This window comes from Alcaligenes pakistanensis (genome assembly GCF_014652815.1).
Taxonomy (GTDB): Bacteria; Pseudomonadota; Gammaproteobacteria; order Burkholderiales; family Burkholderiaceae_B; genus Alcaligenes; species Alcaligenes pakistanensis.
This window is the reverse complement of sequence record NZ_BMZN01000006.1, coordinates 87,751-128,582: the sequence shown is the minus strand read 5'-3', so window position 1 is coordinate 128,582 and position 40,832 is coordinate 87,751. Positions and strand designations below refer to the sequence as shown.

Annotated in this window: 44 protein-coding genes and 1 pseudogene (1 of these 45 running past the window's edge); 32 read left to right on the top strand and 13 right to left on the bottom strand. The window is 52.5% G+C overall.

Annotated features, from left to right (window positions below; all coding sequences use genetic code 11):
* Positions 1-178 precede the first annotated feature (178 nt).
* The 3 genes from IE156_RS17925 to IE156_RS17915 form a co-directional block, all read right to left on the bottom strand.
* Positions 179-1,501, bottom strand: a complete 1,323-nt coding sequence (locus IE156_RS17925; RefSeq protein ID WP_189394020.1) for a Y-family DNA polymerase — start codon at positions 1,499-1,501, stop codon at positions 179-181.
* Positions 1,456-1,881 carry a LexA family protein gene (locus tag IE156_RS17920; RefSeq protein ID WP_189394019.1) on the bottom strand — a complete coding sequence of 142 codons (426 nt, stop codon included), beginning with the start codon at positions 1,879-1,881 and terminating at the stop codon, positions 1,456-1,458. The genes IE156_RS17925 and IE156_RS17920 overlap by 46 nt, the downstream gene beginning before the upstream one ends.
* 394 nt (positions 1,882-2,275) lie before the next feature.
* Entirely contained in the window at positions 2,276-2,527 is a 252-nt protein-coding gene (locus IE156_RS17915; RefSeq protein ID WP_189394018.1) for a tyrosine-type recombinase/integrase, read from the bottom strand.
* Between the two features lie 189 nt (positions 2,528-2,716).
* Between IE156_RS17915 and IE156_RS17910 the strand changes: the two genes are divergently transcribed.
* The gene (locus IE156_RS17910; RefSeq protein ID WP_189394017.1) at positions 2,717-2,884 is read left to right on the top strand and encodes a hypothetical protein; all 168 of its coding nucleotides are present in this window, start codon (positions 2,717-2,719) and stop codon (positions 2,882-2,884) included.
* 648 nt (positions 2,885-3,532) lie between these two features.
* On the opposite strand, the pseudogene IE156_RS18630 reads toward IE156_RS17910, so the two are convergent.
* Positions 3,533-3,748 (bottom strand): annotated as a pseudogene (locus IE156_RS18630) (DUF4145 domain-containing protein); the annotation flags it as partial.
* Positions 3,749-4,831: 1,083 nt separating this feature from the next.
* On the opposite strand from IE156_RS18630, the gene IE156_RS17900 reads away from it, so the two are divergent.
* The 4 genes from IE156_RS17900 to IE156_RS17885 all read left to right on the top strand — a co-directional run bounded on the left by IE156_RS17900 (position 4,832) and on the right by IE156_RS17885 (position 7,194).
* The gene (locus tag IE156_RS17900; protein ID WP_189394016.1) at positions 4,832-5,041 is read left to right on the top strand and encodes a cold-shock protein; all 210 of its coding nucleotides are present in this window, start codon (positions 4,832-4,834) and stop codon (positions 5,039-5,041) included.
* Positions 5,042-5,350: 309 nt separating this feature from the next.
* Positions 5,351-5,653, top strand: a complete 303-nt coding sequence (locus tag IE156_RS17895; RefSeq protein WP_189394015.1) for a hypothetical protein — start codon at positions 5,351-5,353, stop codon at positions 5,651-5,653.
* A gap of 541 nt (positions 5,654-6,194) precedes the next feature.
* Positions 6,195-6,677: a DUF4440 domain-containing protein gene (locus IE156_RS17890; protein ID WP_189394014.1), complete on the top strand. Its 483-nt coding sequence runs from the start codon at positions 6,195-6,197 to the stop codon at positions 6,675-6,677.
* 343 nt (positions 6,678-7,020) lie between these two features.
* A complete protein-coding gene (locus IE156_RS17885; protein ID WP_189394013.1) occupies positions 7,021-7,194 on the top strand; it encodes a YegP family protein in 174 nt (57 codons plus the stop codon).
* A 1,628-nt stretch (positions 7,195-8,822) separates the two neighbouring features.
* Here IE156_RS17885 and IE156_RS17880 read toward each other — a convergent pair.
* Positions 8,823-9,227, bottom strand: a complete 405-nt coding sequence (locus IE156_RS17880) for a RidA family protein (protein ID WP_189394012.1) — start codon at positions 9,225-9,227, stop codon at positions 8,823-8,825.
* 255 nt (positions 9,228-9,482) lie between these two features.
* Between IE156_RS17880 and IE156_RS17875 the strand changes: the two genes are divergently transcribed.
* From IE156_RS17875 to IE156_RS17850, 6 genes are all read left to right on the top strand, one after another.
* Positions 9,483-9,902, top strand: a complete 420-nt coding sequence (locus IE156_RS17875) for a GFA family protein (protein ID WP_189394011.1) — start codon at positions 9,483-9,485, stop codon at positions 9,900-9,902.
* Positions 9,903-10,043: 141 nt separating this feature from the next.
* Entirely contained in the window at positions 10,044-10,589 is a 546-nt protein-coding gene (locus IE156_RS17870) for a lipocalin family protein (protein ID WP_189394010.1), read from the top strand.
* Positions 10,590-10,719: 130 nt separating this feature from the next.
* Positions 10,720-11,529 (top strand): ABC transporter substrate-binding protein, encoded by an 810-nt coding sequence (locus IE156_RS17865; protein ID WP_189394009.1) that lies wholly within the window; start codon positions 10,720-10,722, stop codon positions 11,527-11,529.
* A gap of 103 nt (positions 11,530-11,632) precedes the next feature.
* Positions 11,633-12,367, top strand: coding sequence for an amino acid ABC transporter permease (locus tag IE156_RS17860; RefSeq protein ID WP_189394008.1), 735 nt, complete (start codon positions 11,633-11,635; stop codon positions 12,365-12,367).
* On the top strand, positions 12,367-13,065 hold the full coding sequence (locus IE156_RS17855) for an amino acid ABC transporter permease (protein ID WP_189394007.1): 699 nt from the start codon (positions 12,367-12,369) through the stop codon (positions 13,063-13,065). The genes IE156_RS17860 and IE156_RS17855 overlap by 1 nt, the downstream gene beginning before the upstream one ends.
* Positions 13,062-13,796, top strand: coding sequence for an amino acid ABC transporter ATP-binding protein (locus tag IE156_RS17850; RefSeq protein ID WP_189394006.1), 735 nt, complete (start codon positions 13,062-13,064; stop codon positions 13,794-13,796). Before IE156_RS17855 ends, IE156_RS17850 begins: the two co-directional genes overlap by 4 nt.
* Positions 13,797-13,984: 188 nt before the next feature.
* On the opposite strand, the gene IE156_RS17845 is transcribed toward IE156_RS17850, so the two are convergent.
* The 3 genes from IE156_RS17845 to IE156_RS17835 all read right to left on the bottom strand — a co-directional run bounded on the left by IE156_RS17845 (position 13,985) and on the right by IE156_RS17835 (position 17,398).
* Positions 13,985-14,257, bottom strand: a complete 273-nt coding sequence (locus IE156_RS17845) for a hypothetical protein (protein WP_189394005.1) — start codon at positions 14,255-14,257, stop codon at positions 13,985-13,987.
* 404 nt (positions 14,258-14,661) lie between these two features.
* Entirely contained in the window at positions 14,662-15,015 is a 354-nt protein-coding gene (locus IE156_RS17840) for a DUF6693 family protein (RefSeq protein ID WP_189394004.1), read from the bottom strand.
* A gap of 679 nt (positions 15,016-15,694) precedes the next feature.
* Positions 15,695-17,398, bottom strand: coding sequence for a sigma-54-dependent Fis family transcriptional regulator (locus IE156_RS17835; RefSeq protein ID WP_189394003.1), 1,704 nt, complete (start codon positions 17,396-17,398; stop codon positions 15,695-15,697).
* Positions 17,399-17,750: 352 nt separating this feature from the next.
* Between IE156_RS17835 and IE156_RS17830 the strand changes: the two genes are divergently transcribed.
* The 6 genes from IE156_RS17830 to IE156_RS17805 all read left to right on the top strand — a co-directional run bounded on the left by IE156_RS17830 (position 17,751) and on the right by IE156_RS17805 (position 22,354).
* Positions 17,751-18,023, top strand: coding sequence for a phenol hydroxylase subunit (locus IE156_RS17830; protein WP_189394002.1), 273 nt, complete (start codon positions 17,751-17,753; stop codon positions 18,021-18,023).
* Positions 18,024-18,047: 24 nt separating this feature from the next.
* Positions 18,048-19,055 carry an aromatic/alkene monooxygenase hydroxylase subunit beta gene (locus IE156_RS17825; protein ID WP_189394001.1) on the top strand — a complete coding sequence of 336 codons (1,008 nt, stop codon included), beginning with the start codon at positions 18,048-18,050 and terminating at the stop codon, positions 19,053-19,055.
* Positions 19,055-19,327 carry an MmoB/DmpM family protein gene (locus IE156_RS17820; RefSeq protein WP_189394000.1) on the top strand — a complete coding sequence of 91 codons (273 nt, stop codon included), beginning with the start codon at positions 19,055-19,057 and terminating at the stop codon, positions 19,325-19,327. Before IE156_RS17825 ends, IE156_RS17820 begins: the two co-directional genes overlap by 1 nt.
* An 18-nt stretch (positions 19,328-19,345) precedes the next feature.
* Positions 19,346-20,851 (top strand): aromatic/alkene/methane monooxygenase hydroxylase/oxygenase subunit alpha, encoded by a 1,506-nt coding sequence (locus tag IE156_RS17815; RefSeq protein ID WP_189393999.1) that lies wholly within the window; start codon positions 19,346-19,348, stop codon positions 20,849-20,851.
* Between the two features lie 66 nt (positions 20,852-20,917).
* Positions 20,918-21,280, top strand: a complete 363-nt coding sequence (locus tag IE156_RS17810) for a phenol hydroxylase subunit P4 (RefSeq protein WP_189393998.1) — start codon at positions 20,918-20,920, stop codon at positions 21,278-21,280.
* 12 nt (positions 21,281-21,292) lie between these two features.
* Positions 21,293-22,354: an NADH:ubiquinone reductase (Na(+)-transporting) subunit F gene (locus IE156_RS17805; protein ID WP_189393997.1), complete on the top strand. Its 1,062-nt coding sequence runs from the start codon at positions 21,293-21,295 to the stop codon at positions 22,352-22,354.
* Between the two features lie 100 nt (positions 22,355-22,454).
* Here the strand turns inward: IE156_RS17805 and IE156_RS17800 are convergent, their stop codons facing one another.
* On the bottom strand, positions 22,455-23,393 hold the full coding sequence (locus tag IE156_RS17800) for a LysR substrate-binding domain-containing protein (RefSeq protein ID WP_189393996.1): 939 nt from the start codon (positions 23,391-23,393) through the stop codon (positions 22,455-22,457).
* A 459-nt stretch (positions 23,394-23,852) separates the two neighbouring features.
* Between IE156_RS17800 and IE156_RS17795 the strand changes: the two genes are divergently transcribed.
* The 9 genes from IE156_RS17795 (at position 23,853) to IE156_RS17760 (ending at position 32,249) form a co-directional block, all read left to right on the top strand.
* The gene (locus IE156_RS17795; RefSeq protein ID WP_189393995.1) at positions 23,853-25,211 is read left to right on the top strand and encodes an SRPBCC family protein; all 1,359 of its coding nucleotides are present in this window, start codon (positions 23,853-23,855) and stop codon (positions 25,209-25,211) included.
* On the top strand, positions 25,208-25,696 hold the full coding sequence (gene benB, locus IE156_RS17790; RefSeq protein WP_189393994.1) for a benzoate 1,2-dioxygenase small subunit: 489 nt from the start codon (positions 25,208-25,210) through the stop codon (positions 25,694-25,696). The genes IE156_RS17795 and benB overlap by 4 nt, the downstream gene beginning before the upstream one ends.
* A 15-nt stretch (positions 25,697-25,711) precedes the next feature.
* Positions 25,712-26,719: a benzoate 1,2-dioxygenase electron transfer component BenC gene (gene benC / locus IE156_RS17785; RefSeq protein ID WP_189393993.1), complete on the top strand. Its 1,008-nt coding sequence runs from the start codon at positions 25,712-25,714 to the stop codon at positions 26,717-26,719.
* 70 nt (positions 26,720-26,789) lie between these two features.
* Positions 26,790-27,560: a 1,6-dihydroxycyclohexa-2,4-diene-1-carboxylate dehydrogenase gene (locus IE156_RS17780; protein ID WP_189393992.1), complete on the top strand. Its 771-nt coding sequence runs from the start codon at positions 26,790-26,792 to the stop codon at positions 27,558-27,560.
* Between the two features lie 72 nt (positions 27,561-27,632).
* The gene (locus tag IE156_RS17775; RefSeq protein WP_189394027.1) at positions 27,633-28,970 is read left to right on the top strand and encodes an MFS transporter; all 1,338 of its coding nucleotides are present in this window, start codon (positions 27,633-27,635) and stop codon (positions 28,968-28,970) included.
* 353 nt (positions 28,971-29,323) lie between these two features.
* Complete coding sequence (locus IE156_RS17770; protein WP_189393991.1) at positions 29,324-29,944, top strand: LysE family translocator; 621 nt, start codon at positions 29,324-29,326, stop codon at positions 29,942-29,944.
* 617 nt (positions 29,945-30,561) lie between these two features.
* A complete protein-coding gene (locus tag IE156_RS18505; protein WP_268248124.1) occupies positions 30,562-30,687 on the top strand; it encodes a hypothetical protein in 126 nt (41 codons plus the stop codon).
* A 137-nt stretch (positions 30,688-30,824) separates the two neighbouring features.
* On the top strand, positions 30,825-31,133 hold the full coding sequence (locus tag IE156_RS17765; protein WP_189393990.1) for a hypothetical protein: 309 nt from the start codon (positions 30,825-30,827) through the stop codon (positions 31,131-31,133).
* Between the two features lie 78 nt (positions 31,134-31,211).
* Positions 31,212-32,249 (top strand): LacI family DNA-binding transcriptional regulator, encoded by a 1,038-nt coding sequence (locus IE156_RS17760; RefSeq protein ID WP_229841492.1) that lies wholly within the window; start codon positions 31,212-31,214, stop codon positions 32,247-32,249.
* Here IE156_RS17760 and IE156_RS17755 read toward each other — a convergent pair.
* The 4 genes from IE156_RS17755 to IE156_RS17740 form a co-directional block, all read right to left on the bottom strand.
* Positions 32,246-32,953 (bottom strand): sulfite exporter TauE/SafE family protein, encoded by a 708-nt coding sequence (locus tag IE156_RS17755; protein ID WP_189393989.1) that lies wholly within the window; start codon positions 32,951-32,953, stop codon positions 32,246-32,248. The genes IE156_RS17760 and IE156_RS17755 overlap by 4 nt on opposite strands.
* Positions 32,950-34,368, bottom strand: a complete 1,419-nt coding sequence (locus IE156_RS17750) for an amidohydrolase family protein (protein ID WP_189393988.1) — start codon at positions 34,366-34,368, stop codon at positions 32,950-32,952. The genes IE156_RS17755 and IE156_RS17750 overlap by 4 nt, the downstream gene beginning before the upstream one ends.
* A gap of 11 nt (positions 34,369-34,379) precedes the next feature.
* On the bottom strand, positions 34,380-35,717 hold the full coding sequence (locus IE156_RS17745; protein WP_189393987.1) for a uracil-xanthine permease family protein: 1,338 nt from the start codon (positions 35,715-35,717) through the stop codon (positions 34,380-34,382).
* Between the two features lie 452 nt (positions 35,718-36,169).
* The gene (locus IE156_RS17740; RefSeq protein ID WP_189393986.1) at positions 36,170-36,499 is read right to left on the bottom strand and encodes a DHCW motif cupin fold protein; all 330 of its coding nucleotides are present in this window, start codon (positions 36,497-36,499) and stop codon (positions 36,170-36,172) included.
* Between the two features lie 197 nt (positions 36,500-36,696).
* On the opposite strand from IE156_RS17740, the gene IE156_RS17735 reads away from it, so the two are divergent.
* The 6 genes from IE156_RS17735 to IE156_RS17710 form a co-directional block, all read left to right on the top strand.
* Entirely contained in the window at positions 36,697-37,500 is an 804-nt protein-coding gene (locus IE156_RS17735) for a hypothetical protein (protein WP_189393985.1), read from the top strand.
* A gap of 143 nt (positions 37,501-37,643) precedes the next feature.
* Positions 37,644-38,249 (top strand): hypothetical protein, encoded by a 606-nt coding sequence (locus IE156_RS17730; protein ID WP_189393984.1) that lies wholly within the window; start codon positions 37,644-37,646, stop codon positions 38,247-38,249.
* A gap of 245 nt (positions 38,250-38,494) precedes the next feature.
* A complete protein-coding gene (locus IE156_RS17725) occupies positions 38,495-39,415 on the top strand; it encodes an SPFH domain-containing protein (protein WP_189393983.1) in 921 nt (306 codons plus the stop codon).
* 20 nt (positions 39,416-39,435) lie between these two features.
* On the top strand, positions 39,436-39,888 hold the full coding sequence (locus IE156_RS17720; RefSeq protein ID WP_189393982.1) for an NfeD family protein: 453 nt from the start codon (positions 39,436-39,438) through the stop codon (positions 39,886-39,888).
* 23 nt (positions 39,889-39,911) lie between these two features.
* Positions 39,912-40,670, top strand: a complete 759-nt coding sequence (locus IE156_RS17715) for a class I SAM-dependent methyltransferase (RefSeq protein WP_229841485.1) — start codon at positions 39,912-39,914, stop codon at positions 40,668-40,670.
* Positions 40,671-40,719: 49 nt separating this feature from the next.
* Positions 40,720-40,832: the beginning of a WG repeat-containing protein gene (locus IE156_RS17710; protein ID WP_229841483.1), read on the top strand. It continues 349 nt past the right edge of the window; only the first 113 of its 462 coding nucleotides appear in the window; the start codon lies at positions 40,720-40,722; the stop codon falls past the right edge of the window.

Sequence of the window (40,832 nt, the reverse complement as noted above, 5' to 3'; positions counted from 1 at the left end):
GTGGAGGACGATGGGGCGCGTACCAGGCGGAACGTTATATTTGAGGCCCTCACCCACGTCTGTCTTGCTGGATTTCCACCCAACTTTTGCGGCATAGATCTCGGCAGCTTCCCGCTGACTAAAACGACCACACATGACACGCTCCTAATATAAGGACCTAGTTTGGACAGTAGGCTGGCTATTTCCAAACGTCAACAACTTGGCTCCAGTCGGTTGTATAGGCAGGAGTCATACGCTCCTGCTTCATCTTCCAAACAGCATCGTCAGGGGCGAACGAGCTGGCCGCGGCGATGGTGCTGCGCCCGTATCGCTGATTCAGGTCGTCAAGAACCGACATCAGGGCAGGCTTGTCCATTGAGGTGGACGGGGGCGCTGCTGAAAAAAGGCTGCCTTGCGAGGCAACTTGCTGCTGACTCGCTAAGTCCAGCAGGCATACGCCTGCCTTGGAGTACTTGAATCCTTCCCGGTAGACCTTTCGTAACGCGGAAAGGGCGGCTTGCACCAGATCGACAGTGTTGTCAGTGGGAACAAGCATGCGTGCAACAGTGCCGCCAGAGTATTGTGGGTCGTTGCGAAAGTAGCTTGTTCTAATGAACACCAGGACCGATGCGGTCATGGATTCTTGCGAGCGTAGCTTTTCAGCTGCACGGCTGACGAAGGTGCTGATGGCTTGCTCCAGATCCTCAAGGGCCAATACAGGCCGACCAAATGAGCGAGAGCACATGATTTGCTGCTTATCCGCTGGCACCTCTTCCCACTCCAAGCAAGCCTCCCCGGCCAGCTCTCTTGACGTTTTGGAAACCACAATAGAAAACTTATCGCGCATTACGCGCCAATCAGCCTGAGCTAAGTCTGCTGCCGTATGGATTTCAAGTGCTTGAAGCTTTGGCGCAAGCTGCCTACCTACACCCCACACATCACTAATGGGGACATGCCGGATGGCACGCATGAGGTCCGCAGTGGAAAGCTCCGACAAATCACAGACACCTTGGAGGCGGGGCAGCTTCTTGGCCAGATGATTAGCGAGCTTGGCCAGGGTCTTTGTCGGTCCGATGCCCACGCAAGTAGGAATGCCCACCCATTGACGGACGCGCTGACGGATTGCCCCGCCGATTTCCCGGCCGCTGCCGGGTACGCCAGTCAGATCCAGAAAGGATTCATCGATTGAGTAAATCTCCTGCTTGGGGGAGAACTGGCCGATGACGTTCATCATTCTGCCGCTGAGGTCGCCGTATAGATTGAAATTGGCGGACAGTGCAATAAGCCCGTGACTGTCGGCCAGGTGCTTAATCTTGAACCAGGGCGCACCCATTTTGATGCCCAGGTCTTTGGCTTCCTGTGTCCGAGCAATTGCGCAGCCATCGTTATTGGAGAGCACCACCAAAGGCCGGCCTTCATAAGCAGGGCGCATCGACCGCTCGCAGGAGCAGTAAAAGGAGTTGCCGTCTACGAGGGCTATGCGGGGAGCAGGCCTTTGAGTGTCCACGTCACTACTCCCCATATCGTTAGCTCTTGCCCATCCCGAAATTCAATATCTGAAAATGTTGGGTTTGCTGCTTGTAGCTTTACCCGGCCGGCTCTGCGGAAAAGGCGCTTGATGGTGAACTCGCCATCCACTACAGCCAGTACTACCTGGCCATGCTTAGCTTCGATAGAGCGATCGATCACCACATAATCACCATCGTCAATCCCGGCATCACGCATGGAGGGGCCGCGCACACGCATAAAAAAGGTGGCGTCTGGCTGATTGATCAGCAGCTCGTTCAAGTCTAGCCGCTTTTGGGCGTGATCTTCAGCAGGGCTGGGGAATCCACACTGCACCGTTGAGGGCGTGGTCCAGACGTATACTGGTAGTTGAGAGAGGGGGGCGGGGGCGGTCATGACAAATGCTGTATAAAAAAACAGTAATTTAGCATTATCAGCGCCCTAATGTGTTACAGGCTGTGGACACAAAAAAGCCCGCCATATGGCGGGCTGTCAGAAATGTGTCCGAGCTTAATCCGTACTGGAGTCATCGCTCCCTGTAGAAGCATTTTAACTTTTGGGGGCATGGATGGGGGTATGCGGCTTGCTCGTGAAAGAGGAAGTCTAAGCATATCAACACCCTAGAAAAACACCCCCGTTCCAGTACTGCCTACCAGAATACATGCACACAGCTCCAAGCTGTGCCAAGAAAAGCCCCAAAGCATTGATCTCTGGGGCTTTTTTGTTGCCCGGCGTTCTAAGCAGCGCCAAGCCCCGCCAAAGTATTTTTGAGGCATGAACGGGGGCATGGCTATTTTGGTGCTTTCTCCAGCTGCACGTCCAAGTAATCCGACCACCATTGCATCAGATTATGGCGCTCTGCCATGTATTGAACATGGTTGTAAGCACGGCGTACCTTGTTGCGATCACGGTGTGTCAGCTGGCGTTCAATCCCCCCTGAGCGAAAACCGCCTTGCTCGTTCATGATGGTGGAGGCTAGGCCACGAAAGCCATGGCCCGTCTGCAGGCCCCCAAATCCCATAATCTTCAACGCCCGATTCATTGTCTCGCTGCGCGAGCCTGCTTGGTCAATGCCTGCTATGCTAGCTTAGGCGACAGGTTATCTGTGAAGATTCGACCGTTCAGCAGTGCCTACACACATTCAGGCATTGTCGAGCATGTCTCCTGCTGCCATGAATAAACCGAGCGAACGATAAACAAGAGCAAGTTCAACCAAACTGGAGAGATTTTCATGGGCACCAACATTGTTACTGAAGCTGATCGTAAGCGTACTCCTCCTCCCGCCCCTCCCAAGGGCGTGACTCTTAGCACGAAAGGCCGAGGCCAACGTGTTAGCCAGGAGCGTGGCGCGCATACACGCAGCAAGAAAAATCCCGGCAAACGCGCGCATTCGGGTTAATTTCTGGGGGTAGTTTGGTGCCAGCATCCTTCTGCCTGCCTAATGAGGACGCTGACTCTGGATCGTCGCGCTTGTAAGATCGGCGGCGTCCAGCATCTCCTACCCCCACATACCAGGACGGCCATGACTTAAAGTCGATTCTTGGAATTTCAGGAATCTTAATAGATGGGCTGGATGATCCGTCCGTAGGCCGCGAACGCCAACTAGTTGAAGTCCTCTCCGTCCTCAAGTTATGGATGCCACTTGCACGGTAAGGGCGGGGGGCTAAGGCATAACAGCTTAGTGGTGCACTTTCGTGGCCGTTCACCGGCTTTTCCTGTGGCGCTCCGATACTGAGCTAAACGCAACGCCAATCAGAGTGCTGCGCTATGTGGAAACGGTTGTGTCAGAAATAAAGCTAGTGCTGCTTAGCACCGATGCGTCACGACTGGAGTTTCCGCTACATATCCAAAACGGTCCCGGTGTAGGGTGACAACCGGGCGGGATGCTTGGAAGCGCGCGATGTTTCACTTATCGCGTCAATAAATGCACTTCGTAGAGTTTGGCGTCACTGGCCCGCCGTTTTTTGAATTGTCTAAAACGATTCCGGTACGAGAGCATGTAATCCAGAATTGCATTCGTGAATTCAATAGTGTCTCTCGCGTCTGGTTAGGCGATGGAAACACCCACTCCATGGGCAGCTTCATTGCCAATAATCCGCAGTGCATCAGACCACTCCAATAGACGCTCATCGATGAGGCCTGCCTCCTTCATCTTTTTCAATGACAGGCTCAGGTTTCGCTCCGCCACCCCATGCTCTGCGCCTACATCGTCAATGGCCTTGCAGCACATAATCGCGGATGCGGTATAGGCCTGCGATCGATAACATACGTAAGCTTATTGAAGGCGGTGCGGACTCAGCGACTTACAGAGGCTGTACAGACGGGCGTTAGCCTTCTGCTTGGTCATGTTCAAAATCTCGGGCTCATGGCCTTTGAGCCGGGCCACGCTGCAAATCGCCTTCTTGCCGTTTGTACCGACCACTTCTTTGAAGACCATTGAATCAATAGCGACGCTCAGATCCTAGCTTTCAGGGCTTAGTAAGCCCTGAGGTGGCCACGCAGACTCATGCTTTCTGCCAGTCACTTAGCAACTGGCTCATGTCCAGGCCTTCTGGCTATGAATGGGTTGCAAGAGAATGCTGCCGGCCCGTCGTCACTTCGCGTTGTCATGTTGGTTCTCCCAATAGTGCGGTGCTAGCCTTCTAAACCTATACCGGAGTGCGGTTTTTGTATCGCTGCTGGTGATGGGGCTAATACTCAAGAGCCAGGTAGAGTGCTTCTTCAAGGTGCTCGATCTCGAGTGCCTTAGAGTTGCGTTCATTTAAAGCTTGACTGGCCCCCCTCATAAAACTGGTGTCGGGGTTGCTCGTCGCTTATCGCCGTTTCGTAGAGCCTTTGAATCACGGCGTCGAGCATGACGTCGGTCATGGTTGTCTCCTGATGCTGATAACGCCCTCGATACCAAGAGCGATAAAGAAAGTGGTGCAGCAGAAGAGCACTGCGAGGATGAAAAACTCGATCAGCACGGCAACGCCTCCAGTTCCTGCGCGTCTATCCTCACGCATAGTAAAAGCGTTTATGTTTAGCTCCGGGGGGATTGCGCCCTGTCCGGGGCCATTGAAAGGGGGGAGGGTTAGCTTGTGGCCGCCATCGTCACGCCCGGTGCGTTCCGGAGTGGTATCGGTGGAGTTCCAGGGCTCTATGCCTTTTGGTTGCAGTACTCCCGCCACCCATAGCGTGGATGGTTTTGATATCGAATTGCTCAAGGAAGTGAGAAGGCTGCGGCTAGAGGGGCTAAGTTTGAGTATGGTTTGGCTACTTACTTTGTAACGATGCTATCTATATATGCGAATAACGGTCATAGTTCGCTCAGGGAGATTTTTCCCTAGAATAATTAGGACATACATTGAAAACAGAAATTGGTATCGTGAAGTGGTTCAATAACGAAAAAGGCTTCGGCTTCATCGCACCGGAAAGTGGCGGTAAAGACCTCTTCGCACACCACAGTGAAATTCAGGGTTCTGGGTTTAAATCTCTTGAAGAGAATCAACGAGTTTCTTTCGTTGCAGGCGAGGGCCAAAAAGGTCCTTGCGCTACCCAGATCCAAATAGTTTGATCGCCTGCTTGCCTAACTAGGTGAGCGTTGCGTTGATCATTGAAGGCCGGACCCTTTGAAACATCGGGTTCGGCCTTTTCACGTTACGCTGCCTGCTCTGACTATACGGGCCATGGGCCTATGCGCTCTCAGGCTCTAGTAGTAGGCCTCCTGCTCTGTAGTGGACCTTCACCATCACGTAGCGTTTAAGGCCAGTGGTTAGCCGCATGGATATGAGATGACTTCTCGCCGATTCATCATCACTTCGCTTTCGCGCTTTATTTTTTACATGTGAGCTATTATTTTCCGGTTCAGTAAGGAGGCGGGGCAATGGGGAAATGGATCCTTGTGTCGTTATTGCTGGTCTTGACTGCAAATGTCCAAGCTCAAGAGAGCGAGGCTAAGTGTCGGCAAGCGTCTTTGCTCGCCGAAGCGATTATGGCTGGGCGTCAGAACGGGGATGAAAAAGCTGGAATGCTTGAGCTGGCAAAGAACCATTGGGTGGCCAGGCAACTTATTGAGACTGTCTACGAATTCCCCCAACTAGATACTGCTCAGAAGCGCCATGAGTTGACGGAGCTCTTTAAGCAGCGTGTGTACGAGGATTGCCTAGTAGATACACAGAATGACTGATGCATTTCAACCCCGGTTGAAAGCGAGGACTGCTTGAGAGAGGGGGGATGCTTGCGTGATAATCAGCAGCTGCAGTATGTTTAAAGAGTTCGAAAAGATCTATTTTTACAGTGCGAAGCAAGGTTACCTTTTAAGTAAAGGCCTAGGCATGACGCAACTGGTGATTTTCAAATAACCGCCTTCGGGCGGTTTTCTATTATCTAAGTTGTGTCAATCATTCAAAAAAACCTGGCCCCGGTACTACCTACCAGAGTACGCGTACAAGGCTCCGATCTGTACCAATAAAACCCCAAAATATCAATGCTTTGAGGCTTTTGGTGCCCTGCGCTCCAAGCTCTGCCAAGACGTTTTGCGGGCATGCATGGGGGGACTGCCGTTGCAGGACTTCCGCTGCCCAAGGCGTAGGTGGTTTTGATGTTGACGTGGTTAAGGGGGGAATACTACGGCTGGAGGATAGTGGAGAGTTAGACCAAAGTTAAACGCCGTAGGCGAAGGCTGGTGCTACTATCGGGCAGGCGAAACTGAGACAAAAGGTAAGATAATGAATAAAAAAATGATGCTGCTTTTAAGCGCTATTGCTCTATCAGGCTGCGCTGTTAGCGCAGATAGTGATCGTTCAGCGGTTGCTCAACAAACTGAGGTCTGCACGCCGATCAATGAGGTTGCGGTCGCTGAGTTGTTCGAGCGTTGGAACTCCTCCTTGCAAACGGGAATCCCTCAAACGGTAGTTAATAACTATGCCGAACGTTCGATTTTACTTCCCACTTTGTCAGGCGTGAATCGCATCACACGGGCAGAGAAAGAAGATTATTTCAAACACTTTTTAGAGTCTAAGCCGCAAGGTACCGTGACATCCAGACAGATCGATATAGGCTGTAATATGGCGGTTGACTCCGGGATGTATACCTTCCGTATGGGGGCGACAGGAGCCACGGTCAGAGCACGCTACACCTTCACATATAAGTGGGCGGGCCAGGACTGGCTCATTTCTAGTCATCACTCTTCTTTGTTACCAACTGATTAATAGGCCGCGCTCGGCCTAGGGGGCAGGCACGCGCGCCCCCAGGGCCGTCGCAAAATTCGTACGGCCGTTCCAAAGAGTCTTGTTTGTCATGCTCATTAGGAAAGCAGCTGAGGCAGCACTTGGGTTCTGTTTTATTCATGGTTTGCCTCGTTGTAAACGCCGACCCATGTGATAGAAATGGCAGTTGCATCCGTCGGCTGCCCCGGTAATCCCGCTTTATTGAACAGATCCAGTTTGTAGCTGGTGGGCATAGCCCTGTCACGTAAACCCCAATTTCTGCTGAGGAAACCCAGCCCTAGGATAGTGGCAGCGCGACGTGCGCTAATACCAGAAGAGGGTCGTCATGAAATTTGTGCTTTACAAAGACAAAGGTGGTGAATGGCGGTGGCGATTTAAGGCCGCAAATGGGAACATCATTTGCGTCAGCTCAGAGGGATACACGAGCAAACAGAGCGCGCAACACAGTATCGAGTCTGTGAAGAAAGGAATGGCTGACGCTCCCGTTGTCGAGGAGTAAGTAGACGAGCCTTCATGTAGCTTGCGTCATCACATAGGTGGGCTAATTGACTTTTGATTGCGACAGTCATCTTGGTTTTGCTGGTGCAAGGTTCAGTCTGACAGCGGACCAATTGCGTGGATTTGCTTGATCGGCATATGTGGATCCACGCCTGCCTATGTGATGCTTCTCATTAAGTGATAAGGCTTTTGTTTCGCTCAGACACGTACCATATTGGCGACCACAGCTGATAAATAGGGATTTATTTTGCTATGTGTCCTATGCTGTGGTGTTGGGCGTCGCATGCTCGCGTTGCCCATAGTTGAAGATGAGGTTGATATGGACAAGAAAGATAAGGAACAGGGCACTGTTAACCCTGAGCCTGTAAAACCTGCTCTGAAGCAGGCGCAGTCGCGTTGGCCGGGGCAGAATGCGAATGCAGGTTTCAAGAACTCAAAATCCCTGCAAGGTCGTAGACCAGTTGGTCGAGGTTCGGCTCGAGGTCGATAGCAGGGATGTAGTGCGCCTGTTCTGTTTCGGGCAGCTTGACCCAAGCAACAAAAAAGCCGCTTTCGCGGCTTTTTTTATCAGGGTGGGCTTCGACGTATCAGAACGGAAGGCCTGGAAAACGATCTTTTAATTGCCGTATCAGATTTTGGCGTGTTTCCACTAATCGCTTGGCAATACCTTGAGAGTTTTCCGTGTCCGAATAGTGAGATTCAACTAACGGCGATGTATGTAATGGGCTATGGCGGGCCTGGTTGAGCTTTTCGTAAATAATTAAAACCTTCAGTGCTTTTTCACATTAATCAGTCCAAGAGCGAGTACGCATAAGCAGCCAAACACCTTGAATAGAAGAAATTAAAGCGTATTAAATTTATAGATTAGCGCGATTGCTAGTTTTATGGATATGTACCTAATTGATCAGTGTGAGATCTAAAATTGAATAAGTACAGACCTGCATTGTAACATTTAAATCTGTCAAGGTAAAATAAAGGTGTTTTGTGGGTGAATTTGATAGTACGCCTGAGTTCTGAAAATGACTTTAATTTGTTTGTAGGCCAACCTAGAAAACCGTTCAATGGATGTCAGACAAGCAGACAAGCAGACAAGCAGACAAGCAGACAAGCAGACAAGCAGACAAGCAGACAAGCAGGCAATCAAAAACTGCCTCTTACAGGCATTCCAGTGGGCGCCTAAGGTCCTTGGGCTCTGGACTTAGACCCACAGCACGTAGATGCCGGTTACAGATGAACCAGATCTCATCCTTGTCGTTAGCCAGGATAAAAAAGGCATCAGAAGTCTCTGAGGGATTGAACATACCGAGCGCTCGATACGCTGTTTGCATATTGAAGCCGCTTTGTAGCGGGAAGGGCTTGGGCCCATCTGCTAGCTCTTGAACACGAAGATAAAGTCCTGTCTCTAATGTGATCATTTAAGCCTCGCTCTTATTTATTTTCTTTATTCTATAAACAAGATGAAGTGGCCGCTAGCAGTTGGAGTAGGCAGATGTAATCAAGCGATTTAAGATTTAACAAAGATTATGAATGGCAACAAAAAAGCTCCCGAAAAGGGAGCTAAAAAATCTGCTAAATTGCACTATCTATAGAGTGCGGACTCCAAAAAAATAGTCATCCAGGCATCTGCTATTAATCCAGCATAGCCTCCGCCTCAATTTCAATTAACCATTCTGGCTTGGCCAAGCCACTAATCAGAATCCATGAGGATGGAGGCGGGTTAGTGGGAAAGCGTTTCAGCAGGGCAGCCGCAATATCCTCTTGTTCCTGTTGAGAGCTCGCGTCTTCCCGAATGAAAATACGCAGCATGATCACCTGATCAATGGTGCCACCTGCATCGTCCAGAACCAGTTCGATATTGTCCAAGGCGGCTTCAGTTTGTTCACGCATACCGCCTGCTACGGTGCGCTCGCTGGCGTCCACCCCGACTTGCCCAGAGAGCATGAGGCGACGCTGCCCTGTAACGACTAAGCCTTGGCTAAAGCCGTATTGCAGGGAGTTGAATACGGTAGAGGGGTTAATCGCGGTTTTAGTCATTGGCATAAATACATAAAGAGTCGGTGAAATAGGTGTGTTCAGGCACCTCTCCCATAACTTGGGACGTACGGGTAGATCACAAGAGGCTTGGCAGGGGGATAAGGTGTTTTTTGTAACGTCTATAAGTCCGCGACCGCTTTGATTTACCTGAAATCAACTGGCAGCCAGAGGTGTATGTAAGTCCAGAGCTTTTCTCTGAGATTAGTCCGATTTCTGGGTATAGAATCACCTTATCAAGGGCTTAGGGAGGCAGATATGGCAGGGGATCAAGCGACGTTCCAGGGGAAATGTCTTTGTGGTGCGGTATCAATCAGTTTTCAGCACGAGAAACCTACGCTAAGTGCTTGCCATTGCAGTATGTGCCGTACCTGGACGGGTGGGCCATTCATGTCAGTTGAAAGCCATACGGAGCCTGTTATCGACGGGGCTGAGCATGTTCGCTCTTATCCGTCCTCCGAGTGGGCGGAGCGCTGTTTCTGCTCGTTATGCGGTACGCATCTGTTCTATCGCCTACGCAATGGCGGTTTTCATGCCTTGGCGGCTGGATTGTTCAAAGACGGCGCAAGCTGGCCGTTCAAGTTGCAGGTCTATATTGATGAAAAGCCGGGAAACTACCAGTTTGCCAACCGCACACGTGAGATGACGGGTGAAGAGGTGGTCAAACTATTCTCCTAGGCTTCCCGATAGTTTGAAGAATACAAAATGACGTAATCAATTCATGAATCGATTACGTCATTTGCTTTTTGCAGCATCTGTTTAAGCTTGGAGCGTTTAGCCCTGGGGTATTCTCTAGATATTGATCCAAGGAGAAGCCTCATGAAGAAAGTCTTTGCGCTACCGCTTGTTATGGCTTTAGCCGCTTGCGCGTCCTCTCAGGCCGATTTGGCGACTCAAGACGATGTGGACCTGAATAAGTACATGGGCACTTGGTACGAGCAGGCGCGCTTGCCCAACAGCTTTCAGCGCGAGTGTGCCGGAGATGTTCAGGCGGACTATGTGATGGAGGCAAACAAGTCCATTACCGTCACCAATCGTTGTCAGAGTACGGAAGGTGGTGTGAAGGAGGCGGTGGGTGAGGGAAGGTTGTCCACCAGTGCGAGTCCTGTCGATCCCGCCATATTGGAAGTGCGCTTTGCACCTAAATGGCTGTCCTGGTTCCCCATGGTGTGGGGGGATTACTGGATCATGAAGCTAGAGGGTGACTATCAGTATTCTTTGGTGGGCACTCCCGATCGTCAGTATTTGTGGGTTTTGTCGCGGGATAAGCAAGCCGACAAAAACACGGTAAACGAGCTGCTGGATTACGCCGCATCCCAAGGTTTTGCGGTGGAAAAGGTAGTTCAGACCAACCCTGAAAAATAATGGAAAACCCTTAGTTCTTTTCGTTATAAGCATCGGGGGATTTGATCGTTTTGAATAGATTGGCGCTGTGGTCGAATGGCACATACGGTATGTATCGTACGTGCCATTTTTTTATCGGGATGTTTTTATCATGAAGTCGTTTTTAAGCATTGCCGCTACCCTTACCCTGGCGTTGGTGGCTGGAGTGGCCCAGGCTGATCGTCTGGATGACATCAAGAAAGTGGGCGTATTGAAAGTTGCGTCGTTTGACAGCAATCCGCCGTTTGGTTTTGTGGATCAGAAGTCCCGCCAGATCACGGGTTTGGATGTGGATTTTGCTCAGGCCCTGGCCGATAAGCTGGGCGTCAAGTTGGAAGTGTTGCCGACCAATCCGGCCAATCGAGTACCACTGCTGACTTCCAATAAGGTGGATCTGGTATTGGCAAACTTCACCATTACGGAAGAGCGCGCCAAGCAGGTTGACTTCAGCATCCCGTATTTCGCGTCGGGCCAGCAGTTTCTGGCTAAAAAAGGCGTTCTGTCTTCCCCTGAGCAGTTGAACTCTTTGCGCATCGGCGTGGACAAAGGCACGGTTAACGAGATTGTTTTGCGTGAAAAATACCCCCAGGCCAAGCTGGTTGCCTACGACGATACACCGTTCGCATTTACCGCTTTGCGCAATGGCAATGTACAGGCCATCACTCAAGATGGTCCTAAGCTGATCGGTTTATTGGCCAATGTGCCGGATAAGGAAAACTACGAAATCCCGGCCTTCAGCATTTCCGAGGATCTGATTGGAATTGGTATTCCCAAAGGCGAGACGACCCTGAAATCCTTTGTGGACGAAACCTTGCTGGAGCTGGAAACCCAAGGTAAAGCCCAAGCTATCTATGACGTGTGGTTTGGCCCTCAGTCCAAAACGCCGCTGGATCGCTTGTACCGCATCGGTCAGCAGCAGTAAGTCATCCTGTTGTTTGCAGGCCAGCCTGGTGTGATCAGGCTGGCCTTTTCCTGTTTGAGTCTGCAACAGCGGGGTCAGCCGATCCTGCTTTTTGGTGTTTGCTATGCCGTCTTCTGATTTTTGGCTGGCACCCCACTATGTGGGTTGGTTGCTGCAAGGATTCTGGGTCACGATCCAGATCTCCCTAGTCGTCTCCTTTGCCGCGACTGTCTTGGGTTTTCTGGTGTGTATTGCCCGACTATCGCCCTTTGCGTGGCTGTCTTGGCCTGTGCGTGCCTACCTGAGTCTGTTTCGCAATACGCCTTTGCTGGTACAGCTTTTTTTCTGGTATTTCGGGGCTTCGGCGTTGATGCCTCCCGAGCTGGTGCAATGGCTGAACACACAGCATGTTCTGCAGCTAGTCTTGTTTGATGTGCATTGGCCCAGCTTCGAGATGTTGGCAGCATTTGTGGGTTTGACGATCTATACAAGCGCTTTTGTCGCTGAAGAGTTCCGTTCAGGCGTACGGGCAGTGCGTAAGGGGCAATGGGCGGCGGCGGCATCCCTGGGAATGCGTTCCATGCAGATTTGGCGTTTTGTGGTGATGCCGCAGGCTCTGCGTAATACCTTTCCCTCGCTGGTCGGGCAGTACATGAATGTCATCAAGAACACGTCCTTGACCATGGCGATCGGTCTGGCGGAGTTGTCTTATGCCTCTCGACAGGTAGAAACAGAGACGTTCAAAACCTTCCAGTCCTTTGGCATTGCAACCCTCTTGTATGTGCTGCTGGTGATGTTGGTCGAGATTGGCGGGCAGTGGCTGCAGCGTCATCGCCTACAGGTTCGAGGTGGCCTGTAATGAGCTTCGATGTTATCTCCGACAACCTGCTGTATTTCCTGATTGGCGCTTATCCTCATGGCCCTTTGGGCGGGGCGGCATTGACGCTGCTCTTAAGCGTGCTGACGGCCAGCATATCGGCTATTTTGGGGCTGGGCTTTGGTGTCGCCCTGGCATTGACCCGTGGTGCGGCTCATACAGCCTTGCTGCTGTTCCTGGGGTTCTTCCGAGCTATCCCCGTCATCATGCTGATTTTTTGGGTGTATTTTTTACTGCCTATTCTGTTCAACGTGGATGTGCCAGGGGTATTCACCGTGGTATGCGCGTTGTCCTTGATTGGTGGTGCGTATCTGGCCCATTCGGTGTTTGCCGGTATCAGCAGCTTGCCGGCGGGGCAATGGCAGGCGGGTAGGGCCTTGGGTCTGAAAACGGCACAGATCATGAAGTCCATTATCTTGCCGCAGGCTTTGCCTGTGATGCTGCCTTCTTTTATTAATCAGTGGGTTGCTCTGATTAAAGACACCTCGCTGGCCTATGTGATTGGTGTGGCAGAGCTGTCTTTTGTTGCTACCCAGGTCAGCAACCGCGTCATGGTGCATCCCACAGAAATTTTCTTGTTTGTAGGGCTGCTTTACTACGTGATTTGTGCCTCGTTGGAAGCGATAGCTAATCGGGTAGCCCGACGTTATGACAAACATATGCGACTGGATGGCAAATGATTCATATCAATAATGTTTCCAAATGGTATGGCACGTTTCAAGTGCTGAAAGACTGCACGACTCAGGTGGACCGTCAGGAGGTGCTGGTGGTGTGCGGACCCTCGGGTTCAGGCAAATCCACCTTATTGAAAACTGTTAACGGCCTGGAACCTTTCCAGCAGGGAACGATTCTGCTTGATGGGGTTTCGGTTGGTGATCCTGCAACCGACTTGCCAGATTTGCGCAGTCGGGTAGGGATGGTGTTTCAGAACTTCGAGTTATTCCCGCATTTAAGCGTCTTGGCCAACCTTACCTTGGCGCAACGTAAAGTGCTGGGTCGGGACTTGGAAGAGGCTAATGAACGTGCCTTTCTGTACTTGGATCGGGTTGGTTTGAAAGCGTTGGCAGATCGTTATCCCGCCAGCTTGTCGGGCGGGCAGCAACAGCGGGTTGCCATTGCGCGTGCGCTGTGCATGGACCCGGTGTGCATGCTGTTTGATGAGCCCACCTCGGCGCTGGACCCGGAAATGGTCAACGAGGTGTTGGATGTCATGGTCAGTTTGGCCGAGGACGGCATGACCATGATGTGCGTGACCCATGAAATGAGCTTTGCCCGTAAGGTGGCTGATCGCATGATTTTTATGGATCAAGGCAGTATTTTGGAAGACGTGCCAACGGACGTGTTTTTTGGTGATTTGGCTGGCAGACCTGAGCGTGTGCAAACCTTTTTGTCCAAGGAACTACGTATATAGGGATTGGCTTGCCATGGCTGCTGCCACCCTGGTGCTGCCGTTTCGAGCAAGCTGCCTTATCTGCATGTATTAAAAAGCCCGCCTGTTGAAAAATGGGCGGGCTTTTTACGGGCGACTACACAGGGCTGGATCAAACTGGGCAGACGCGTAGTTCCGGCCCAGCTAAGCGTGTGTCGCTATGCTTGGTATCACTGAACTGAGGTTTCAAGTGATTGCATCAGTGATTCGCCAGCAAGTACGACGCGGCGTGCTTGCTCATGCTGGTCATGCAGGGCGAGATAGCGGGCTTCTGCTTCATCGCCTCGCGCGACATCGCCGTTGTAGGATTGCGCGACGTAGTGTGCGTACCAAACGGACTCGGCGAGGGTCATGCCTACAAACACCACATTGTCATCCTGATCTTGAGACAGGGCACGGATACTTGATAAATACGCCCGTTCACGGGGCTGAAATTCCAACATAAGACTCCTTAGATAAGCCCCCATTGTAGTGGGTGGGGGAAATCAGGCCAGAGCCGGGGTGGTAGGGCAGGTCCAAAACGGAGAAAACCTGGCTGTACGGTGTAAGAGAAGGGTGCCAGTGGATGGCCATGCCGCTATCTACAGCTTCTATTTCATTGTTCGGTAGCTCAGTTGTTTTTTATTTGAATATGACAGGAAATACAGTCAGTAAAATTGTCAGTAACTATGGAATTAAAAGTTCTTATTTTGGGTTTTTATTGTCTGATAATTAATTGATGACTAATAGATGAAATAAAAATGCCTGATAAAAAATTATCAGGCATAGGTAGTGACAGGTTGGCTAACTAATTAACTGAAAACAAGATTAGTGCTTAGGCTCCCTGTTTTTCAGGATGTAGCGTGCTTTATAGGCTATTTATCCCAACGATCTTGGTATGACTCATGCAGTGAGCACTGATTTTGTAGGTGAAAACAAGGTAGCCAATACCCAGGGTGACGATACTAATGAGCACCCACAAGAGAATATTGCCGATGATGCTGGCCAGATCAATGGTGCAAACCAGTCGGCCAACACGCTGGCCCTGCTCGTCATAGGCATAGGTCTTGCTGATGATGAAGCGCTGCATGTAGTAAGGGAAGACAAACAGCGCCAGGCCCAGTGTGACGATGGCTAGTAAAACCCAAATAATGACGTGGCCAATAACCTCCATGAAACCAAGCTCGGACTTCAACTGATAGTTATTAAACGTAGTGCTCATTTTTATGCTTAAGTAGGTGAGGGAAAATGCATTTTATACAAACTTTATGAAAATGGAAGTGGCTTTATTTTTTGAGCCATTTTTATTGATTGCTGTTTTGTCGAAAATGCCATTTTTTACAGTTTTGTTTTTTATAATGTATTTCCTGTGGAATTTTCTGAAATGGATCTAAATATTTTCTATTATTAAAAGAGAACGCTCGCGTTTTTTGAAAGAATGGGAATGGCTGTTTCTCAACTTAGTTGGGCGTTGAGCACTGACGGCTCGCCCAGGACGGGCGAAAACCGAGTCTCGGTTTGTTCCATCCCAGACTGCTCAATAGTGATCGTTTCTTGGCCCCGAATTCCGTGGTGATTTTTGTGGCTACAGAGGAGCTGGAGCCAGGGCGGAGCAGGCAGATGGGCTCAGGGTTTAGTCGCCGGTTTGCCGCATGTTACGTAGAAGTACCAGACAAAGGACTGGAAGATAGCGCTGTCTACAGCGGCATTATTGCTGCTTTCGTCGACAGCAGCATTCGCGCAAGGAACATCGGCTCGGGAGCAGGCATTGAATCAGTGTCAGCAGGACTATCCGTATGCGCAAGAGGTTAGGCGATTTGGTGACTGGTACCTTAGTCAATGCAAGGTGTCGGCAAACAGAAAGTAGGCCCATGAGTGGCTTACTTGCTCACTATTACGTGTTACGCAGGCATTGCCACCTTCTTTAGCCTGTATGCCAAAGCAGGTCGCGTTAGCCCCAGCCGTCGCGCTGCTTCCGATATATTCCCGTTCGTTTTCTTCATCGTCAGCTGAATGATCTGTTCCTCTAATTCATCCAGATTGAAGGGGGTCTCCAACAAGTGCTCTACGCATTGGGTCTGGTTAGCCGTAAAACAGGTTTCCTTGGCCATATAGCCCTGGGTGTTCAGGCTGCTCAGATACTGTAAGGCGCTTTTCTGCTGTGGAAACAAGTGATGGGTTTCGATCTCGTGGTTGTGCTCGGTCAGGATGACGCCACGCTCAATCATGTTCTCGAATTCACGGATATTGCCCGGCCAGTCGTATTGCATCAGCAATTCTCGACTGCGATCGCTGATGCCCATGACATGCTTTTTGTAAAGGCTGGAGTACTTGTTCAGAAAATACTCGGTTAGCAGCGGAATATCTTCTTTGCGCTCACGCAAGGGGGGAATATGGATGGGGAAGACGTTCAGACGGTAGTACAGGTCCGCACGGAAGGTCCCTTTTTGCACGGCTTCGGCCAGATCCTCATTGGTCGCCGCCACGACGCGTACATCGATATGACGAATGTTTTCATCGCCAACGCGCTCCAACTCCTGCTCTTGCAGAACACGGAGTAGAGCGGCCTGGGAGCGAGGCGATAGTTCGACGATCTCATCCAGAAAGATGGTGCCGCTCTGGGCGCGTTCAAACCGGCCCAGGCGGGATTTGTGGGCACCCGTATAGGCCCCTTTTTCCACGCCAAACAGTTCCGACTCGATTAACTCGGGCGGGATAGAGGCACAGTTCACGGCAATAAAGGGTTGCTCTGCCCGGTCGCTGGCCGCGTGCAGGCCCCGTGCAAAGGCTTCTTTACCTACGCCAGTTTCTCCTAGCAGCAGCACAGAGACCTTGCTTTGGGCTGCTTTTTCCAGCAGATGACAGGCGGCCTGGTAGGCGGCGGACTGACCGATGGAGTTGGGCAAGGTGAAGTTGGCACTTGAGCGTTTGAACTCCTGTTCGCGCAACTTCACCAGCTCACATCGCAGGGCGAACAACTCGTCCTGCACAGGGTCGGGCAGCATGAAACGGTCTATCTCGGGGTCATCCTCTTCCCATTCTTCGGCCGGCTTGCCCACGATCTTGCAGTGGCTGTGTCCCATGGCCCCGCACTGGGTTTCTTTATAGATGATGCTCTTGCCCATATAGAAGCTGGTGTAGCCGCTGGCGTAGCCCAGCAAGCTCCAACAGACCGGCTCGCTGGACTGGCCGTGCTCTTTCTGGTGATTGCTCACTTCGTAGGAATCGAACCAGTCAAACTCGCCGTAATACTGGCCGGCATCGCGGTCAAAGGTCAGAGAAGTGGGTATGACTTTGACCATGCCACGAATGGTGTGCATTTGCGGCCCGGCCAGAAAGGTCTCTTTCAGTGATAGATCCGGGCGCACTTTTTGGGAAACCTCGGCATCTTTCATACCTGCGTGGTAGCCAAAACGCATCAGGAAATATTTGGCGCGTTCGCTGCCCAACGAGGCAATCAGCTCTTTGCGCAGCTGGCCAAAACCGCTGGCGTGCAGCAAGAGCATGCGTTGCTCGCCAAACCATATTTTTCCTTCACGCGCATCGAAACGAATGGCGTCGATCAGGTCCTGACTTAACGGCAGTGTGAGTTCAGTAGCCCCCATGGCTGTCTCCATCCTGTTGTTTTTTATTGTGGTTTTGGGTGTTTTAAAAACCAGTATGCCGCCTGTATTTCTAGTGACTCCCAGAAAACAGAATAGTGTCCAGAGGCCGGATAAAACCGTTTTTTATAGGTCTTTACCCTAGCTCAGCATTTGATGAAATACGCGCTAAGCGCTTGATCAAATGATCAATTTTCCGGGTCGATGACATGACGGCTGCGCATTCCGTCTAGGTCTTGCAGTCTCTATCTCTTTAATCCTAAAGGGTTAAATCCTTCAGATTTGAAGTTGGCATGGTGTTTGCTATGAACGAGGTGTGGACACTCATGCAACAGCTTGATCAGGAGGAGAACCCATGTCAGACACGAGCTTGCCCACTTTGACAAAGTACGTCCGTGTACGCAGTTCCGCCAATGCCCGCTTTGTGGAATTTGACTTTGCGATTGGCCAACCAGATTTGTTTGTGGAACTGGTACTGCCGCCGGCTGCGTTCGAGCATTTTTGCCTGCAAAACAATGTCCAGCTGATGAGCGAAGAACAGATGCGGGTCAATGACGAGAACGAAGAGAAATGGCGTTTTGGTTATGACACTTTGGTCGGCAACAACCGCAAGGCTGAAGCCCAGTAGGTTTTATTTCAGGAGAACAAGAGGATGACATTAGAAATTAAAACGGCCAGTTTGCAGCCAGTGCGGCAAACCTTCGCCAACGTAGCCCGCCGCTTTGGCGAAAAACCAGCTACGCGCTACCAGGAAGCGACTTACGACGCCCAGGCGACGGCCAACTTCCATTACCGGCCCTTGTGGATGCCGGAGAAAACTCTGAACGATCCTTCACACACTGCCATCCAGATGAAAGACTGGTATGTGTTCCGTGACCCCCGCCAGTTTTACTACGGTGCGTACGTGCAAAATCGCGCCCGCATGCAGGAATCGGCAGAGACCAATTACGGTTTCTTCGAAAAACGCGAGCTGGCTCAGTACTTAAGCGATGGCATTAAAGCCAAAGTGACCCGCTTGCTGCTGCCTTTGCGCCATATTGAACAAACTGCCAACCTGAACTTCATGTCGGGTTCGGCGTATGGCTACGGCACCACGATCACGCAGGCCTGTCTCTATGCGGGGATGGACTCGCTGGGAATGGCGCAATACGTCTCCCGTATTGGCTTGTTGATTGATGGCAATAACGCCGACTCCCTGAGCCAGGCCAAAGAAGCCTGGATGCAGGACGATGCCTGGCAGGGCCTGCGCGCCTTGTGCGAAAAAACGCTGGTTCAAAAAGACTGGTTTGAGCTGTTGCTGGTGCAGTCCTTGCTGATTAACACCTTAGTGCATCAGGTGGTGTATCAGGGTCTGGTGGCTGATCTGGCTAAAGAAGGCGGCCGTGACCTGGATATGTTGCTGGAGTTCATGCTGGACTGCCATAAAGACCTGTCCAACTGGAGCGATAGCGTTTTCAAGATTGCTGTTGTGGAAAGTGAAGAAAACAAGCAGCAACTGCAAAGCTGGCTGGATCAGTGGATGCCGCAAGTGCAAGCTGCTTTCATGCCCTATATCCAGGCGGCCTTTGCCGACCAAGCCGATCAGGTCTGGCTGCAAGCCCAGGACACGATTGCCAAACGCGTTGCCAAAGCAGGCCTGAGCCTGGGCGGAGAAGTCTGATGAAGTCCAAGGTTTATATCGGTCTGCAAGATAACGACATGTCGCGCTATATCGTCGAAGCCATCGAAGAAGACAACCCGGAGGCCACGGTGATTTATCAACCGGCCATGATCCGCATTGAATGCGTGGGCCAATTGACGGTCAAGCGCGAGACTGTGGAAGAAAAATATGGGCAACAGTGGGACATGCAGGAGCTGCATCTGAATCTGATCACCTTGGGTGGCAACGTGGATGAAGATGAAGACCGCTTGTTTTTGCACTGGAACAGCTAAATCAGAAAAGGGGGCACTATGGCCACGAAAAAACTAAATATTAAAGACAAATATCGTTATCTGACCCGTGATCTGGACTGGGAATTCAGCTACCAGGATCGCAAAGACGCCTTCCCTTACGAGGAGTTTGAGGGCATTAAGATTACCGATTGGTCCAAGTGGGAAGATCCGTTCCGTTTGACGATGGATGCGTACTGGAAATACCAGGCCGAGAAAGAAAAGAAGCTGTACGCCATTTTTGATGCTTTCGCGCAGAACAATGGCCAGATGAATATTTCTGATCCGCGTTACCTGAACGCGATCAAGGTGTTCCTGACGGCGGTGACGCCGTTGGAATACCAGGCTTATCAGGGCTACTCCCATGTGGGACGTCAATTCAGCGGCATCGGCGCACGTATTGCGTGCCAGATGCAGTCGATTGACGAGCTGCGTCACGTGCAGACGCAGGTTCACGCCATGAGCCACTACAACAAGTTTTTCAATGGCTTTCAGGATTGGAGCCATATGCACGACCGGGTCTGGTACCTGTCCGTGCCCAAGTCCTTCTTTGAAGATGCCCGTGCGGCTGGGCCCTTCGAGTTTTTGCTGGCGATCAGCTTCTCCTTCGAATATGTGCTGACCAACTTGCTGTTTGTGCCCTTTATGTCCGGTGCGGCCTACAACGGCGATATGGCCACCGTGACCTTTGGCTTTAGCTCGCAGTCCGACGAAGCGCGCCACATGACGCTGGGTCTGGAAGTGATCAAGTTCATGCTGGAGCAGCACGAAGACAACGTACCTATCGTTCAGCAGTGGATCGACAAATGGTTCTGGCGCGGTACTCGCTTGTTGTCCGTGGTGGGCATGATGATGGATTACATGCTGCCCAATAAGGTGATGTCCTGGAAAGAAGCCTGGGAAGTCTATTTTGAAGAGGCCGGTGGTGCCCTGTTCAAGGATCTGGCTCGCTACGGTATTCGTATGCCCAAGTACAGCGAAGTGATCGAGAAAGAGAAAGAGCACATCTCGCACCAAGCCTGGTGGATTTTCTACAACTTCGGCCACGCGGCCGGCTTCCACACCTGGATTCCTAGCGACGAGGAACTGGATTGGCTTAGCTCCAAGTACCCCGATACCTTCGACAAATACTATCGCCCACGTTGGGAGATGGCCAAGAAGATGGAAGCCGAAGGCAAGCGTTTCTACTCCAGCGGTCTGCCACAGTTATGCCAGGTATGTCAGGTGCCCATGACCTTTACCGACATGGAAAAGCCCGACGAAATTACTTACCGCCAAAGCCAACACAAGGGCGAGCGTTATCACACTTGCTCGGACGGTTGCCGCGATATTTTCGAGCATGAGCCCGAGAAATACATCCAGGCCTGGTTGCCCGTGAACCAGATTCTGCAAGGCAATTGCGGTGGTCCAGATCTGGAGAAAATCCTGAGCGACTACTACCAGTTGAATGTCGGTGTCGACAATATGGACTTCAAGGGTTCAGTGGACGAGTCGCGCTGGAAAGAATGGAAAGGAGTGACAGCGTAGTCACGCAATAAAAAGGGCAGTGTCCCCAGCGGGCGCTGCCACTACTTATAAAAACTGGAGATCAAGATGGCAGTTACGGCAATTACCCCGGATTACCAAGGTTTTGCGCTGGACCAGAAAGCACACTATGGCGACAGCATGTTGCTGTACATCGGTTGGGATGAGCATTTGTTGTTCTGCTCGGCCAAAGCCTTTTTGGTACAAGCCGATATGACGGTGGCAGCAATGATTCAGCAACTGATGCCTGCTGGCTTTGCCCAACACCCTGACTTTGAGCATATCGAGTGGAGCAAGGTGCAATGGAACCTGAATGGCGAGGCCATTGAACTGAACCCTGAAGACACCTTGGGTGCCAAGGGTTTTGATCACAAATCCTTGTTGCGTTTCAAGACCCCGGGCCTGAATGGCTACAAGGGTACAGGCGTATAAAAGGGGGCAGCAATGACGTATCAGGTAACCGTAGAACCCACAGGCGATGTGGTAGAGGTAGAAGATGGACAAACCTTGTTGGACGCCGCGTTGCGACAAGGGGTTTGGTTGCCTTTTGCCTGTGGACATGGCACGTGTGGCACCTGCAAGGTGCAGGTGCTGGAGGGCTATGCAGACGCAGGCGATGCGTCCAGCTTTGCCTTGATGGACTCGGAGCGGGACGAAGGCAAACTGCTGGCTTGCTGCTGTCGTCCCGAATCCGATATGGTCATCGAGGCGGATGTGGATGTGGACCCGGATTTTCAGGGCCTGCCGGTAGAGGATTATCAGGGCAAGGTGGTGTTGATCGAAGACCTGTCGCCGACGATCAAGCACATCCGTCTGGAGCTGGATCGCCCCATGGCATTTCAGGCTGGTCAGTACATCAACCTGCATGTGCCCGCTATCGACAGCACGCGTGCCTTCTCTATTGCTAACTCGCCTTCATCGGGCGGCATGATTGATTTGCATGTACGCAAGGTAGAAGGGGGCGCAGGCACCACCTGGCTGCACAAGGAACTGGAAGTCGGGCAGTCTTTGGATGTGTCCGGCCCTTATGGTCAGTTCTTTGTGCGCAAATCCGATCCGCAAGGGGCTATTTTCATTGCGGGTGGTTCGGGCCTGTCCAGTCCTGAGTCCATGATTACGGACTTGTTGGAGCAAGGTGATACGCGTCCTATTTATCTGTTCCAAGGTGCACGCAACAGGGCCGAACTCTACCACTCGGAGCACTTCGTTCAGCTGGCTGAAAAGCACGATAATTTCCACTATATTCCGGCCTTGAACGCCCCTTTGCCGGACGATGCATGGGAAGGTTTTGTGGGCTTTGTACACGAAGCGGTGGGGCAGTTCTTTGAACAGCGCTGTTCGGGCAATAAGGCGTATTTGTGTGGCCCGCCCCCTATGATTGAAGCGGCTATTTCTACCTTGATGCAAAGTCGCCTCTTCGAGCGTGACATTCACATGGAACAGTTCCTGACGGCAGCCGATGGAGCCACTGGCAAGGTGCGTTCAGCCTTGTTCAAGCGTATTTAGTTGTTTTGCTCTCTTCGCCAGCCGGGTCTTTTTGCAATGAAAAGGCCTGCTGGTGAAAGACGGCGATTGCCGTCACATTCAGATCTTTTCCTTGCAGCAGCTAACAGGGTGGTGGCCGTTTGCTTAAGGCACTGTGCCCAGGGATCAGCCAAGGGGGCTTTTCAGCATACATTTCCTCAATGAAGGTATGCATCTGGGCGATGTACCAGGAGTTGTCATTCTTTCTATGGCTGAAGATGATCGGCGAGGTGACTTTCTCGTCGTCAATCAAGCGATAAACCAGATCACTGCGTATCTGGGCAGCCGAGGGAATCAGGCACAGTCCCACACCGCCCGCCACCAAACCCATTGCCGTTTGCAGCTCCAGCACCTCATGCACTTCAGTGGGAAAAATAGCATTGTCGTGCAAAATATTCAGGACATGATCCGCAAAGCTGGGGCGTGGCGATTTGGGATACACAATAAAGGCGTGGTCGGCAATAACCTGTAAAGACACGGGGCCTGTGTCTTGGGCCAGGTCTATGTTTGGTGGGATAGCCAGGACCAGCCGCTCTTCACGCAGAACGGTACGGCACACGGCGCTGTCATGGATGCGCACGCGTCCAAACGCGACATCAATACGCCCGGCACGCAAGGCAGGAATTTGCTGGCTGGAGGTCAGTTCCAGAAAGTGAAAGCGAATATCCGGGTAAGCGTGGCGGAATTTCTGAATCAGGATAGGCAGGCCACCGTATAAGGTGGATGCTACAAAACCAATCGATAACTGCGGGCGCTGGTGCAGGCCCACCTCCGTGGTAGCCGCCTTCATCACCTCGACGCGGTTCAGTAGTTGCAGCGATTGTTCGTAGAAAATACGGCCTGCTTCGGTCAGTTGCAGGGGACGGCTTTCCCGTGAAAGCAGTACGACTTTCAGCTCTTGTTCCAGCAATTGAATCTGCCTGCTCAGCGCCGGTTGGGCAATATGCAGCTGCTCGGCAGCACGAGTGAAATTAAGCGCTTTGGCGACCGCAACAAAGTAGCGGATTTGTTTCAAGTCCATATGCTTTGCCCGTGGCCCAGGTTCAAAAAATCCAAATCAATATATCACCTATATCGACCATCTAAGCTTCAAGAATATGCCTGATAAGGTCTAGGGTTAACGATAGGTTTTGTTTTTATGACTTATTAAGTCTTTGATTTGTCTTGTAAAAATACACACTATAGAATTTTGATATAGAGCGGGACCGATATTGTATTGGATGCCTGCCCCTGCAAAGACTGTAATGAAAGCCATGCAGAACAGCCCCACGTTTTAGATGTAGCGGGCCAGATTAAGCAAGCCAGATGCTTCGACAGTCCGGTTTGAGCAAGGTTCATGGCAAAGCCCGGCGTACCCCGGTTAACACTGCCGCAAACCAGTCCGGTTCTGATCCGGAGCGATTTTTCTTTTCATCACGCGTACTTGCTATGCCTTCCGGGGCATGGGCAGGGACGGCTGCACACTCATAAAGGCCACATCATGTCAGTCCTTATGGATAAAACTAAGAATATCAGGCACTTGCTTGATACTGCCCTGGAAGAAAATCAAGAAGCGGGCGTTTATCGTTGCCGTCGTGACATCTTCACCAACCCAGACCTGTTTGAACTGGAGATGAAGCACATTTTTGAAGGCAACTGGGTTTATCTGGCGCATGAGAGCCAATTGCCTAATGTGAATGATTACTTCAGCTCCTATATTGGTCGCCAGCCTGTGTTTCTGACGCGTGGCAAAGACGGCGCTCTGAATGCGTTTATCAACGCCTGTGCCCACCGGGGAGCCATGTTGTGCCGACGTAAGCACGGTAATAAAGGCAGCTTTACCTGTCCCTTTCATGGCTGGACCTTCAATAACGTGGGCAAGCTGCTCAAGGTCAAGGATGAGAAAAACACCCAGTATCCCGAACAGTTCAATACCGAGGGTTCGCATGATTTACAGCGGGTCGCCCGCTTTGAGAACTACCGGGGGTTTCTGTTTGGCAGCCTGAATCCGGATGTGGTGTCTCTGGATGAGTATTTAGGCGAAACCAAGGTGATTATTGACCAGATCGTGGACCAGGCGCCCGACGGTCTGGAAGTGCTGCGCGGCAACTCCTCCTACATTTATGACGGCAACTGGAAGCTGCAAATGGAGAACGGGGCGGATGGCTATCACGTCAGCAGCGTGCACTGGAATTACGCCGCCACTATGGGTCGCCGCAAAGAAGGCGGCACGCAAGCGGTGGATGCCAATGGCTGGAGCAAGAGCCTGGGCGGCGTGTATGGCTTCGATTACGGCCATATTCTGCTATGGACCAAGACCATGAATCCCACGGTGCGCCCGGTCTACCAGCATCGCGAGGAATTGAAGGAACGTCTGGGCGAGGAACGTGCTGAATTCATCGTGAACCAGACCCGCAATCTGTGTGTGTACCCGAACGTGTATTTGATGGATCAGTTCTCTACCCAAATCCGGGTGACGCGCCCGATTAGTGTAGACAAGACTGAAGTCACGATTTACTGCTTTGGCCCCAAAGGGGAAAGCGCGGAACAACGTGCCATCCGTATCCGGCAGTACGAAGATTTCTTCAATGTCTCCGGTATGGGGACGGCCGACGACTTAGAAGAATTCCGTGCGTGTCAGGAAGGCTATGCCGGTATTGCCGCCCCTTGGAATGACTTGAGCCGAGGTGCCCCCTTGTGGGTGCAAGGGCCGGACGAAAACGCGACCGCCATGGGTATGAAACCCTTGATCAGTGGTGGGCGCAGCGAGGATGAAGGTTTGTTTGTCTGCCAGCATGAGTATTGGGCCAAGACCATGAGTCAAGCCTTGCAAGCCGATAGCGAGGAGGCCTCCGCATGAACGCCACTTATCACTCTGTCTGCGCTTTCCTGTACCGCGAAGCTCGCTTGCTGGATGACCGTCAGTGGGACGAATGGCTGGAATGCTATAGCCCCGACTCCCAATACTGGATGCCTTGCTGGGACGATGATGATCAGCTGACCGAAGATCCGCATAGTGAGGTTTCCCTGATCTTCTATCCCAACCGCAATGGCCTGGAAGACCGGATATTCCGCATCAAGACCGAGCGCTCGGGGGCCTCAACACCGGAGCCACGTACCGCTCATATGCTCAGCAATATCGAGATCCTGGATGACCGTGGCGAGCAGGTTGATGTGCGCTACAACTTTTTGACGCTGAATCATCGTTACCGGGTCACCGATCAGTTCTTTGGCACGATTTCCCTGACTTTGTCGCGTCAGGAGCAAGGCTGGCTGATTGAGCAGAAGAAGGTCGTGCTCAAGAACGACTACATCCGTCAAGTGATTGATGTTTATCACATTTAAAATCGGGGGCGCGTCGTGAACAGCTATCGTATTGCGCTGAATTTTGAAGACGGTGTCACCCGTTTCGTGGACTGTGGTGAACACGAAAAAGTGCTGGATGCTGCGTTTCGTCATCAGATCAATCTGCCTATGGATTGTTCGGATGGGGTGTGTGGCACCTGTAAATGTCAGGCCGAAAGCGGTGAGTATGAGCAGGGCGATGACTATATTGAGGATGCCCTGACGCAGGAGGAAGCCGACAAGGGATTGGTCTTGACCTGTCAGATGGTGCCCAAGTCGGACTGCGTGATCGCCGTTCCTATCTCGTCCAGTGTTTGTAAAACGGCCGTTGCCAAATGGCAGGGGCAGGTGTCTGAATGCCGTCAGTATGAGGACGCGGCTTACGAGCTGACGATTGATGCGGCGGCTGAGGGTGTGCCGTTTCTGCCGGGGCAGTACGTGAATATTGCCGTGCCCGGCGGGCAGGCGCATCGTTCGTACTCCTTCAGCTCCGCACCGGGTGAATCGCGTTTGAGTTTTTTGATCAAGCAGGTTCCCGGTGGGTTGATGAGTTCTTGGCTGGCTCAGCAGCCCGTAGGTCAGGACGTTGAAATGACGGGGCCCTTAGGCAGTTTTTACCTGCGTCAGGTTAGTCGTCCCTTGTTGTTTCTGGCTGGTGGCACGGGCTTGGCTCCGTTTCTATCCATGCTGGAAGTGCTTGTCCAGCAAGGCTGTAAGCAGCCTGTGCATCTGGTCTATGGCGTCACACGCGATCAGGATCTGGTGATGCTGGATGAGTTGGAGTCTCTGACCCAGCGCTTAGTGGGGTTCAGCTACATCACCTGTGTGGTGGACCCGCAATCCAGCCACGAGCGCAAAGGTTATGTCACTCAGCATCTGGATGCCTCGCATTGGCATGAGGGGCAGGTGGATGTGTATCTGTGTGGCCCGCCGCCGATGGTCGATGCAGTCAGTCAGTTCATTGACGCGCAAACGCATGCTCCGGCCCATTTCTATTACGAAAAATTCATTACCAGCCAATAAGTTCACGTGAACGTAGCTTGCGCCCCTTTGCGGGGCGCGCTGTGCTGGAGGACTCACGCAAGGAAAAACTATGACAACGCCTCTGCGTTTTCATCAAAAAGTGGCCATTGTGACGGGCGCAGCCCAAGGGATTGGCCGTCGTGTTGCCGAGCGTTTGCAGGCTGAAGGGGCCAGAGTGGTCGCGGTAGACCGTTCGGAACTCGTGCGGGAGCTGGCCTGTGATGCGGTGCTGACCTTGGAAGTCGATCTGGAGGCCTGGGACGGTGCGCAGGCGGCTGCCCAGGCGGCGCTGGAAAAGTGGGGACGTATTGATATTTTGATCAATAACGTCGGGGGGACGATCTGGACGCGTCCTTACGAGCACTACACCCCGGTGCAAATCGAAGCCGAGATCCGTCGCTCCCTGTTTCCGACGCTTTGGTCTTGTCATGCTGTTTTGCCCAGCATGCAGGAGCAGGGTAGTGGTGCCATTGTGAACGTGTCCTCGATTGCGACGCGCAGTATTAATCGTGTGCCTTACGCGGCGGCCAAAGGTGGCGTCAATGCTTTGACGGCGTCTCTGGCATTTGAAAATGCGCAGCGCGGGATACGCGTCAACGCGGTGTCCCCCGGAGGGACCCAAGCACCGCCACGGCGCATCCCGCGCAATACCCAGACCCAAGAAAATCCTCAAGAAGCGCTCTGGTATCAGCAGATTGTGGATCAGACCGTGGGCAGCAGTTTGATGAAGCGGTACGGCAGTCTGGATGAGCAGGCGGCCAGCATTTTATTTTTGGCCTCGGATGAGGCGTCCTATATCACCGGCACGGTGCTACCAGTAGGAGGGGGCGACCAGGGTTAAACCGCATGATGCATGCAGTCGGAACAGACTGTAGCGTTCACACAAAAAAACTCCATTTGGAGGAGACAAATGATGAAAACACTAGAAATCAATGAAGTGATTGAGCAGGCGCGCTTTGGGCGTTTTCACTGGAAGGTGATGAGCCTGTGTGCCTTGTTGCTGATATTCGATGGTTACGACTTATTTATTTATGGTGTGGTGTTGCCGGTTCTGATGGATGAATGGAGCCTGAGCCCGGTACAGGCGGGCGCTTTGGGTAGCTATGCTTTATTTGGCATGATGTTCGGAGCCTTTGTGTTCGGACCCTTGGCTGACCGGATTGGCCGCAAAAAAGGGGTGACGATCTGTTTTGCCTTGTTCAGTGTGGCGACCTTCTTAAATGGCTTTGCCACTACTCCCACCGAGTTTGGCGTGTATCGCTTTCTGGCGGGTTTGGGCTGTGGCGGCTTGATGCCTAATGCCGTGGCCTTGATGAATGAATACTCACCCAAGCGTTCACGCAGTACTTTGGTGGCGATTATGTTCAGCGGCTATTCCTTGGGCGGCTTGTTATCGGCAGCTATTGGTATTTACATGTTGCCGCGTTTTGGCTGGCAATCCATGTTCTTTTGTGCCGCCATTCCATTGCTACTATTGCCATTTATTGTCTGGAAGCTGCCAGAGTCTTTAGCGTTCTTGATACGTCAGGGTCGGGATGAAAAGGCGCGGGTCATTGTGCAGACCTTGGCCCCGGAAATCGTCTTGTCTCCCGCTACAGCCTTGACGTTAAGCGAACAAAAAACGCGAGGCGTACCTATGCTGGATTTGGTCAAAGAAGGGCGTCTGGTCGGTACCTTGATGATCTGGTTGGCTTTTTTCTGTTGCTTACTGATGGTCTACGCCTTGGGCTCCTGGCTGCCTAAACTGATGGCAAATGCAGGCTACAGCTTAGGTTCCAGCCTGTCCTTTTTGGTGGCACTGAATCTGGGCGGCATGTTTGGGGCGATTCTAGGCGGTTGGCTGGGGGATCGATTCAGTCTGCCCAAAGTCGTGGCTTGGTTCTTCTTGGTATCGGCCGTGTCTATTACCTTGCTGGGCTTCAAGAGCCCCACCTTGCTGCTGTATGTGTTGATCATCCTCGCCGGTGCCACCACGATTGGCACACAGATCCTGCTGTACGCGAATACGGCACAGTTTTACCCGCTGTCCATGCGTTCTTCGGGTTTGGGTTGGGCTTCGGGAGTGGGGCGTATAGGTGCTATCGCCGGTCCATTCTTGGGCGGTACGCTGATGGCGGCGAAGTTGCCGTTGCAAATGAATTTCTTGGCTTTTGCCGTACCGGGCGTGGTGGCGATGCTGGCTTTTCTGATGTTTATGGTGTCTGTGCGTCAGGTGAACAAAATTCCGCTTTCGCTGACTGCCAGGGCTTAGCTTTGGGTTGGATGTGCGAGGCGTGTGGATTACAAGCGGAATTCAATAGATTTAGCTATAGGGATGAATAAGTCAGAGGAGCGAGCAGTAATGGGCGAGCCAAGTCGCACCGATGCTAATGCGGAGCGTGAGCGATGGGGTAATCAGACTTCTATGGACGATGCGGCTGAGATTAGTCGAGAATCCTGGAAGACTCGATGTACTTTATAGACGCTTGCCTTGCTCTGGGTGCAAATGTGGTTGCAGCTATGATGCTTGTGGCAATAGTGGCTTTGTGGACGGTTATACTCTTTTTTTCCGTAAAAATCGGGGCGATGAGTAGTTGAGAAGCCCCAGAGGTGTTTAGGTCCGCCATGAGTTCTACTGTTTTGTTGTTGTTCTTACCTGCTTGTTTTGCGCTCAATATGGCATTCGGGCCGAATAATCTGCTGTCCATGACGGTAGGGGCCAAGCAAGGCGTGTCCACCGCCTTGGTCGCCGCGATGGGCCGGCTGGTCGCGTTTGCCATCATGATTGTGGTCGCGGCCTTGGGCATGGGAACCTTGCTGATGGTCTCGGAAGCCGCTTTTACTGTGGTTAAGTTGGTGGGTGCGGCTTATCTGATCTACTTGGGCATCAAGGTTTTGCGTGTCAGTGCCAAGACCACAAAAGAACAGAGCGATCTGGGTAAAAACGGTATTTGGAGCCTGGTTCGCCAAGAGTTTTTTGTGGCAATAGGGAATCCCAAAGCCATTTTGATCTTCACCGCCTTTTTTCCTCAGTTTGTGGATATGAACAACTACTGGAGCAGCTTCATGATCCAGGGTGTAATTTTCTTGCTGTTGGAGGTAATTGCCATTGCCGCCTATGCCTACGTGGGGACTCGACTGTCGGGGGTAATGCAAAATGCAAGTGGCCTGCGGTGGGTTAATCGGATTAGTGGCAGCATGATGATCGGCTTTGGCGTGATCCTGGCGATGGCTCGGCGTTCCTAAGTTTTGTCTTTTTTGGACTACATGTTTTTAAGGCCCTCGTAATGAGGGTTTTTTTTATGGTTTTTTGTAAGCATAAGATCTATAAGGGTTTTTATTTTTTATTTTTCAATCTGAATGCAGTAAATAAAATCGGTCAAGATAAGTAGCGGTTTTTTAAGGGGTAAAGGTCATAGAACCTTGTATTTGTTTTTTTAGGGTAAACGCTTAATATGGCTACAAACGCTTGTGATTTGTAATTTTTTTGATAGCATGAAAACTCGTTCTAGGCTTTCTCAATTAAAGAAACACAAGGAGGTTTGGACATGAATGACACGCCCATGAACTGGCCCAGTGACTTTCCGAGCAAACATGATGCGCTGTAGCATTTTTTAAAACAAGACGGAGACCATCAACCAGCATAGCCGCCCCTTTAGGCGGCTTTTTCGTCTTTATCTTTTTTTTTGCTGTTTTTAATTTCTTATTTGAAATAGGTGGTTTTTAAGAAATTTCTGACTGTTCTCGATTTGTAGATGTCGATGACGCCGTCACTAGCACGTTTGATTGGTCTGACTAAGTTGTACCTTATTGTGTTTGTACAGAGTCTGGTCTTGCAGATTGGATAGGGAATGGAGTGCTGAGTGAGCTACGTCAAATCTCTGCGTCAGATGCGGCAGCAACAAGAAGAAAGCCGAAAATTGATGCAAGCCCAACTTCGAGAGCAGCGTAAAACAAATTGCCTGCTGGAAGGGAAATCAAAATGCTAATGCCATCTATCCTTTCCCTTTACCTGCTTATTACCTTGTAAGATGCCCCCTGACCAAGATTGGCTAAGGTGCGTGCTTCGCGCTTTTTTCAGTCCGAATGCTGAAAACCAGACCTTTAAAGGTAGGCACACTAGTTAATGAGTAATTCAAAGCGGGTAGATCTGGCTGGCCTGATTGGCGTGGCTTTTTGGATGGTGCTGCTGGGCGCGTTGTTCGTAGGCTTCGTGTACCTTTTGTCTTTTCCGTGGACCTGGGTTGTTAAGGCCACTATGGGTCTGGAGGTGCTGCTTCTGGCCCTTGCCTTAATGATGGAATTCTCCGCCAAGGATGTGAATGGGGCCGGAGGCTGGGCAAGCTTTGGGTATATCCTGGGACATGCTTGGTTAGTGGCCGCCATGCTGGTTTTTCGCGGTCTCGTGCTCCTGGGGCAGTGGGTCGTGGCTTGATTCACCGCTTAGTTCTGCGTCAGTTGTTTCCCAGGCTATGCTATTTTCTCCTCTATCCCTTTTCAAATTGATCCAGCCTTGTCGCGTCCAATAACTTCCTCCCCTCGTCGTCTGACCATCCGCGATGTCGCCAAAGCGGCAGGGGTGTCGTTGACGACGGTATCTCATGCCTTAAATGATCGTGGGGTGGTGGACCCCGTCACACGGGCGCGGGTCAAGCAGGTGGCAGCGGACCTGGGGTATCGACCCAATGTGCGGGCGCAACGCCTACGCTCAGGTTCGGCCAATAGTATTGCGCTGGTGTCGTCCATGCCCTTTGCGGTGTCGGGAGGCGTATCGCGGCTGGGCTTCATGATGGAAGTGGCAGGTATCGCAGCAGAAGCGGCCATGCGGCGTGGACTCGCCCTGGTGTTTGTGCCCCCTTTGGAAGATGCCCAAGCCTTTTTGGAAGGACTGGATATAGACGGGGCGATTTTGCTTGAGCCCATGACGCATGATCCCAATGTGCGTTTGCTGCAAGAGCGCGGAGTGGCTTTGGTCTCTATTGGCCGGCAAGGCGGTGGTGCTGATAGCCTGCCTTTTGTGGATCTGCAGTCCACAGCCACAGCGCATTTGCTATTGAATCATTTGTGGGAGCAAGGACGGCGGCGGATTGCTTTGGTGCAAAGTAGTGCCGTGCGGGATTCATACGCCAGCCATAAGAAAGCCTATGAAAACTTTGCCACGGCGCATGCCATGCCTTTGCGCTATATGCAGGTAGAAGAAAGTCTGGGGGAAGCAGGGGGGCAGGAGGCTTGTGCCAAACTCTTGGCGCGATATCCTGATATTGACGCCTTATGTGTGCCCGTGGACGCTTTTGCCGTCGGAGCCTTGCGCGCGGTGCAGCAAGCCGGTTTGCGCGTCCCGCAAGATGTGATGATTGCCACCCGTTACGATGGCTTGCGTGCCCGCACCGCAGAGCCGTCCTTGACGGCAGTGGACTTGCATTTGGAACAGGTGGCGACCTTGGCGGTAGAGCTGCTGTTCGAGCATTTGTCGGGCGACAAGAGCCGTATGTCGGTCTTGGGCCCAAAGCCGGAGCTTCGGGCCCGCGCTTCCACTCAGCGTGATGCTTAATTAGCCAGCATTACAGCAATACCCGAAACGGTCGCAAATATAAGTACGCCTATTCGCAGCCGACGCTGATCCAGCCTGTGGTGGACCAGACTACTCAAACCCATCCCCAGTACCAAGGCAGGTAGACATAACACGGCGTAACTTAGATGCGACCAGGCTAGTGCGCCTGAAATTCCCAGCACAATCAACGAGATCACTTCCCCCACCAGAAAGCACAAGGCCACTGTAGAACGCAAGGTTGCCACGGGGGCGTGCTGATACGCCAGGGCCAAGGGCGGGCCACCAATACCAGTGGCCGTTTCGGTGATGCCGGTGACGAGGCCGGTCGCAATAAGCGCTTTTTTACCGGGTGTAAAGCTGGGTGCCAGGACCGAGGCCAGCACAGCGAGCAAGGTGCTGATACCAACGAACTGATTTAACCAATAGGTTGAAAGCACCAGCAAAATGCCCAAGCCGGCAAAGGTGCCCGCAAAACGGCCCACTGTAATCCAGGCCGCTCCGGTGCGATCCACCGCTTCACGTTCCCGCCACGCCACATAGGCATTAAGCGGCAACATTAGAAACAGCAGCGCGCCAGGAATGGCTGCGGGGTGTACCAAAGCCAGCACTGGCACCACAATCAAGGCAAAGCCCATGCCGCTGGCACCTTGGATAAAGGCGCCAGCTAATACTGCAGCAAAAGCAATCAACAAACCTGCTGTCATGCCATCGCCTTTTCTTGCTCGGCATGACGGGCCAGATGCTCGGTAGATGGGGCGTGCAGCTTGCGTATATCAGACTGGGCGACAGCATGGCGAGCCAGCTCGCGTACTTCTTCCAGCAGGGGCAAGGGGTCCCAATCGACAGGCTGGCCTTCCCACAGACGTAGCTTGCCCTGGACCACGACGGCACGAATTTGATCGCGAGCGGCTATGCGTACTAATTCCCAAGGTAAATCCCAGGACGGAGTCATCTCGGGTACTTGCAGATCGACCACCAGAAAGTCAGCTTGCGCGCCCACCCGAATTTGTCCGGTTTGCTGACCCAGACCTATGACGTCGGCCCCGCCTCGGGTCGCCATGTCCAGCCATGTCCAGCCAGCGCCGCAGGAGGAGTCGCCCACCATCATGCCAAAGGCAAAACGTTGTGCGGCTTCGCCGTAATCCATCATGCGAAAGGCGTCGCTGCGTGTGCCATCGGTGCCCATGCCCAAACGAATGCCTTGAACCCGCATGGCCTCCGCCGGGGCGACCGCATTGCCTTTCCAGGCACTGGCAACCGGGTTGTAGGAAACCGCTGCATTCAGGTCGGCCAGCAGGCGGATTTCGCTCGGTGTCACCAGGGTGGCATGGGCCAACAAAGAGGCGGAGCCCAAGGCACCAATATGAGCCAAATGCTCGATGGGGCGGCGGCCATGGGCATTCAAGGAGCGTTCTACGGCAACCAGGTGTTCGTTGGCATGGGTCTGAAAGACGCGACCAGCCTCTTCGCTCATGGCATAGATACGATGCAGCATGGCGTCACTGGCAGCTTCAGGGATGGAGATAGCCAGCGAGGGGCTGATCAAATCGTGGTGCTCCCATTGCTGTAAGTGGGCTTGGGCGCGAGCCAGAATAGGCTCGGCGTCCAATAGTACCGCGCTGTGCTTGTCGTTGCAGATCAAGCCCAGCACGCAGCGTATGCCTACGTCCGTGGTGGCTTGAACAATGGCATCCAGATCTTCAGAAGAGCGGGTACCGGCATCGCAGACTGTTGTGAACCCACCGCGCAAGGCTTCCAGTGCGGACAGCTTGCTCGAGGCGTACAGATGGCGGGCATTCAAGGTGCTTTCTAGAGGCACCCAGACGCGGCGGAAAATCTCCGAGGGCTCGCCGTACACCAACGATTTCCCATACGACTGGGTAACGTGATGGTGCGCATCAACAAAACCGGGCATCAGCAAATGGCCGGGCAGGCTTAAGCGGGGTAGCCCGGGATGACGAGCGGTGATGTCCTGCACCGTACCGATATCACTGAAGCGGCCTTCCTCGATGACAACCGCATGTCCCCCTACTGGTCCTTTCGGAAGGAGCAGATGTTCGGGTTCCAGAATGCGGGCCTGGGCCAGATCTTGGGATTGGAATAAAGAAGCGTTATTCATGACACAGCTCATTAAGAATGGTGAAGAGGGGCGGTTTTGGGGGAACGTTGGCCCACATGGATGAATAGGTAATTCAAGACGGCAGCCGTCAAGGCACCCATTGCAACGCCGTTAGAGAGCAGCAAGCGTAGCTGTGAAGGCAACTGGTCATAAATGCCCGGCACCACAATGGGCAGCAAGCCGATGGCCAGAGCAGTGGCCACGACATACATGGCGGAGTGACTACGCAGATCTACCTTGCGCAACATGTCTATGCCCATAGTGCCCACGATGGCAAACACCACCAGACCGGTTGCGCCAATCACCGCTGCGGGAATGACGCTGATCAGAGCCGACAAGGGAGAGAGCAGACCGAACAAGATCAGGAAAAGACCGCCAACAGCCGTCACGTAGCGGGAGCGAACCTGGGTGGCGCGGATAATGCCGATATTTTCGCCGCTGGTAATAATGAGCGAGGTCCCGAAAATACCGCCCAGCAGGGAGGCCAGGCCATCGCCGCGAATGGTATTGGGTACTTGGGCTTGTTGTTCGGCTTCATCTTCCTTGCCCAGCACTTCATTCAAGGCGATGGTTTGGCCCGTGGCCTCCACCATGGAAATCAGGGTGAAGAGCAACAAGGGCAAAGCGGCAATCAGGTCAAAGTTCGGTGGGCCGAAAGGAAACGGCGAAGGCAGGGCTAGAAGCGGGCCTGAACCCACGCCGCTTAAGCTGATATCGCCCATCAAGGCAGCTGCCAAGGCACCGACGACTAAGCCGAGCAAGATAGCCAACTGGCGGCACATGCCTTTGAGCAAGCGGGCAAACAGGACGGTGGCGACAATGGTGATCAAAGCCAGGAGCAGATTGTCCGTATCACCGAAATTCGCTGTGCCAGGCGTACCTGCAATCAGCTTGCCGGAGATTTGCGCCAGATTGATGGCAACCAGCAGGAGCATGATGCCAATGACCAGTGCTGGAAAGTAACGCAGAAAGCGTTTGAAGATGGGCACGATCAAAAAGTACAGCAGGGCAGACAAAATCACGGCACCGGAGGCGGTGGGCAAGTCGGTTTGTTGCGCGATCAGAATGAACAAAATAATGGGCGCGCCACCGGGCAACATCACAAAAGGTAGTTTGGCGCCGATGCCGGCCGGGCCGAAGGATTGGAGCAAGGTGCCTATGCCACAGACCAGAAACGTGGCGCTTAACAGTTGAGTCGTCAGAGCCGCGTCAAAGCCCAAGGCCTTGCTCATCAAAAATACGGCGGCGATGGGCGAGGCGGCCATGACCAGTACGTGTTGTAGCCCGAAGGCAATCATGCGCTGGGGGGAATACAGCTCGTCCACTTGCGCAGTGGGGGTATCTTTCATTGTTGTCTCCTGTGCTGCGTGCTCAAGCTTGAAAAGGCCTGCCGCAGTCCTATGGGTTTTTATCAGATTTATGAGTAAAACGTTTTGGTTCCAATTTTATGCATAACCAAAACGTTTTGGTAGTGTATTTATGGTTTTGTGGAAAAATGCTCTGGAAAGCAAATAAGGATTATTTCTTTATGCGTAATGTCCTCAAAAGGCAGTGAGAGCAGTTCTAGCAAGTGCAGGCTAAGGCGATAAGAGGAGGGAGGGTAGAAGGGGGGGAGCCCAGCTCAGCGAGGCATCAACACAAGGGGTTTAAGCAAAACCTGTTGTGCTGTCGTTTCTTGGAAGATGGGAGCTAGGGAGTGGATGCCAGGAAAAGGCATCGGCAGGGGGTTGGCTTGTACTAGCTTGAAAAATAAAAAGGCAGCCGTTTCGGGCTGCCTTAGCGTGGTTTTACGTAACAGGCTTTAATCCACGATGTACAGCTTGGCACCGGTTTGGGTGGAGGAGCGGTGCGGCTCGGCATTGTCAGCCACGTGGTAGGACTGGCCGGGTTCTAGCGTAAAGCGGCGTCCGTCTTCCAGTTCTGTATCCAGCTTGCCTTCCAGACACAACAACATATGGCCTTTGACACACCAGTGGTCTGCCAGATAGCCGGGGCTGTACTCGACCATGCGTACTCGGATGGGGCCAAACTGCTGCGTGCGCCATAAGGCCATGCCAGTTTCGCCTTGGTGTTCGGTGGGAGTAATGTCAGACCAGTTGACGGTGCAAAAAGGTAGCTTGCTGATATTCATGTTTGCGGCTCGTTGTAAGGGGACTGTTTGAATAGTAGGCCCGTTCCCTCCATGTGGCCTGTGGTCCTTGCAATTTTCTCTGATACAGGCGATTTCAATTTTGAAATTTGCTCACCACCCAAATGCCGTTACATAAGCAATACTCGCGTTCAGCAAGGGGGCGCTGATGACCCCTATCTTGATCAAAGGGGAAGCGTATGAATCTGTCTCAGCCATTATTCGCGGCACGAAGTCTGGGCCGCTGGAGCCTGCTGACTGCCGCCTTACTGCTTGCGGCCTGCAGCAATATGTCGCAACAAGCAGAACAGCGTGCTCAAACAGCCGCTCTGTCATCCACCACACCGCAAACAGCGTCTACCTTGGGAACGCAATGGGGAGAGGGCCGTGAATCGCGGGTTTATTCTGTGCAGGCCCAGCGCGTAGAGCCGCAGCGGGACGAGCTGCAATTGGCGTACTCCGATGAGCGCAGTATTCGTCAGGCTTTGGGGCAGAATCTGGATGCGCAGCGCAGTATTTTGTTAGACCAGGGCAAGGTGGAGTTGTCTGTGCATGATGCGCGAGATATGCCCTTGACGATTTACAGCAGCATTGGCCAAAACAATTACCAGTTGGCTGGCAAGGCGGGTGAGCGTTACGTGCTGGTCTATACCAATCGTAGTGCGACACCTTATGAAATCATCACAACAGTAGATGGCCTGGATGTCTTGTCGGGCAAGCCCGGCAGTCGCAGTCATAACGGCTATATGTTGCAAGCCGGGGCGGTATTGCGTATTGAAGGTTTTCGTAAAAGCGCAGAGGAAGTGGCCGCTTTCCGTTTCTCCGGTAAGGACAGGGCGTATGCCGCCAATAGCCTGGCGGGCGATACGCGCAATATTGGTGTGATCGGTGCCGTGCTCTATGAGGTCCGCCCCGTCAAACCTAGCCAGCCTGTTAGCCCGACAGCGAATCCCTTTCCGGGGGATGCCGGTAAGGGGCAATACGCTCCACCACCACGCTATTAAGGCTTGATGGTCATCCACCGAACGCTGCATCTGGTTTGGTGGATTGACCCGTCACAGAGCGCTGAAAGCATGAGCTCCTAGCGGGAAACTACGCGCTTGGAGCCTTGGAATGACTCTGTTAAGGTGTGCCAGGATTAGCCCCTTTGCAAGGACAACCCGTGCCACCAGAGTTGATCCATCCAGAGCATTTTGTCCACGTGCGCATCATTATCGGTATGGTGCTGGGTATCAGCATTTCACGGCTGATTGTGGGCGTATCTGAGTTCATCCAACATCCCAAAGCCAAGCGTATCTATCCCATCCACCTGGGATGGGTTCTGTACCTATTTCTGACGATTATTCATTTCTGGTGGTACGAGTTCAGTCTGGTCAAGGTGCAGGTCTGGTCGTTTCAGCTGTATTTTTTTCTGATCCTCTTTACCTGTGTTTTTGCCATCATGGCGTCTTTGCTGTTTCCGTCCAATATGGAGGAATATCGGGGTTTTGAGGATTATTTTCAGACCCGGCGGCGATCCTTATACGGTTTTTTTGTGCTGATTCAGATCATGGATTTGATCGACACGGCCATCAAGGGCAAACCGTATTTCTTGAGCCTGGGCATTGAATACCCCTTACAGCAGTTCGTGTTAATTGTTCTGGGGATCATCGCCATGATTGTGCCCAGCAAGCGCTATCAGGCGGCCTTTGTCTTTTTGACGCTGGTTTATAAAGGGCAATGGATCTTTCGTCTGTATGACATTCTGAATTGACGTGGTGATGCTGGGTTAAAGCGCTTTAAGCTGTCTTTTAGCCTTGAGTAGGCATCCGGGGTTGATGTTTCTTATGGGCCTGCCTGGATCTGCTTCGCAGCACTCCCTAGCTCACTTTCCTGACTCAGCGGCGCTGGCTGTGTTTAGACGGGTTATAGGGCGGCCAAAGCTCATCTTTAGCGGATCTGTCATCGAGGCTGGGCTAAAATCGCACTTTCAGCTGTGTTCTTGGAGAGGGTAACGACATGAGTGGCTCCTTTACTTTTGTAGTGATGGTGGCGTTTTTGGCCGTAGTGGTGGTGATGGCTGGGGTCAAAGTGGTGCCGCAGGGCCAGCAATGGACCGTGGAGCGTTTTGGTCGCTACACCCGCACGCTGACGCCGGGCTTGTCTTTGTTGGTGCCGTTTATGGACCGCGTGGGTAGAAAGCTCAAAATGATGGAATCTGTTCTGGATGTTCCTTCGCAAAACGTTATTTCCCGCGACAACGTGGCGGTAACGGCAGACGGTGTGGTGTTTTATCGCATCGATAATGCGGCCCAGGCAGCGTACGAGATTGATCATCTGGAAAAGGCAATCGTTAACCTGACCACTACCAATCTGCGTTCGGTTCTGGGTTCGATGGAGCTGGACCATATGTTGTCCAACCGCGAAATGATTAATGATCGCCTGCTGGCCGCTGTGGATGCAGCCACGACCCCTTGGGGAGTGAAGGTGACACGCGTAGAAATTCGCGATTTGAATATGGCCCCTGAGTTGCAGGAAGCCATGAATCTGCAAATGACTGCCGAGCGTCACCGACGTGCTGTTGTGACTAAAGCCAGCGGCCAGAAAGAAGCGGAAGTACTGCAAGCCGAAGGCGAGAAGCAGGCAGCCGTTTTGCGCGCTGAAGGTGAAAAGCAGTCCGCCATTTTGCGTGCCGAGGCCCGTGAGCGTGAAGCCGAAGCGGAAGCTCGTGCCACCCGCGAAGTGTCTGAAGCCATCAAAAGTGGTGACGTCCAAGCCTTGCAATACTTTGTTGGCTTGAAGTATGTAGAAGCCTTGCGTGATGTGGGCAATGGTCCGAACAGCAAGCTGGTGCTGATGCCCTTGGAAGCCAGCGGTATTACTGGTGCCGTAGCCGGCGTGACCGAATTGCTGAAGTCCTCTGGCAGCAAGTTGGGTTAAGCGTAAGCGGATAGCAGGAGGTGCTGATCTTGGCGTTCATTTTCGATTCCTTTTGGTATTGGCTGGTGGCCGGTGTGGTTTTGATCGCCACCGAAGTCGTCGTCTCCGGTGTCTATTTGCTTTGGCTGGGCCTGGGGGCGCTGACGGTAGGCTTGTTCACCGCCGCCTGGCCTGATGCACCGTCCTGGCTGCAATGGCTGATTCTGGCCATCGCCATGCTTGGTTGGGTGGTGGTTGGGGTGCGTTGGCAGCGACGCAGCCGGGCCAGTCAGCCTGATGTGCTCAATACCGGCTTAAGTGGCTATGTCGGTGCTCGGGCGCTGGTCAGCGACAACTTTGTGAATGGCCGTGGGCGTATTCGGCTTAACGACAGTTATTACAGCGCCACGGCGACTCAGGATCTGGAGCAGGGTGTTGCAGTCGTGGTCCTGGCAGTAGACGGCGCTGAAATGCGTGTTCAGGCTGTTGAATAAGACAAATAGCAGGGTATAGAGCAATGATGAACAATCGTTACGGCAAGCTGGCTTCTTTGGTGTATCACTTGGATAAACCAATAGGGCGCTCCTTTGGCGATGTCGAGTATTACCTGGCGCGTTTGCAAGGCATAAGCGGGCCTATTCTGGAACCTGCTGTTGGTACCGGCCGCATCCTGATTCCCTTGCTGCAAGCGGGGTTGGATGTCAGTGGTTTTGACCTGTCCCAAGAGATGCTGGATTACTGCCAGCGCGAATTGGGCTTACGTTCTTTAAAGACGCGGCTTGAGCTTGCTGGTTTTGGTGATTTCAAGGCCGAGCGTCCTTTAGAAGTCATTGTGGTGCCCGCTGGCTCTTTCCAGTTGCTGGACTCTTTTGAGCAAGGTATCGCGGCCCTACGTCGTTTTCATGCCAGCTTGAAAACAGGTGGACGTTTGTTGCTGGATCTGGATCCTGTCGCGGCGATTTTGAATGTGCGGCCTGGTTTACGAACCTGGTCAGCCCCGCCTCATGGTTTGATTACCCTAAACGCCTCGGCTTTGGAAAAGGACTATTGTGCTCAAGTGACTCGCGAAATGCATCGCTACGAGTTGTGGGAGCAGGGCGTCTTGCTGGAGACACAGCTGGAACAATTCTCGCTGCGCTGGTGGGGCGTAGAAGAGCTGCGCATGGCCCTGGAGCAACTGGGTTTCGGCGAGATTGTCATATCGGGTGGCTATCAGTATGGCAAGCCGCCTCAAGATACCGATGGGATTATTTCGTTTGAAGCACGTAAGCTGTAACGCAGTCATTTCAGCCGCAGCAGTGAAGGTGACTTTGAAGGTGGTATGTGTGCGTGACTCGTCCCCCGTTGAAGATAGCAAATGTCCCTCTGCCTTATCCAAGGCGGGGCGTTGGGCTTGCGGCGTATCGGCCTTATGGCTTGCTGCAGGTTTCGCACTAAG

Coding starts and splice junctions, on each gene's coding strand:
- IE156_RS17920 (WP_189394019.1), bottom strand. CDS start 1,881: ATGACCGCCCCCGCCCCCCTCTCTCAACTACCAGTATACGTCTGGACC.
- IE156_RS17780 (WP_189393992.1), top strand. CDS start 26,790: ATGACAACGCCTCTGCGTTTTCATCAAAAAGTGGCCATTGTGACGGGC.
- IE156_RS17795 (WP_189393995.1), top strand. CDS start 23,853: ATGTCAGTCCTTATGGATAAAACTAAGAATATCAGGCACTTGCTTGAT.
- IE156_RS17910 (WP_189394017.1), top strand. CDS start 2,717: ATGGGCACCAACATTGTTACTGAAGCTGATCGTAAGCGTACTCCTCCT.
- IE156_RS17890 (WP_189394014.1), top strand. CDS start 6,195: ATGAATAAAAAAATGATGCTGCTTTTAAGCGCTATTGCTCTATCAGGC.
- IE156_RS17845 (WP_189394005.1), bottom strand. CDS start 14,257: ATGTTGGAATTTCAGCCCCGTGAACGGGCGTATTTATCAAGTATCCGT.
- IE156_RS17895 (WP_189394015.1), top strand. CDS start 5,351: ATGGGGAAATGGATCCTTGTGTCGTTATTGCTGGTCTTGACTGCAAAT.
- IE156_RS17770 (WP_189393991.1), top strand. CDS start 29,324: ATGAGTTCTACTGTTTTGTTGTTGTTCTTACCTGCTTGTTTTGCGCTC.
- IE156_RS17925 (WP_189394020.1), bottom strand. CDS start 1,501: ATGGGGAGTAGTGACGTGGACACTCAAAGGCCTGCTCCCCGCATAGCC.
- IE156_RS17840 (WP_189394004.1), bottom strand. CDS start 15,015: ATGAGCACTACGTTTAATAACTATCAGTTGAAGTCCGAGCTTGGTTTC.
- IE156_RS17775 (WP_189394027.1), top strand. CDS start 27,633: ATGAAAACACTAGAAATCAATGAAGTGATTGAGCAGGCGCGCTTTGGG.
- IE156_RS17805 (WP_189393997.1), top strand. CDS start 21,293: ATGACGTATCAGGTAACCGTAGAACCCACAGGCGATGTGGTAGAGGTA.
- IE156_RS17715 (WP_229841485.1), top strand. CDS start 39,912: ATGATGAACAATCGTTACGGCAAGCTGGCTTCTTTGGTGTATCACTTG.
- IE156_RS17865 (WP_189394009.1), top strand. CDS start 10,720: ATGAAGTCGTTTTTAAGCATTGCCGCTACCCTTACCCTGGCGTTGGTG.
- IE156_RS17915 (WP_189394018.1), bottom strand. CDS start 2,527: ATGAATCGGGCGTTGAAGATTATGGGATTTGGGGGCCTGCAGACGGGC.
- IE156_RS17870 (WP_189394010.1), top strand. CDS start 10,044: ATGAAGAAAGTCTTTGCGCTACCGCTTGTTATGGCTTTAGCCGCTTGC.
- IE156_RS17750 (WP_189393988.1), bottom strand. CDS start 34,368: ATGAATAACGCTTCTTTATTCCAATCCCAAGATCTGGCCCAGGCCCGC.
- IE156_RS17725 (WP_189393983.1), top strand. CDS start 38,495: ATGAGTGGCTCCTTTACTTTTGTAGTGATGGTGGCGTTTTTGGCCGTA.
- IE156_RS17765 (WP_189393990.1), top strand. CDS start 30,825: ATGAGTAATTCAAAGCGGGTAGATCTGGCTGGCCTGATTGGCGTGGCT.
- IE156_RS17835 (WP_189394003.1), bottom strand. CDS start 17,398: ATGGGGGCTACTGAACTCACACTGCCGTTAAGTCAGGACCTGATCGAC.
- IE156_RS17850 (WP_189394006.1), top strand. CDS start 13,062: ATGATTCATATCAATAATGTTTCCAAATGGTATGGCACGTTTCAAGTG.
- IE156_RS17820 (WP_189394000.1), top strand. CDS start 19,055: ATGAAGTCCAAGGTTTATATCGGTCTGCAAGATAACGACATGTCGCGC.
- IE156_RS17880 (WP_189394012.1), bottom strand. CDS start 9,227: ATGACTAAAACCGCGATTAACCCCTCTACCGTATTCAACTCCCTGCAA.
- IE156_RS17810 (WP_189393998.1), top strand. CDS start 20,918: ATGGCAGTTACGGCAATTACCCCGGATTACCAAGGTTTTGCGCTGGAC.
- IE156_RS17855 (WP_189394007.1), top strand. CDS start 12,367: ATGAGCTTCGATGTTATCTCCGACAACCTGCTGTATTTCCTGATTGGC.
- IE156_RS17830 (WP_189394002.1), top strand. CDS start 17,751: ATGTCAGACACGAGCTTGCCCACTTTGACAAAGTACGTCCGTGTACGC.
- IE156_RS17825 (WP_189394001.1), top strand. CDS start 18,048: ATGACATTAGAAATTAAAACGGCCAGTTTGCAGCCAGTGCGGCAAACC.
- IE156_RS17755 (WP_189393989.1), bottom strand. CDS start 32,953: ATGACAGCAGGTTTGTTGATTGCTTTTGCTGCAGTATTAGCTGGCGCC.
- IE156_RS17735 (WP_189393985.1), top strand. CDS start 36,697: ATGAATCTGTCTCAGCCATTATTCGCGGCACGAAGTCTGGGCCGCTGG.
- IE156_RS17875 (WP_189394011.1), top strand. CDS start 9,483: ATGGCAGGGGATCAAGCGACGTTCCAGGGGAAATGTCTTTGTGGTGCG.
- IE156_RS17885 (WP_189394013.1), top strand. CDS start 7,021: ATGAAATTTGTGCTTTACAAAGACAAAGGTGGTGAATGGCGGTGGCGA.
- IE156_RS17745 (WP_189393987.1), bottom strand. CDS start 35,717: ATGAAAGATACCCCCACTGCGCAAGTGGACGAGCTGTATTCCCCCCAG.
- IE156_RS17800 (WP_189393996.1), bottom strand. CDS start 23,393: ATGGACTTGAAACAAATCCGCTACTTTGTTGCGGTCGCCAAAGCGCTT.
- IE156_RS17740 (WP_189393986.1), bottom strand. CDS start 36,499: ATGAATATCAGCAAGCTACCTTTTTGCACCGTCAACTGGTCTGACATT.
- IE156_RS17860 (WP_189394008.1), top strand. CDS start 11,633: ATGCCGTCTTCTGATTTTTGGCTGGCACCCCACTATGTGGGTTGGTTG.
- IE156_RS17815 (WP_189393999.1), top strand. CDS start 19,346: ATGGCCACGAAAAAACTAAATATTAAAGACAAATATCGTTATCTGACC.
- benB (WP_189393994.1), top strand. CDS start 25,208: ATGAACGCCACTTATCACTCTGTCTGCGCTTTCCTGTACCGCGAAGCT.